Source organism: Dyella sp. EPa41, from assembly GCF_016586165.1.
Taxonomy (GTDB): Bacteria; Pseudomonadota; Gammaproteobacteria; order Xanthomonadales; family Rhodanobacteraceae; genus Dyella.
In genome coordinates, this window is record NZ_BCPR01000036.1 from 1 (window position 1) to 47,581 (window position 47,581).

Genomic DNA, 47,581 nt, shown 5'->3' on the forward strand with positions numbered 1-47,581 from the left:
CCGGGCAACTATCAAGTGGTGCTTCACGTGGACGGCAAGTCGTATCGCGCGCCGCTGCTCGTCGCGCTGGACCCGCGCGAGCAGGTCAGCCAGGACGAACTGGCCGCCGGGCTCACCTACTCGCGCAACATAGCGGCTTTGCTTCAACGCGTATGGCAAGGCTACGGTGAAGTGGAAGCCGTGCGCGACCAACTGGAAGCACTGGATCACAAGCTCGGCAAGAGCGCCGCATACAAGGCGCTGCTCGACAGCGCGGATTCGCTGCACTCGAAAACCACGCCACTGGTCGAGGGCGCGGGCGAGACGTCCCTCAACCTGCACGCCATCAGCGACGCACTCGCCGCGATCGCCACCGATGTCGAAGGCGCCGATCATGCGCCGACTGACGGTCAGCAACAGGCGCTTGCCCATTACCAGGCCAGCGTCGACCAGGCGTTCGCTCAATGGAACGCCATGCGCACGACCGATCTGGCGAAGCTCAACAAACAACTGCACGAGGCAGGCATCACGGCGGTCAGCGTACCCGGTGATCACGCGACCGGTCCCGGGCGGACGCTTCAGAATGGTCAGGCTGATTGATGCTAGAAGCCATGCGACCTCAAGTGGAGGCCGATGATCTGTGCTTCGGAAAAGCGCCTCTTCATGTCCAACCTCCGTCAGTTGGAGGATTGGACCTCAATTCGCCGTGCTACTCAAAACCGGGCGCTAGACGATAGCCACGATAACTTGCCTAATCGCTGATCGAAATGTCAGCCGGCGCCGAGAGCCGCGAGCACAAAAGTTGCGAGAGGCGCTCGCCACCGCGGTTTACTTACCCGGTGCGCAACATAGCTAGGCGTAAAATCGCGCAACAGCACGCTGACGTGTTGCGGCACGCTCAGGCCGTTACGCAACATTGAACTATTCCGGGTTGCGCAACGGCTTTCTTCGCCAATTACATAGGAATGCGCTGAGTTGTGAGGCTTTGCCGAGGGCAACGCACGCCGTAACTACCAAGAACGCGAAATCATGGTTGGCTCTGGTGGCTCGCTCTGACTTATCTGCTTTCTTTGACGCATAGAAGCGCCTCTGCAACTGTTCACGGACAACGAACTGCTCCTGCAAAGGCGCCTCTTGATTGCACTTTGGCATTGGGCTTGGTGACGCGGGTCTAACGTTGCGCGACGTCAATTACTTGGGCCTAACACCGTAAGTCACCAAAGCGCGTGTCCTACACTGCACTTGATTGCCCACTACGGGCTTGCTCCATCGGGCATGCAGCAACATCTCTGTACGGGATCCCCATGCGCTCCCTCCTCGGCGGTCTCCGCCCTTCGCGCGAGCATCAACGCAACCGCGTCCGCACCGGCGGCGAAGCGCAGCTGCCCCGTCGCGTCGTTAGCCGCGCGCCACACTTCGAGAGCCACATCCGCTTCGTGGGTAACAGCATGGTTATCCGCGAGCGATGAGAACACGCGATGGGCGAATGTTTCGTAAGCACCTGGAATCAGTCCCTGCATGCGGCCCTGCCCATTGGCGGTAAAGCGGGTCGATGGGCCGTAACCGGGTTCCACCAGTTTGACGCGCACGCCAAAGGCGCCAAGTTCATGCTCGAGGGATGACGTGAAACCTTCGATCGCCGCCTTACTAGCCGTATAGGCGGCCACGAGCGGAAACGGGGCTAGCACAGCGCTAGAAGTGATATTGATGATGATGCCGGCGCCACGCGCACGAAACTGCGGGATAACCGCTTGGCACATGGCCATGGTGCCAAATGTATTTGTCTCGAAGACCTCGCGCACCGTCGCCATGGGCGTCGCCTCGAAAGCACCGAACAAGCCAATGCCTGCATTGTTAACCAGCACATCGATGGGGCCCGCAGCATCCAGCGCCTGCGCGATGCTCTCTACGCGGGTTACATCGAGCGCAATCACCCGCAGGTTGGCCGACGGAGGAAACAGGTCGTGTCGCGGCGTGCGCATGGTGGCGATGACCTTCCAGCCCAGCGCGAGAAAATAGCGCGCCGTCTCCAGGCCATAGCCTGACGAACAACCCGTGATCAATACGGTTTTCATTTGTCTCTCCAGTGGTCCGGTGGGTGTGGAGAGAACGATAGGTGTGGCACGCAGGACTTTCGATAATTGTTCGTCCATGATTCTTTCGCTAAAGTCCAATCATGAGCGATCCACTGTCCGAGGTTGTAAGGCTGCTGCGCCCACGTGCCGTGTTCGCCAACCCCATCAGCGGCAAAGGGAGCTGGGCGGTTCGCTATGGTGACTTTGGCGAGCCGAGCTTTTGCATCGTATTGGCCGGCGGCGCCCGCCTCGCCGTGGATGGCCATGAGCCCATCAATCTGCAGGCCGGCGACTTCGTGTTGTTGCCCACCACGCCCGCCTTCACCCTTTCCAGCCACTCTCCCGCACCGCCGGTGCATCTTGACCCGCGCCAGATAGCTGGTGGCGTCTCCGAGTTGCGTTACGGCGAGCCTCACGGCCCGCCCGATATGCGATCGCTGGGCGGCTCCTTTCTGTTTGACGACGCGAACCCGGCACTGCTCGTGTCCCTGCTTCCCAGAGTCGTGCACGTGCAAGGTTCGACACGCCTGTCGCAACTGGTGCGAATGGTCGGCGAGGAAGTCGCGGATCAAAAACCCGGCGCCGACTTCGTGCTAGCCCGGCTTGTCGAACTTCTGCTCGTGGACGCCATGCGCGAGGTCTCCAGCACCAGTGCACCACCGGGTTTGCTGCGTGGCCTGGGTGACGAACGGCTCGCCCCCGCACTTCGGCAGATGCACGCGCGCATCGACCTCCCGTGGAGCGTCGAACAACTGTCCAGGGTCGCCGCGCTGTCGCGTTCCGCCTTCTTTGAGCGTTTCAACCGATTGGTCGGCGTTGCACCCATGGAATACCTGCTTGCCTGGCGCATCGAAGTCGCCAAGGGGCTGCTTCGCGACGGGGAGTTATCCGTCGCCGAGATCGCCAGCCGCGTGGGCTACGCATCGGCAAGCGCCTTCAGCGTGGCCTTCAGCAGGCACGCGGGCATGCCTCCAGGAAAATACGCGCGATCGCTTTAGCAGATCATTGGCGCGAAAAGGTTGTCGAGTCGATAGCGCGCCGACGCCACGAAAAGGGCTTCAAGTTGCTTTTCGCGTGGTCACGTGACGAGACCCGCAACCCAGGTCAGAGGCACTGTCTAGATGATGAAGGCCACGGCGGAGCATGACCCCGTCGAGGGGTCGATCTGGCCAAAACGGGGCCACGTGTACGGTGTGGTGCGGTTCTGCATTTTCCGTTGTCACGACTGTCCGCACCGCCTGTTCGTAGTCCCACTGCAAGTCCATCCGATAGCGCGCCGGGGTGCCGAGGCGGGCGGACAGGCGCAAGGCGATGTCCGTGGTGATGGGGTACCGTCCCTGGATGATCGCGCTGATGTGGCGGGATGGAATGCCGGTGGCTCGCGCGAGCGCCGCCTGCTCGATGCCGCGTGGCAGCAGGTAGGCGTGCAGTGTCGCTACGGTCATGCTCCCGCCAAGTGGGCTAAGGGGTGATGTTGCTTGCAACATCGCTGGCAGCTGTATGCGCGCGAAGGATCTTGAGCACGTCGCTGATGGCTTCCGGCCTGTTGGGAACCTCGTGGTTGGAACGAACGATCAATGTCGTCGTCGACCCCGTGAGGAGTGCGCTGCTCAATGGCACGAAGCCGTCCCCGGGTGGTTTCACACCGGGCAGAACGCCGGCGATCGTGTCATAGCGCACGCCTGCTGCGGGCATCAGCTTCGCATCGGCAAGCGTCACAGGCTCGTCAGGCCGCAGGCTGGTGATGCTGCTTATGTGGCCTGTCTGGAACATGGATAGAAGCGTCGGCTGGATGGCGCCGGGATTCTGGAGGGCTATGCGCATCAGCCCGGAAATTTCCTCAATGTGCCGCCACGCCAACAGCCCGACAAAGCGTCCCAGCAGGCCGTCTGCCGACGGACTTCCACGCTGGGGCGCGGCCATGAAAATGATTTCATCGACACCCGGATATGGCTTGAACTGGAATACGCCCTTGAGCGTGGTCAGATCGGTCGCGTTGGCGTGCAGGCTTTCAAAGGGGGCTGTAAATGCCGCATTCCAAACCTCTGGTGTGCTCTGAGCGCATAGCAGTCGCGCGATCACCCCGCCCATGCTGTGCCCGATCAGAACAACTCCCTGTCGAGCCGGCGCCAGGCCATCTGGATCGATGTCGCTCCAGGCCTTATCGATATAGCGCTGGACGCGGTAGCGCTCCACCAGCAGGGGTGCATTGCTTTGGTACACGACGTGCCAAATCTGATAACGCCGGTGAAGCTCCGGATCACCCATGATCGCGTTGCTCAGCCGTGCCCAGATGACAGGGCTGCCGGCCACGCCATGGATCATGATGATGGGTGTTTTGTCTGGATCGTAGTCGTCCAGCATGAAGAGGCCTGATCGCTTGCCTACTTCAGCGCCGCCGATCAGCCCCCACCATGCCAGGCGCTTCAGGCTTGTTCGCTCCAGCAACTGTGCGTAGGGTGCGGATACATCGTCGGCAAGCTCATAGCTGGCGGCGCCCACAGCGTGTGAGGGCTGGAGCACGGGATTCTGCAAGACGAGAACTGGCGCGCCATCATGCGGTTCAGCCCGGGTCGACGCCTCTACCCACATGGTTGCCGGACGAAAAATGCCCTCGGGCGGATAGTGTCGGCAGATGGGCCTGTCGCTGCATGGCAACGCAAACGCCACGAGCGGCACGCCGAAGCCTGCATGGCGATAGTGAACGCCGCCCAGAGTATCCATCGGCACCTGATCGGCGGGTTCGATGTAGATGCTTTTGCCAAGGCTGTCGGGCAAGCCGCGAAATTCAACACGAACCGCTGCGCCTCCCAGTGAGGCCATGCCCGCTGTCACATTGATGGGGCCGCCCTGTGCCGCCACGTCGAAGAACGAGCGACTGCATAGTGTCGAAAGCGCCCCCGCTGCTGCTTCGGTCGCTGGCTCGGTACTGGCCATCGCGTCGTGCGCGAGTGTCGCGCAATGCAACCACGCATCCACCTGGATTCTTGTGGATTGCCCCCGGATGGCTACGGCTTGCCAAGCTCGCGCTTTCTCGAGCATGGCCTCGGCGGGGACGTCCGGGGGCTGCGCTCCACCCGTCGTTGCGCAGCCGCTCATGCATGCGATCCCAGCCAACGAATAGACCCACGCGAAAACCTGCACGACAGGCCGTGCAAGAAGTGAGCGGCCACGCCTAGAACGATCCGTCATGATCGGACGTTCTCCGAATCCTGGAAAATTCTATGGGATATTAATGGCTGTCGAGCGCCATTCACGTAGGTCAGGTGAGGCGATTATTGCGCTACGGGAGCCGGCTTTGTCAGCAGTCGGCAAGAACTGCGTGGGCTGAATCACTACCTCAGAGGACGCGCCCTTGCCATGGCGCCGACGGTAATCGGCCGGGTCACGCTCCCTGGCGAAGGTGCTGACGCTTCTTCCAGTGCGCGAAACTTCTGGCCCCGTAGAGCGAGGGGCATTAGCTCTGGATTTGACCTGTACCTCCAACAGGGCAGCACAGCCCGAAATCAACACCAAAGTATCACTGGTCTTGGCTGTCGCGCGGCCGCACCGCGCCTGGTGCGTGACAAGTACGTGAAGAGGAAAACGGGGATTAGGCCGCGAAAGTTCAAATTGCGCGCGGTTTCCGCCGGCAACTTGAACGCCATTTCTGCCGTGGGTCTAGCGGTCCCTCCCTGCCCTCGATAACACGGGCCAATCATCTGCGCCGGTACTGCCGGCGGTTGGCGCCCGCCCAATGTCTCCGAATGGCGCGGTGCAGAGGAAGGACCTATCGAAGCTCAAGTCCGCCAATAGGCCAACGCTCTGCAGAGTGCTTTGCGCCGCGTTATGCATGCGAAGGAAGAAAGAAGGATCGCGTTCGTCTGCGGATTTCATCACGCACAAAGATGCGGCCATGTACATCCCCCAGATGGAGTATCGGTGCGCATGCATTACCGCCCATCACGGGCCGGCTGTCGTCTTGGTGGCACGGTAGAATCCAGGTCGGACTTCAGGAGTTGGGGGACTCATGTCGCGATCGAGCAATCGCTCACATCCGATGGATCGGCTTGGCGCCGTGCAGGTTGATACCGCCTGCGCCTGGCACGGGATCTTTCGAGATCGAATCGCAATCCGCTGACTGCTCAAATCCTCGCCGCATCAAAGTGGCCGGCGCATGGCTACCGCCCTCACCATCTCCGGCACTTCGAAGCATTCACTACTCACTCATCACGGGATTGGCCTGGCAAGCATTCGCCGTCTGGCATGCGCCCAGCCAAACAGGGGACAACATGAATCGCACTTACCGGCTCGTCTGGAACCACGCCCTGCGCGTGCTTCAAGTGGCATCCGAACTTGCGCCCGGACTGACCACCGGCCATTCGGTAGACGGCACGACGCCGCGTGCCATCCGGCGCCGCCTGATCGCATTGGCTTGCCTGGCCGCCTGCGCAGGCTCGATCGACTCGGCCATGGCGGCGTGCTCCCCGATCAATCCGACCAACGGCGCCATCGTAACCTGCTCTGGTGCTGCCAACCCCCTTGCACCTTCCTACGCCTCGAGTGCAGACAACCTCACCGTCAATGTCTTCCCAGGCGGTTCCACCGGTGTACTGCTGGGTCTGGGCGGCACGGCCATGTCCCTTACCGGCAATGGCACGACCTTGACCAACTCGGGCGCCATCGATCCGTCCCTGCTTGGGCTACTCAGCCTGTTGTCCTCTGGCACCGTCATCGGCAATCCCAATCTCGGTACGGCCATTCCAGGCAGCACGGTCCAGGTCACCAACCAGGGCATCATGTATGGCACTACCGGTTTGCTGGGGCTGAACCTTCCCGACCTCACGGGCATGGCCCTGTCGGTACGCAACGGTGGCGGTGGCACGACGACCATCAACAACTCCGGCACTATCGGCTCGAGCGCGCTGCTCGGGGTTTCCTTGCTTGGGTCTGATGCACCCGTCGTTGCCGCCTACGGCGGCGCGCAGATCAACTTCACCAATACGGGAACGATCACCGGGCGCACGGCGTTTGAGTCCTCGGCCACGGGCAACACGTTCATCAACGCCGGCACCATCAGCGGCAGCGTGTCGATGGGCACCAACAGCACCAACGCCTTCACCGCGGTAACCGGCTCGGACGTCAACGCTGGCGGCAGCCTGGGCCTGAACCCGCTGGGTGTGCTCGGCATCAATCTCAGCTTTGCACCCACCGGGCAGATCGATGGTGGCGCGGGTGGCAACAACACCCTGGTATTGCAGAACGTGGCGGCAGGTCCCGGCTCGGGCGCTTCAGGCACGGGTTTCGCGTCGTCAGGCACTTACGTCAATTTTCAGAATCTGGTCGTTAACAGCGGCACCTGGACTCTGGGCGGTTCGCTGGTCGACGGCAGTACCACTCTCAACGGCGGCGTGGCGCAGTTCAGCAGCGACGTCAACTTCGGCAACGCTTCCACCATTACCTCCAATGGAGGCGGAATCGCCGCCAGCAGCAGCGGCGTGACGCTGAGCAAATCGATCCTGCTCAACGCGGGCGGCCTCACCGTCACCGGCAACAATGACTTCACCCTGTTCGGCCAGCTGTCCGGCAGTGGCTCGCTGACCAAAAGCGGGGCCGGTACCGTGTCGCTGAGCTCCCTCGAAACGTATACGGGCGACACCCTTATCAATGGCGGCACCCTCGCGCTCAGCGGTGTTGGTGCGCTGCCCAGCAATGGATCGGTCAACCTGCAGGGTTCCGGCACATTCGATATCTCCGGCGCCAGCGGCAACCGGACCATCGGCGCAGTGACAGGCAACTTCGGCACGGCAATCACGTTGGGTGCGCGCACTCTCACGTTCGGTGACGGCACCAACTTCGGCGGAACGATCAGCGGTACCGGCGGCATCATCACTCAGGGCGGCGTGGTCACCCTGAGTGGCGCGAACGTCTATACCGGCGGCACCGCGATCTATGGGGGCACGCTGGCGATCGGCGGGGGCGGCAACCTCGCAGGCAGTGGCGCGGTAACGCTGAGCTTCGCAGGCGGGACCTTCGATATCAGCAGCGCCACCGCAAACCAGACCATCGGCGCACTGTCCGGCGTTGCCGGTAGCCAGGTATTACTGGGCACGAACACGCTTGCCCTGGGCGATGCCAGCAACACCACCTTTGGCGGCACCATCGACGGCACCGGCGGCATCGTCAAGCAGGGCGCCGGCACCTTCACCTTGAGCGGCACCAACACCTACACCGGTGGCACCACCGTCAATGCCGGCACGCTCGCCCTCGGCAGCGGTAGTTCGTTTGCTCCCACCGGCGCGGTTGATTTGGCCGCACCCGGCAGCTCGCTCGATCTGTCGGCCGCCGGTGCTCAGACCATCGGCTCCCTGTTCGGCGCTACTGGCAGTTCGGTAATGCTCGGCGCCAATGCGCTGACCCTCGCGCCCTCCGGCAGCAGCAGCTTCGGTGGCTCCATTGCTGGGATCGCCGGCGTCGTGATCAACGGTACGGGTACCGAGACCTTCACCGGTACTAACGCCTACACCGGCGGCACCAGCATCCAGTCCGGCACGCTGGCGCTGGGCATCGGTGGCGCGCTTGCCGGAGGCAGCGCGCTGACGCTGGCCAGTGCGGGCACCTTCGATATCTCCGGCGGCGGCAACCAGACCATCGGCACGCTCGCCGGCGCCGGCGGCACGGTCAGGCTCGGCGCCAACACGCTCAGCGTGAGCGGCACCGGCGGTGGCAGTTTCGATGGCGTGATCCAGGGGGCCGGCGGCGTGACCAACACCGCCAACGCGCTCGTGCTCAACGGCGCGAACATTTATACCGGCCTGACCACGGTGCAAGGCGGCAGCCTCACCGTCGGCGATGCGACGCACACCGGCGGTCGCGTGGCCGGCGATGTCATGGTGGCGAGCGGTGCCTCACTGGGCGGCTTCGGCACGGTTGGCGGCAGCGTCACGGTGCAGAACGGCGGCCACCTCGCACCGGGCAACCCCACCGGCACACTCACCGTGGGTACCAATCTCACCTTGAGCCAGGGCAGCGTGCTCGATTTCTCCTTCGGCGCGCCGGGCCCCAACTTCACCACCTTCGGTACCGGCCACAACGTGGCGGTGAGCGGCAATCTCGCCATCAACGGCGCCACGCTCAATCCGGTCGATGCCGGCGGCTTCGGCCCCGGCCTGTACAACCTGTTCACCTACGGCGGCACGCTGACCGAAACCAACGGCGGCATCGCGCCGCCTTCGGGCTTCACCATCCAGAACCTTATCGCCAGCAAGCAGATCAACCTGATCAACACCAATGGCCTGATCCTCACCTTCTGGAACGCGAACGGGCTGGCCAGCGGCACGCAGATGGGCGGTGGCAGCGGTACCTGGAGCGTTGCCCAGCCCAACTGGACCAATGCCACCGGATCGATCACCTCAGCGCGCAGCCCGGCCGATGCGTTCTCCATCTTCGGCGGCGCGGCGGGCACGGTGACGGTTGACGATGCGGGCGGCACGCAACCCGTCTCCGCCAAAGGCATGCAGTTCGCGAGTGACGGCTACCACCTCACCGGCGACACGCTCACCTTGGCAGCGGCGTCGGCCGGTGCCTTCAGCGAGATCCGCGTGGGCGATGGCAGCGGCGCCAGCGCTGGCTGGACGACCACTATCGACAACACCCTGACCGGTGTGGGCCTCAACAAGACCGGTGCGGGCACTCTGGTGCTCAATGGCGTGAATGCCTATACCCAGGGAACGATGCTGACGGCTGGCACTTTGTCTGTGGGCTCCGATGCCTCCCTCGGCGCCAACGGCACCGCGATCGATTTCGAGGGCGGCATGCTTCGTGTCACAGGCACGACCTACACCTCGACCAACCGCGCGATCATCTTCGGTGCCGCAGGCGGTGGCTTTGATATCGCCGATGCGACCAACACTTTCACGGTGAACGACTCGCTGAGCGGCACCGGCAGCCTGGTCAAGCTGGGCGCCGGCACGCTGGTCCTGGCCGGTGCCAACAGCTACACGGGCGGCACGACCATCAACGCCGGCACCCTGCGCGGTGACACGGCGAGTCTCCAGGGCAATATCACCAACAATGCGTTGCTGCAGTTCGAGCAAACGGTCAACGGCACCTACAGTGGCTCGCTGTCGGGTACCGGTGCGCTCGTGAAGGCAGGTACCGGCACGCTCGTGTTGACCGGGGCCAATAGCTACACCGGCGGCACCACCATCAGTGCCGGCACGCTCCAGGGCGATACCACCAGCCTGGTGGGCGACATCACCAATAACGCAGCGCTGGTCTTCAATCAGTCCACGGATGGCAGCTTCAGTGGCGGCATCTCGGGCAACGGCTCAGTGACCAAGCTGGGTACCGGTACGGTCACGCTCGCCGGGGCGAACTCCTATACCGGCGGCACCACCATTGCCGCCGGTGCGATTCAGGGCACCACGACCAGCTTGCAGGGCGCCATTACGAACAACGCATCGCTGATCTTCAACCAGGCCACCGACGGCGTTTTCACCGGCGCCATCTCCGGCAGCGGCTCGCTGACCAAGAGCGGTGCGGGCAATGTCACCCTCAGCGGCGCGAACACCTACGCGGGCGGTACCACCATCAGCGGCGGCACCCTTCAGGGCGACACCACCAGCCTGCAGGGCGCGATCACTGACAACGCAGCGTTGGTCTTCGACCAGGCAGGAGCTGGCACATTCAGTGGCGTGATCTCCGGTTCGGGCTCGGTGACCAAACAGGGTGTCGGGACAGTCATCCTTACCGGCGCCAATGCCTATACCGGCGGCACGACCGTCGCTGCCGGCGCGCTCGTGGGATCCACAGTCAGCCTGCAGGGCAACATCGTCGACAACGCCTCCCTGGTGTTCGATCAGGCAGTCGACGGCACCTATGCCGGCAACCTGTCGGGTGCGGGGTCCCTCACCAAGTCCGGTGCGGGCGTGCTCACCTTGTCGGGGGCCAGCACCTACAGCGGCGGCACCACGATCACCGCGGGTGCGCTGCGGGGCAACACGTCGAACCTGCAGGGCACGATTGCCGACGGCGCGGCACTCGTCTTTGACCAGGCCACCAACGGCATCTTCAACGGCACCCTGTCGGGCGGTGGTTCGCTCATGAAGACAGGCGCTGGCAACCTGACCATCAATACGGCGAACACCCTCGCCGGCGCCACCACGGTTTCCCAGGGTGCACTGATCGTCGGCGATGACAGCCATCCGGCCGCCAGCCTCGCCGGCGCCGTGTCGGTGGCCAGCGGCGCGATGCTTGCCGGCATTGGTTCGATCGGCAGCCTCGACACCTACGGCGCCGTGAAGCCCGGCAATTCACCGGGCACCCTTTCCGTCACCGGCAACGCGGTGTTCCGTCCCGGATCGAGCCTGGAAGTCTGGGCCACGCCGGACGGCCAGGTCGGCCGCCTCGCGGTCGCCGGCAATGTGTCGATCCTTGGCGGAAGCGTCCTGACACTCGCACAGGCAGGCACCTATGCCCCGCTCACCCAGTACACCATCCTGACGGCAGGCAACGGCATCACGGGCAGCTTTGGCGGCGTGACTTCCAATCTGCTCTTCCTGACGCCGGCACTGGGCTACAGCAGCAACGCCGTGACGCTCTCCCTGCAGCGTAACGACGTGAGCTTCGCGAGCGTGGCGCAGACCCGGTCGCAGTTGGCCACCGCCGCGGCGCTCGATCGCTTGTCGATGGCCTCGCCGGTCTATGTGGGCATGCTGGGGCTCGATGCCGCGACGGCGCGTCATGCGCTCGACCAGCTCTCCGGCGAAGTGCACGCGAGCGTGACCACCGCGCTCGCCGATGACAGCCACTACGTTCGCGACGCGATCAACAACCACCTGCTCGGCGCATCCGCCGGCGGCCAGCAGACGGAGGGCGTAACCAGCGCCGGCACCAGCGTGTGGACGTCGGGCTGGGGCCATTGGGGCAATCACGATGGCGATGGCAACGCGCACTCGATGAGCGCCAACGGCAGCGGCATCCTGGTCGGAGCCGACCTCCCGGTTGACGCCTTCCGTCTCGGTGGTGTCATCGGCCATGGTCAGGGCAGCCTGAGCGTGGATGAAGTCACCTCGACCGGCCACACCGATTCCAATTACGCCGGCCTGTACGCGGGATGGGATCTGGGTGCGTGGCGCGTGCGTGGTGGCCTGGCCTATGCGTGGCAGTCTGTCGACGTGACGAGGCACATCGCTTTTGGCCCCTACACCGGCACAGCGCAGTCGAGCTACGACGCTAATACCGGACAGGCCTACATCGACGCGGGTTACACCTTCCACGTCGACGCCAGCACCGTGGAGCCGTACATCAACCTGAGCCAGGTCCATGTCCGGACAGACGCCTTCGCCGAACAGGGCGCGGCCGCGGCGCTGGCCGTCAATGGCAGCTCGGCCAACCTGAGCACCGGTGTCCTTGGCGTGCGTGGCACGCTCGACCTGGGCCCAGGCGGGCTGCATGCCTATGCCGGCGCGGGCTGGCAACATGCCTGGGGCGACCGGTTGCCGGAACGCCAGCAGCGGTTTGTGGCCGGCGCCGACACGTTCACGATCTACGGCTTGCCCGTTGCGGACAACGCCGGCGTGGTGGATCTTGGCCTGCGCTTCCCGATCAGCCAGATGGTGACGGCAGACTTCGGCTACCACGGCCAGTTCGCCAGCGGCGCCAAGGACCAGGCCGCTCGCCTCACCTTGAACGTCGCCTTCTGACCATTCCCGCTCGGAGTGGGTCTGCATCCTCGCCCTGGCTTGCCGGGGCGAGGATCGGCGCCAACAACGGCCAGTCCGAGAGCCCGGGGGTTCGCGACACCGGCGGCAAGCCAGCTCCGGTTTTTTACGTGGTGCCGCGCGACTTGGCCAAACGCGGCTGGTGCCAGAAGCCAGGCCAGGACAATGCGGCTGCGGGAGGTGACGGCCTGCCTGTGTGTCGCACGATGCGAGATTTTGCTTCCCCTGGACGCCGCCATTTTCCGCACTACGGAGAATCGCCGAGCCAGCGCATGAATTCACCCACATGCGGAGCCCATAGATTGGGCTGCGTCATGGTGAAGTGGCCTGGCGAGGTCGCGGTGCCCGGCTGAACCAAGTAGCGGGCATGGGCGATCTTTGGCGCGGCTTTCTGAAGGATTTGAAGCCTGTCGGGGTTGAACTCGTCGTCGTCAAAATTGAGCGCGAAGAGCTTCGCCTTGATCTTGGATAGACCCAGCTCCGGGTCGTAGCTAAATGACGACTTGAGTGAATAGAGAATGTCATTTGCGTCGACGTGCTCCGCCGTGGCGCGGTTGGCGCCCAGGAATTTTTCCGCGGCCATGTCGTTGGGTACCTCATGCTGAAGTGCGGAAACACCATCGATCATCATCCGCAGGATGTTGTATCCCACCATCCAGCCGCGCGGAGTCTGCGTATAGTTACCTTCCTTCCACTCCGGATCGGAGCGAATCGAGTCGATCACCATGCGCCGCCATAGGAGGTTGCGGCCAGATACCGGTGTCGGCAAGGAGACCACGGGCATGACGCCGTCAACCATATCGGGATAGGCCTCAGCCCATTGCCAGGCATTCATGCCGCCCATGGACATTCCCAGGATGGCATGGAGATGGTCTATGCCAAGCGTCTCCGTCACCAGCTTGTGCTGGAGGTCGACGATGTCGCCGTAATCGTAGTTGGGAAAGCCGGCCTTTAATCCGTCGCTTGGCTTGCTGGATCGGCCGTGGCCCACGCTATCCGGGAAGATCAAGTAGTAACGATTGGCGTCGAGGGGGCAGCCAGGATCGAAGAGCGCCTTCATGAAGGACGGGCTCAGCAATGCCCGGCTGTCTGCGCCGGTCCAGTGCAGGACCAGCACCGCGTTGTCGATGCCACCGCTTTTATTTCGGTGCGGTGTGCCCAGGGTCGAATAGTGAATCCTGACCCGCGCCATGGTTTCGCCATTGCGGAACGTGTAGTTGTCGAACCACGCATCCGCTTCCTTGGCGTCGGGATTTTTCCTCTGGTCCCAGGGAGAGGCCGCCGGGCTTGCCGGCGCGCCGGCATGCGTGGCTGACTGTGCAAGTGCAGGACTCGCGAGCCATGTTCCGGACAAGAGACCCAGCAATGCGGTCGCTGCTGCGCCGGTGCGTCGGAGATTCATGAAAGTTCCTTGCTTGAAGTGTCGTGGGAGCAGGCCGGGCGTTCCATGGAGTCGAATGCTCTGGCGACTAGACCGAGGCAGAACGCCGCGCCCCTTCGTGCCGACGGACGGCGCTGCGACGCAGCAGGTCAAAGGCCATGATGTGGCTTGCACCGGAAATGCCGACGCCGTACAGCGGGATGAGCGCCATCGGCAATGTCTCGATCGCAGACATCCGTGGGTCGTTGCGCAAGAAGAAGGTGAGACCGGTGCCGACCGCCACCACGAAGTCAGTAAATCCCAAGACATGAAAAGTCAGGTACCGGCCGCGACTCTCGGGGAGCAGCAGGACAGCGAGCGCCAGGAACCCGGCGATGAGATCGCCCCACCCCGCATTTCGAACAAAAGCCTCTGGCAGAAGGTCGTGTGCTCCATACCAGAAGAAAACCAGCGCAGCCGCAATGCGCCAGACATGAAATGCCGTAAGCGACCGCAAGCCCATGGCCTGGATGTACCCGCGAAAGCCGCTGGACAGGGCATACCCAATCACGGGCACCACGATGCCGAGGGCGATGATGGCGGCCAAGAACCGTGGGTTGACTGCGGCGTAGGCACCGGTCTCTGCTGCAACGACAACGGCCAACCCCCAAGCGGCCAGCACGGCCAGCAATATGCGTGTCCCCCGGCGTTTCGAAAGTTCTGCTTCACTGTTCATGTCTTATCTCCATGCAGGAGTGCTTGCGTTGCTATTGGCCTTGCCCACCGGGTGTGCCGGGAGGCTGTGGATTCGACGTCGTGATTCCGGCAACCCGACATGGCGCGTAGACGTCGTTTGTTCCATGCCCGGCAGATTGGCTATTCCACTGACGAGCCAGTGGCTTGTCGTGCTCCGCTTCCTGCGGTCGGGCCCTTCGATGGAACGCGTTGCGAGCCGGCGCCACCGGGTTGGATCAGTGCTAAAGGGCGCCTTTTCTTCCGTCCTCGCTCAACTTGAGGAGTGGCGCTGACGTGTACATGTTCTGCGGCTGGACCCTTTCCCAAAGGCTACCCATGCCGAGCGCCCTTCCACGTTGGTCTTCGCGCCTGAGCCACTCTTCAACGGTCCGGATTCGATGGGGGTGGATTTCATCCAGCAGGGCGTAATCCCTCTGGATCATTCCGTGCTTCCAGATGTTCCAGAAGCCCGTGAAGTTGTCCCGGAAACTCATCGTGCTTTTGTCCGCGGGATCTGCGTTGTATCCGGCGGGAAAGTTGGCGGCCGCCTTGAGCGGGCCGGCCCAATACGTGTCCAAATCCGTATCGATGTAGCGTGCCGGATGGCCCGTGACCTTTTCGAACGCTTCGGCAAGCTTCCGATAGTCAACGTGCTCGATGGCGACTTCGAGGTTCATGCCATTCGCTCGCCGCGGGTTATCGAAAAGCCAGCGCGCGTAATACCCGCAGTCTTCGAGTGCGACGTGAGGCACGGCACCATCACCCAACGGTACGCGCCAGGTCAGGATTCCATCTTCCACGGAAGGCGTCATCGGCGTCATGGCCGAGATGGCCATCTCCATGTACGGCCCCGTGGTGAACACCGCCGCTCCCATCCTGTCTCTGTTCGCCAGGTTTTGCGACAGTATCCATTCGCCTATCCGACCCTTGCCGTCGTAGTGACCGGCCCGGAAGCGCGAGTCGTATCCGGCCTTCTTCAATGCATAGTCAAGATTTCCGTAGACAAAGAATCGGATGCCCTCTTCTATCGCAATCTCGTAGCAGCGAATGGCCCAGTAGATTTCGGTCTTCTCGCCCGTGTTGAATCCATCGATATTGATGAAGGCCCCGTCGCAACCGCGAAAGCCCTCTCGCAACACCGCCTCGTCGGCGAAGCTTCCTTCGAGGATCGACACATTGCCGAGTGCAAGGAGGGCTTTTGCCCGTCGGGACGTTGCGTCGCGGCTGAGCGCGCGCACGGAATATTTCCTGTCGGCAACGAGGGCGCCCACCACTGGCAAACCCTGGGCGCCTGTCGCACCGATGACAAAGATCTTGGAGATTTCTTGTGGGGACACGATCGTTTCCATGGTTTGGATGAGAGCGCCTTGCACGGTCAGCTCGACAGCGTCGCCAAGCCATTCCACGCCCTATGGGCGCCTGACCTGGATGGATCTGTTCACTTGCCAGCTCGTCCAGCCCGGCCTGAAATGACTAACTCTTATAACAAGAGTTACTGTATCGCAGGCCTTGCCTGAGGGCAAGCATTTGTTTCCCTGGAGGCAAACGGCCGGCGCGAGCGATGGGCTTCAGCGTGCAGGGGCTCGAAGGTTCATTCCGCCCAGCGGGCATTTGTCGCCGAAAAGGCGAGCTCCTATCATGAGAGTTGCATCGGGATTTCCCGCCACTTGATGGAAGGATCATGCGTTCCAAGGGTTTTGAGGGAATGGTCTGTTCGATCGCCGGCGTCATGGCCGCCATAGGCGATCGATGGGGATTACTGATACTGCGCGACCTTGTCCTTGGCCTTAGTCGATACGATGACTTTCGCCAATCCTCAGGCGTGACCAATGCGACGCTTAGTGACCGACTGAAACATCTCGAAGCGAACGGCCTCGTCGAGCGGAAGCCCTATCAGACCAATCCAGAGCGATTCGAGTACTTCCTGACCGACAAAGGACGGCAAATTGCAGCCGTCATACCTGTCCTCGCCCAGATCGGGGATCACTTGGGCGTTTCCGGGGCGTCCGCGCCCCCGATCAAATTCGTCAACCGGGAGACTGGCGCGGAGGCCGTGTGGGGCTTTATCGACAAGCGCACGGGCAAGCCGCTGAATGCGCGGGACCTCGCGATCAAGGAAGGCCCAGGCGCGGACGCGCTGTCTCGGTGGCGCCTGTCCCATGCCGCGCATCGTCGTCAGAAGCACGATATCGCCGAGCCGGATGACAAGCCGACGCGGCCAGCCAAACCCAAGGCTCGACACCGCGATACCCGGTAACGATGGACAAACGTCAGTGGTCATGGCCGCTGGATGTCTTGGGGAACCACACGCTGCAGCGGGCCATCCACATGGATGTGAGTGCGATAGCTGCGGGTTTTGCGTCAACGGCCCAGCTTTAGGTGCGGGACCGTGCGCTGGCTTTGCCTTGAATACGCCAAGGAAACGGCGTCCTATTTACACGCGGCCGCTGCTTCAACCTGCGCCCCGACTTCAAGCCCGCGGCCTTGTATCTTTCAGCCGGCCAGGATGGCATCCATCCAGGATGCCGAAGTCACCTGGTCGTCAGAGGACCCATCCCTCGCGATACTCGCGCCGCAGAAACGCGTTGGCGTCCGGCATGTTGGTAATGCGCATGTTCGCCGCGTCGTACTCGATCCTGCCGCCTGCGCGAAGGGACACGATGCCCAGCAGCATGACCTCCGTCAGCTGCGCGGCGTACGAGAACGGCGAGGACGCTTCCGCCTTTCCCTTGCAGGCGTCCACCCAGTTCATCTCATGCGAGGTCTTGATACGCGCGAACTTCTGGGGTGGCGTGCCCACCGAATCATGCAGCGACTGCGGCAGCAGGCGTGGGTTCGCGCCGTAGGTTTCGTGGATGAGCTCGCCCTTGTCCCCGACGTAGAGGACGCCACCGTCCTTGCTCATCTGCCCGGCTCCCAACGCTTTCAGCCTCGGCGGCAGCAATGCGCCGTCATACCAGGTGAGCTTCACCGGCGGCCTGCCGCCGCGCGCGGGAAAGTCGTAATACGTCATCGTCGCCATGGGGTATGACGCCCCGTTGAATGGCGTCGAGACGGTCTCCACGGACGTCGGAAAGCCCAGGTCCAGCGACCAGAACGGGGAGTCGATCAGGTGCGCCCCCATGTCGCCTATGGCACCCACGCCCCAATCCACCCAGCCACGCCAGTTGAAGGGGTGATACAGAGGGTGGTACTCGATGACGGGACCGGGGCCAAGGAAGAGATCCCATGCCAGCCCTTCCGGCTTGGGATAATTGCCGGCCATGGCGTTGGCGAGCCGGTCCATCACCGCGTCCTCGTTCCAGTTCGCGTCGTCCGGCCGTGCTCTCGTTTGCGGACGTGGAATTCCCTGCGGCCAGTAGGCAAGCGGACGATTCGTCCAGACGTGGACCTCGCGAACATCGCCGATCGCCCCGGCCGCGATGTACTCGTTGATCAACCGGGCATCATCGGTGGAGTGCCCCTGGTTTCCCATCTGCGTGACGAGCCTGGGGTTGTCTTTCGCTTTACTGGCCAGTTCGCGCGCTTCATGAATCGACCAGGTGAGCGGCTTCTGCAGATACACGTGCTTGCCATGGCTCATCGCCGCGCTGGCGATCACCGCGTGCAGGTGATCCGGCGTCGCAATGACCACCGCATCGATGTCCTTCTGCTGTTCGAGCATCCTGCGGTAGTCGGTATGGCGCCTGATCGCGCTGAACTTGCTGGAAAGCAGCCTTGTCTGCTCGATTTCGTCCTGCAGCCTGCGGCGCTCCCTGGCGGTCTGGGCCTTGTCGAGGCGCGCCTGCACTTTGCCCAGGCCGTCGACCATCCCGCTAAAGGACTTATCCGTATAGCGCCAGTCCACGTCGCACAGGGCCACGATGTTCTCGCCGGCCAGGGCGCGCATGTTGTGCAAGCCCATGCCACCGACACCGATGCCGGCAATATTCAATCGATCGCTGGGCGGCGTATGGCCGGGCCCGCCCAGGACATGGCGAGGCACGATCATCAGGCCCGCCGCGGCGATGGCCGTGCCCGTGAGGAATTCACGGCGTGAGATCTTGCCGCTCGCCTGCGTATCGCCGGAAGCGCCGCAGGCGGCGTGGTCTTGCTTCTCTTTCGCGATCTTCGATTCATCCGTCATGGGCGATGCAATCCCGGTTTGGATATCGATATCCGATGCGTGCCATTCTGGCCGCAACGAGATCCATGGATCAAGGTGACCTGTCCGGTACATCGCACCGGTTGAAGTACGCACGCGTCGGAAGTCGATCTTCCCTACCCTTGACGCCGGACGGTCGTCGCGGCGCGTTGAAGCACCATCACGGAACGCAAGCCGCGGTGCGAAAGCCCATCCAATGCGCCCAACAACCCCGCCCGATAGCCCTTCCCTGCGACCGGCATGGTCCTGACCGTCTGCAGGACTCTGGGCACGGCTTCTCGTATCCGGTCTCTCTAGATCTGGATGATGCCGCGCTTCACTGCCAATACCACGGCATGCGTGCGGTCCCTTGCATCCAGCTTGGACAGGATGCTTTTCATGTGCGCCTTGACCGTGTCTTCGCTGATGCCGAGCTCGGAGCCGATCTTCTTGTTGACGTAACCCCGGGCGACCGCGCGCAAGACTTGCACTTCGCGTTCAGACAGCATGTTTCCGCTGACATACAACGCAAGGTCGGCGGCAACGTCCGGGGACACGACGCGGCGGCCGGCGTGTACCGCCCTGATCGCGTCGCGCAACTCCTTTCGGAGCGAGGCCTTCAGCAGGAACCCGCTGGCGCCGTGCTTGAGCGCGTTGGCCACCTGCACGTCACCGCGATACGTCGTCAGCACGAGGATGCGCGCTTCGGGAAACTCGGCGCGGATGGCGCGCATCACGTCGACGCCGCTCATGTCCGGCAGCTGGAGGTCCATCAAGGTGACATCCGGCCGATGCTCGCGAAACGCTTCGATGGCGGATCGACCATCGGCCTTGTTGGCCACGATGTGCATGTCCGGCTCGCCCGAGAGCGCGAAAGCAACGCCATCGCGCAAAAGCGGATGGTCGTCCACGACAAGTACTGAAATCATTTTGCGTTTCTCGCTGGCATCGTCACTTTGCGTCGTCATGATCGAAGATCCGCGCGCCCGTCACGCGCCCGCCGAAAACCATGTGCAGGAATGCCGCCCGCCGACGCCACTGCCCGGGCACCCGGCGAAACGCGATGGCTGCCGGCACGGCCAGCTCCACCGCGGTGCCTGCGCCCGGCCGGCTGGAAAGCGTGAGGCGCGCGCGGAGTTGCGTTGCGCGTTCGTGCATGCCCTGCAAGCCCCAATGACCCACCGGCCCCGGCACCGCCGCCGCGTCCACGTCGAAGCCAATGCCGTCATCCACGATGCTCAGCGTGAGATGTTTGCAGTCGTAACTGACGCCCACATCGACGTGGTCGGCGCGGGCATGGCGGAAGGCGTTCGCCAGGGATTCCTGCGCGATACGCAATACTTCGTCGGCGACAGCGGGCTCCACCGAGCGCGGCGCGCCTTCGATCGTGAGCCTAAAATGGATCCTGCTGTCGCGCGCCAGTTCCTCGCCCATGCGCCGAAGCGCGCTCTCCAGGCTCGCCTTTTCGTGCTGCGTCGCCCGTAGCGCACCGACCCGGTCGCGACCCTCGACGATCACTTCATCAGCGTGATCCAGCGCCTTCTCCATGAGTTCACGCGCGGGTTGCAACGGCGGGATACGCTCCATCGCCGACTGGAAGCGCAGCATCAATCCCTGGACGGCTTGCAGGAAGGTATCGTGAAGCTCGCGTGCGATGCGCTCACGCTCGGCATGCCGCTCTTCGTAAAGGGAGCGCATCTGGATCTTGATATGCGCGAGGCGCCACGCAAACAACAACCACAGCGCTATCGCAACCAGCGCGACGACCAGCAACATGAACATGCCGGTCTGGTAGAAAGCCGGCTTCACGGTAAACGCCAGAGGCGCCGTCGCCTCGTGCCATTCGCCATCGCCCACGCGCGCCGCGACGTGGAAGCGATAGGACCCCGGCGGCAAGTCCGTGTAGAACGCCTGGCGGCGGGAGCCCGCGTCCACCCAGTCCTGGTCGCGCCCGTCAAGGCGATATCGAAAACTCACGTGCTGGGGCACGGCGAGCCCGATGGCCGTGTAGTCGAGCTGGACATCGCGCGTCAAGGGCGGAAGCGTCATGCCATCGGACAGAGAGTACGACCTGCGGTCTGCCGTCAGGCTTTCGACATGGACAGGCAGCGCGTCGCGGACCGCCGCATCCGCATGAGGATCAAATGCTTGAAGGGATACGCCGTTGGCGATCCATAGCGTACCGTCCGGAGCGCGCGCGATCCTCTTCTGGAACGGCGCCGTGCCCGAACGTACGCCATCGAGCGCATCGAGCGTGTCGACATCGAGCGTGCGGCCGGGGTGACTGAGCGCATCCTCGACGTCGGCGAGCCGGACCTTCGCCAGGCCGCAGCCCATCGACAGCCACAACGTGCCGTCTTCGCCGTCGACAAGCCCCTTCACGGCGTCACACGGGAGTCCGTCCCTGGATGAAAGGATGCGCAACGCGCCGTTCCTGGACACCACCAGGCCTTTGGCCGTTCCACCAAGCACCAGCCCGTTGCTTGCGACCGCGATGTCCATCACGGGCGTATCCAGATGCGTCGACACCTGTTGTCCGCCGGGACCAGGCCGCGCGAGATCACCATTCTGAAGCCCCAGCCAGATGCCGCCTGCGGAATCGGATGCCACGGACCGCACCGACGGGAACCTGGGCGTGGCGAATTCGTCGGCGACACGATCGCCATGGAAGCGATAGAGCTTCGAAGGATGGCCGCGCAACACGGCCCACACGTCGCCGGCGGCATCCTGGGCCATGGCGAATGCCATTCCCTTCACGGGAACGCCATTGGCATCGGTGGCGGCGGTGAATGTTCCCGACGCATATATCCAAAGGCCTTCATCGATGCCGACCCAGAGGCGTCCATCCCGGTCTTCGAAAAGCGCGGTGACCTGGGTGCCAGGCAACTCCTTGCCGGAACGCAGCGAATGGAATTGCCCCTGGTCCAGCCTATCCAGGCTGTTGGCCGTGCCCGCCCAGATCCTTCCATGGCGGTCCGCGAGGACCGAGTCGACTTCATCCACCGACAGGCCTTCCCGCGTCGTGTACGACCAGACCTTGAAATCGCGGAACCGGTCCAACCCCGCCGAGGTGGACACCCACATGTTGCCTTCCCTGTCTTCAAAGAAGGCATAGACGCCGTTGCTGGTCAGTCCGTCATCGCTGTCGAAATGATCCATCCGACCATCGGCATATCGGTAAATGCCATGGTCGATCGTGCCTATCCACAGTGCGCCGGCGCGGTCGCGGAACATGGCTTGGACGGCCAACGCGCTGCCCGCCATTTCAGGCGCCTGAAAGGCCCGCCATTGGTCACCCACCAGCTGCTGCAAGCCGAGGCCAGGCCCGGTCATGGGCAAACCGGCCCATATCTCACCCGTGGGCTCGCGCGCGAGGATCAGGGAGCCCGGCGTGCCCGCCTTGATTTTCGCCTCGATGGGAAACGATCTTGACGAGCCGTGCTCATGCCATTGGATGAGGGATGTGTCCGTCCCCATCCAGAAGGTGCCCTTGCCGTCAGTGATCATGCGGTCGCAACAGACGCCCGAGGTCACCAGGCCATCGTCCTTGCCGTGGCACACGAAGCCGTCGCCGGCCACCTCGCACAACGGCGTCGCATCCTTGCCGTGGGTCAGCAGCCAGATCTTGCCGTTGTCGTCCTCGGCCAGCCCGGACACGCCACCATCGACCACGCCGTAGTCCTTGAGCTCGCCATCCTTCCATCGACTCAGGCCTGCCGTTGTACCAATCCACAAGCTGCCGTCCCTTGCACCGAGGAGCGCAAGGATGAAGGGGTTGCCCAGCCGGCTTTTCGTCAAGCTGTCGAGTGGTACGAAACGCGCGCCGTCGTATCGCACGACGCCCGCCTGGGTACCGATCCACAAGTAGCCATCCACCGTTTGCGCCATCGGATAAGCCGGCGCGGGAAGTTCACCGTCCTGCAAGCGCCACGCGGTATGCCCGTACTGCGAAAGCAGGCGTCCGGCCTCAACCGCGTGCGCGGCTCCGCCACTCCAGAGGGTGACGCAAAGAAGGAGCATGGCCATGCAACGCACCCAGGCAGGCACGCGGCGACGTATCGGCAAAACCTGGTCCGCACGAGGCGCCAAAGCCCTTCTCTCTCAATTGGCCAACGTGCCGCGATCTTCGCCCAAGAACGATGGATTGCAAATCCTTTCGCCGATGACCTCTCGTGATGACGTCCTGGCAATGCCTCGAAAGGGTAAGTCCATCCCTGCCCCATGTGAGGCTGCCGCCCGCATGGGCGGCGCCTAGGCTATGGCCATGCAGCGTCTATTTTCCATGTTTCCCGTTGGTTTGCCGGGTATCGGCCTGCTCTGCCTGCGCCTTACGGCCGCGTTTTCGCTCTGCCTGTCGACGCAGCCGGCGCGCATGCGGCATCCGGCGCTTGCGTGGCTGCTGGAGATCGTTTGCTTCTTGCTGTTCATCGGTTTTGCAACGCCCTTGCTCGCCGCCTTTTGCGTGATGGCCGGCGTGTACGTGCTGATCAGCGCAGGCGGCACGGCATGGCCGTGCGCGGAAGTCTCCGTTGCGGTCGCCTTCGCCCTGGCGCTTCTGGGCCCTGGCGGCTATTCCCTCGACGCGCGGATGTTCGGTCGCAGAAGCGTGGTTTTCAACCATCCCGATGACGACACCCGGAGACGACGCCACGGCGACATGCCGTGAATCGACATCGCATCGCCGGCTCCAAGCCGCGGCCCGTCGGGCGACACGCGTAGAGAGTCGCCGACCCTATCCACCCCAGCGAGGCAGGATCCATCATGAAGCACCAACGAAGGCTGTTGATTTCGGGAACCCTGTTGATGATCGCGACACTGGGCAGCGTCGCCTTCGCCGTATCCGCACAAGACAAGTACAGCCTGAAGGTGCCCGGCGGCCTCGCCTTCGCGGAGTTCAAGGGTTACGAGAACTGGCAGGTGGTTTCCGTCAGCGAAGATGGCGGCCTACTCGCGGTGGTGATGGCCAACCCCATCATGATCGAGGCCTACCGGTCCGGCGCTCCTGGCAACGGCAAACCGTTCCCCGACGGCTCGAAGATGGCCAAGGTGCACTGGAACACCAAGAAGCTCGAAACCTTCGCAGCGGCCACGGTGCCGGCCACGCAGCATGATGTCGACTTCATGGTCAAGGACAGCAAGCGATTTGCGGACAGCGGCGGCTGGGGTTATGCCGTGTTCGATCGCGATACGACGACGGAAGCGTTCTCGCCCGGCACGCAGGCCAGCAACCCGCCGCAAGCCAACGATGCGAAGTGCGGGTTCGCCTGCCACACGATCGTCAAGGGGCGCGACTACGTCTTTACCGACTACGCCAAGAGGTAATCGGCCTCCCCCGCACGCTTGTCCATCGCCCGGACCACCCAGGCAAAGACGATCCTGGCCGACCACGCAGGACGATGCCTTGCCTGTGGCGCCTCGAGTGGAAGCCTCATGCATTGCCTCCCCCACGGATACTCATCCATGCACAGCAAAACGACGTACTCCATTCGCGGCTGGCTACGCGCGGCGTTCGCGACCGCCCTGGCCGTCCAAACCGGCATCGCGGGCCAGGCGCTCGCGCAATCCGCGAAACCCGATGCATGGCGTGAGCTCAAGCATGTCCATGCCGGCGTCCTCGATGTGGCCTACGTGGAGATGGGGCCGGCGGATGGTCCCGCCGTGATCTTGCTGCATGGCTGGCCCTACGACATCCGCAGCTACGAACAGGTCGCGCCTGCGCTGGCCGCGAAGGGTTATCGCGTACTCGTCCCGTATGCGCGCGGCTACGGCGACACGCACTTCCTTTCCCAGGACACCATGCGCAACGCGGAGCCCGCGGCCCTGGCGCAGGACGTCGTCGATTTCATGGATGCCTTGCACATCAAGCGCGCCGTCTTCGGCGGTTTCGACTGGGGCGCGCGCTCGGCCGACATCGTCGCGGCCCTCTGGCCCGAACGCGTAAAAGCCCTGGTCAGCGTCAGTGGCTATCTGATCGGTTCCCAGGAAGCCGGCAAGAACCCCCTGCCACCGAAGGCCGAGAACCAATGGTGGTACCAGTTCTATTTCGCCACCGAGCGCGGCCAGGAGGGTTATCAAAAGAACCACCGCGAGTTCGCCAGGCTGATCTGGCAGCTGGCGTCGCCCAAGTGGAACTTCGACGACGCCACGTTTGAACGCAGCGCGGCGGCTTTCGACAACCCGGATCACGTCGCCATCACCATCCACAACTATCGCTGGCGCCTGGACCTGGCCAAGGGCGAAGCCCGCTATGCACCGCTGGAGGCGCGCCTGGCGCAGCTGCCGAAGATCCCGGTCCCCACCATCACCATGGAAGGTGACGCCAACGGCGCGCCACATCCCGCGCCGGAAGCATATGCCAGGCAATTCACCGGCAAGTACGAATTCCGGCTGATCCATGGCGGCATCGGCCACAACCTGCCGCAGGAGGCGCCGGCGGCGTTTACCCAGGCGGTGATCGACGCCGATCACCTCTGATCCCTGGCATGGCATCACTTTCATCCCTGCCGGCCTCTCAAGCCGGGCCCACCCTTCGAGGAGATTGCAAATGAGGAAAACAATCATCGCGCTCGTGCTCGGCGTCGTCACGACGCTGGCCGTGAATGCGTTCGCGCAAACGTCCATGCCGACGGCAAAGCCCACCGTCGTGCTGGTGCACGGCGCTTTCGCCGATGCATCCAGCTGGAATGGCGTGGTAAAGATCCTGCAGAAGGATGGCTACTTCGTCATCGCGGCGGCCAATCCGCTGCGCGGCGCCAAGAGCGACGGTGCGTACATTGGCAGCCTCGTCGCCGACCTCAAGGGCCCCGTGGTCCTGGTGGGGCATTCGTACGGCGGCAACGTCATCACCGAAGCCGCCAACGGCCACGCCAACGTCAAGGCGCTGGTCTACGTCAGTGCGTTCGCGCCGGAAACAGGCGAAACGCTGGGCGAACTGACCGGCAAGTTCCCGGGCAGCACGCTGGGCCAGGCGCTGGCGCCGCCAGCCGAACTCGCCGATGGCGGCAAGGACCTGTACATCCTGCAGGACAAGTTCCATGCGCAGTTCGCCGCCGACGTACCCGCGGCCAACGCCGCCCTGATGGCCGCGACCCAACGTCCGCTGCTGCAGGCAGCGCTCGATGAGAAGGCGGGCGCCGCGGCATGGAAGAACATCCCGTCATGGTGGGTCTATGGCGATGCGGACAAGAACATCCCGCCGCAGGCCATGGCCTTCATGGCCAAGCGTGCCGCCGCCAGGGATGTGATCGTGGTCAAGGGCGGATCGCACGTGGTCATGGTGTCCCACCCCGACACCGTGGCGCACCTCATCGAAAAGGCGGCCGTCGCCAACTGAGCCGGCGCTTTGACCGGGTGCCCACGTCAACGACCTCGTTGGCGGCGCACCGCCCCGGCCGGCCTGGCTGCCTCGACGCCATCGTCGAGGCAGCCACGGTCGGCGGCGGAAATTGTCGCCATGCTCACGCCCGAAGATGCAGCATGAATCCGCAGCGGTGCGCAGCAAGACCCGACTGAGGAGCGCCTGACCTTTGGCGCGTGCCGACCCCTCCCAGGAGTGGCGACTTTCGTGAGCGAGCAACCTGATCACGGCGGGATTTCGCGACGGCGTTTTCTGCAGGCCGCGGCCTTGGCGGGATCCGCGGGCCTCACGGGCGGCGTGGCGGCCCTTGGCGCGCAGGCCCATACGACACGCCTCCCCTTCGCCAACGGCGAGCGTGAGTTGACCCGGGCCTTTCCGCAGAAGGGTGAAATGATCCTGCTGCGAACGCGGCCACCCATGCTCGAAACCCCGTTCGATGTATTCGATCATGGCGTGTTTACGCCCAACGACCGCTTCTTCGTGCGTTGGCACCTCGCCTATATCCCCACCCGGATCGATGCCCGTGCGTTCCGATTGAACGTGCGCGGGCACGTCGGCAAGCCACTGTCGCTGGGCCTGGACCAATTGATGAGCGACTTCGAGCGCGTCGAAATCGCCGCGGTCAACCAGTGCTCGGGCAACTCGCGCGGTTTTTTCCAGCCGCGCGTTCCGGGCGGCCAATGGGCAAACGGGGCCATGGGGTGCGCACGCTGGACGGGCGTGCGGCTCAAGGACGTGCTGGATCGGGCCGGTGTCAATGCCGGCGCGGTACAGGTTCGCTTCAACGGAATGGACAGCGGCACGTTGCAGGCCACGCCGGATTTCCTGAAGTCGCTCGATCTCGAACATGCCAGGGACGGAGAGGTCATGCTCGCCTACGGCATGAATGGCGAGCAGTTGCCGGTATTGAACGGCTTCCCTCTGCGCCTGGTCGTTCCCGGCTGGTACTCGACCTACTGGGTGAAGATGCTCGACGACATCGAGGTACTGGACAAGGTCGACGACAATTACTGGATGGCGAAGGCGTACATGATCCCCGATACGCCGCACGCCAGCGTCACGCCCGAGCAGACGGGCTTCAAGAGCGTCCCGATCAATCGCCTGGTGCCTCGTTCGTTCATCACCAACCTGCATGATGGAGACAAGGTCCTGTCTGGCCACGACGTCGCGCTGCGCGGCATCGCCTTCGGTGGCGACACCGGGGTGAAGAAAGTGCTGTGGTCCAGCGATGGCGGAGAGCACTGGCTTGAGGCCGGGCTCGAAGAAGATCAGGGAAAGTATGCGTTTCGGCGCTGGAACGCGCGCCTCACCCCCGCAAAGCGTGGCGACATGGAGTTGCTCGTCAAGGCCATCAACACCCATGGCACGGAGCAACCCCTGGCCCCCAACTGGAACGGCGGCGGCTTCATGCGCAACGTTGCCGAACGGACCAGGCTCGTCGTCACCTGAGGACGCATGCCATGCACGCCCTGTCCATCGCTCGAACCTGCCTGTGCGCCACCCTGATGGCCGCCACCTGCGCATCGGCACAGCAAGCAAAGCCGCCCCCGATCGCCATCCATTCGGTCAACGTGGATTTCCCCGCGAGCACCACCGCGTTCCCGCCGGGGCCCGGCTCCGATATCGCGGGAAAGTGCCTGATCTGCCACTCCGCCGGCATGGTGCTTCGCCAGCCGGCGCTCTCCCGGGATCAGTGGAAGAGCGAGATCAACAAGATGCGCACCGTCTACGGCGCCCCCATCCTGGATGCGGAAGTGGAGCCGTTGAGCGCTTATTTCACTGAAGTCACCCGGCAGCGCCAATAACTGCCAAGGCTGGGCAAGACGAGATCGGCATGGCTCCAGCAAACGCGCGCGTCGTGCGCGCTGGCCTGGTTCCAGCGAAGGAAGCCGGCGGCCACGAAAAGGCCACGCGCGAGCATGGCGCCAGGGCCGCGACGGCAGGCGCGAGCGGGCTTCGTGTCCATTTGGCATGCGGCAGTCCATCGTCCGAATCAGTGGCGGCACCCTTTCGACGTAGCCCGAAAGATCGTGATCGCATGATGGCTGGTTGCCACGGCCGGCCGCCAGCCTGCCCTCGTTGAAGAGCAAAGCGATTGCGCGGGCAAAATCCTCTCGATTTCACTCCGAAGTATTTTCCTGTTTGATTGAAAAAGCTGCCGCCCAACCGCCTCCGATACGATATATTCAACAGACGTCTTTACGTCCAAATTGATTGATACACGGGTTGATCATGAAGCTACTCGCACGATCCCTTCTTGGCGCCGCGATGATGTCCAGCCTCCTTCCGGCAGCCTCGATGGCACAGGTATCCGGTGACATCAAGCCATCGCCGCAGCAGGTGCACTGGCAGGATCTCGAGTTTGGCGTCATCGTCCATTTCGGCACGAACACGTTCCTTGATCGTGAATGGGGCGACGGCACGGCCGACCCCAAGGTGTTCAATCCCGACCAGGTGGATACGGCGCAATGGGCGCGCGCGAGCCGTGCAGCCGGCGCGGGATACATGGTGATGGTGGCCAAGCACCACGACGGGTTTGCGCTGTTTCCGACGGCGCAGAGCGACTACTCGGTGAAGAGCAGCCCGTGGATGGGCGGCAAGGGCGACCTGGTCCGGCTTGCCGCCGACGCGGCCCGCGCCGAGGGGCTCGAATTCGGCGTCTATCTCTCGCCGTGGGATCGGCATGAACCCCGCTACCACGACCCGAAGGCGTACGACGCGTACTACCAGGCCCAGGTCGAGGAACTGGCGCAACACTACGGGCCACTCGTCGAGTGGTGGCTGGATGGCGCCGGGAGTGCCGGGCACGTCTACGACTTCGCGCGCTACATCGATACGCTTCGCACCTACCAGCCAAACGCCATGGTGTTCGCCGACATGGGCTTGTTCGAGTACGGCGACCTTCGCTGGGTGGGCCAGGAAGATGGCTACATCCGAGGAGAGAACTGGAATGTCATCGACCGTCACGGCCATGCGCGCTGGCGCCCGGTCGAAGTGGATACGCCACTGCATGACCTGCACTGGTTCTGGCACCCCCACGACGAGGGCACGCTCAAGAGCGTGGCGAAGCTGGTGGATACATGGGAAAACAGCGTGGGCCACGGTGGACAACTCATGCTGGGCATCGCGCCCGATCGCCATGGCCGGCTGCCGGATGCCGATGTCGCCCGGCTCGAGGCATTCGGCAAGGCGCTGCGCGAACGCTATGGGGACGCCAGCAACCTGGCCCGCCATCACGCCGCGGCGGATGAGAACGTCGAGGCGGCGCTCGACGGCAACAGGGACACGTTCTGGTCCGCGCCTGCCGGCTCGCGACACGCGACGCTCGAAGTGGATTTCGGCCACCCGGTCGCCTTCGATCGCACGCTGGCCATGGAGTGGCTGGACGATGGCCAGCACGTGCGCAAGTACGCCATCGAGGTCTTCGATGGCAAGGCGTGGCGCACGGTCGCCAGCGCCGAAGCGATCGGGCACATGAAGATCGATACGTTCCCCAAGGTCACCGCGCAACGGGTGCGCCTGAACATCCTGTCCAGCGTCGGCACGGCATCCATACGCGAATTCCAGGTGTTCAACGCAGGCCCACTGCCGTCGCGCTGAGCGACGGCCGGCGCGCGGCAAAGCGCGCGCGCCCGCCGCCGGATGACCGAACGGCGGCGCCGTTGCCCGCCACGGGCTTGCAGATCGGCGCATGCCGTTTCGCATCGGCCAGTGCATTCAGCGCGGCACGTCGGCATGCCCGGCGATGGTGAAGGTCACCGGCACCTGCCCTGATGCCGGCTGGTGACCGCCGGCGAACAACTCGTAACGCCCTTCCCTTACGGCGCGCACGCCTTCGGCGTCGACAAGACTCAATGCGCGCGCATCGAGGTGGAATCGCACGACCCGCTTCTCGCCCGCCGCCAGCGACACGCGCTGGAAGCCCACCAGTGCGCGTCGCGGCGCACCCGCCACCCCGGGATACGCCAGGTACAGCTGCGCCACCTCGTCACCGCTTCGCGTGCCGGTGTTGTGCACGGTCACCGATACATCGACGGGATCGCCCGCCTTGACGCGTGTCGAGGACAAGACGAGCGCGTCATAGGCGAACGTGGTGTAACTCAAGCCGTCGCCGAAGGCATAAAGCGGCTCGCCGTCGAAGTAGCGATACGTGCGCCCTTTCATGTCGTAGTCGATGAACGGCGGCAGGTCGCGCGCGTCGCGATAGAACGTCACCGGCAGGCGACCGGCAGGGTTGGTGGCACCCGCGAGCGTCCGCGCGATCGCGCCACCGCCCTGCTCACCCGGATACCAGGCGACCAGTATCGCGTCCGCATGGTCCTTGGCCCAGGTCATGGCCACGGCGCTGCCGCTCATCAGCACCACCACCAGCGGCTTGCCGCTGGCGGACACCGTTTCGAGCAGCTTGCGTTGCACCGGCGGCAGGCCGATATCGGTGCGGTCGCCACCGAGAAAACCCGGCACGTCGACCTTGAGCTCCTCGCCTTCGATATCCGGCGAAAGCCCCACGAACGCGACCACGGCGTCCGCGTCGTTCGCCACTCGCCGCGCTTCGGCCAGTTGCGCATCCGCCGGGGCGATCCATTGCAGGTGGATGCCCTGGTCCTCGCCGCTGTGTTGCCATTCCAGCCGCAGATCATGCGGCTGCGCGTCGTCGAAGCGGACTTTCGCGGGTGCCGGCTCCTGATCGCCCTCGGTGGTGGAGATCAAACGACCGTCGAGGAACAGGTGTACCGGGTCATGCCCGCGGCAGTCGAAGCAACGATCGACGCGTACGGACAGGATGTAATCACCAGGGCCGGGTGGCAGCAGTTGCCCGCTCCATCGCACGGCATAGCCCGAAGCGTCCAGGTCGTTTGCCGGCGGCGCATGATCCGTGTCCATGTCGACCTTGGCGTCGGTACGCGTCACGACGGGCTGGCCGGACAGGCCGCCGCCCCGGAAGTACTCGCCCTTCAAGCCGGCCGCGCCGCCCTGGCCGCTGCGCAACGCCGTCAACGGAATGGGCACGGGCACCCCTTCGGCCAGCGTGGCGCCTTGCGCGTAACTCACGCGTTGCGCGCCCAATTGCTGCCGCAGGCCATCGAGCGGCGTCACCGGGTGACGTGCCGTACCGTGATAGTTGGCCTCCAGCACCGACAAGGCATCCGCATTGGGCCCGACCACGGCGATACGCGTGCCAGGCTTGAGCGGCAGGACACCGGCACGATTCTTGAGCAGCACGATGGACTCGCTGGCCGCGCGAAGTGCGAGTGCGCTTTGCGCAGCGGCATCCATGCGCGGCCTGGCTATCGATGCATCGAACATGCCCAGCCGATAGCGGGCAGCGAACAGGCGCGTCGCCGCCATATCCAGGTCATGCTCGCTGACCTGCCCTTCGGCAAGTGCCTTGCGAAGACCGTCATAAGCCACGCCACAATTGAGATCCGTCCCCGCGCGCAGCGCGCTTGCCGACGAGCCGGCATGGTCGTTGCGGTAGTGATGGAACATCGTCATGTCGTCCACTGCGTCGCAGTCGGTGACAACGAACCCCTTGAAGCCCCAGTCGCCGCGAAGCCGTTCGCCAAGCAGCCAGGGCAAGGCGCACGCCGGCACGCCATGGATGGCGTTGTAGGCGCACATGACCGACCCGGCGCGCCCTTCCACGATGGCTGCGCGGAAGGCCGGCAGATAGGTGTCTTCGAGGTCATGCAGTGAAACATCCACATCAAAACCGTGACGCCCCGGCTCCGGCCCCGAGTGCACGGCAAAGTGCTTGGGCGTGGCGATGACCGTGGGATGTTCCGGGTTGTCACCCTGCAAACCCTGGATGAAAGCGACACCGAGGGTTGCCGTCAGGTGCGGATCCTCGCCATAGGTTTCCTGTCCTCGACCCCAGCGCGGATCGCGGAAGATATTGATGTTGGGCGACCAGATGGTCAGGCCGTTGTAGCGGCCATGGTCGTGGCGCAAGCCCGTGGCCAGGTACTTGTCGCGCGCCTGCGCCGCCACCGCCGCGCCCACCGCATGCAGCAGCGCGGGATCCCAACTGGCGGCCAGGCCGATCGCCTGGGGAAACACGGTGGCTTCGCCATGGCGCGCGAAGCCATGCAGCCCTTCGCTCCACCAGTCATAGGCCGCGATGTTCAGGCGCGGGATGGCGGGTGATGCGCTCTGCAGCTGGGCGATCTTCTCCGCCGCCGTCATCTGCGCCACGAGCCGGCTCGCCTGTTCCGTCGCCTGATCGGGCATGGCCGGTGCGGCAGCGGACGCCGCCAGCAGCCACGCACCGACGTGGCCATGGATCGCGCGCCGCCGTTTCGCGCCCCGCGGCTTCATGCCGTTGCACGGATCAAGGCGGCGCATCGGACGGCGCGGATGAGTCGAACGACACGCGGCCGATGGCCGACAAGGACCCATGGATCGGCGCGGTGGAGAAAACGCAGACATCATGCGTCCCCGCGCGCGCCGGCCACGCGGCCGTAAGCCGGAACGGCGTGCCCGATTCGGTTTGCGTCGGCAAAGGCAGGGTGGCCGCCAATGGACCATCGCAACGATCGAGATGAACTTCGAGCTCGCCGGCGGGCGACCGCGCCGTGCGCGAAACCACCTTCGCGGCGTCACCCGCCAAGCCGTAGTTGCGGGCAAGCCAGGCACCGTCGATGGTGATGGAGGCCACCCCGTCAAGCGACACCTGCGGCAGCTTCCAGCAGCTGCTTATCACGTCGACGTCGTAAACCGGCGCCGGCGCCGTCGCATCGGGCAGCAGCGGCACGCGCACGCCCAGGCCGCCCGTGGGGCAACCCTGGAAGCCGCTGCCATCGATGATGGCGAGTGTCCGCGCATCGAAGCGTTGCGTGCGCACGTGCGCGATCTGCCGTCCATCGGCGGCAAACGACGTGGCGCTGACGGTGGCGGGCAGCGTCACGTCGATGGGCTGCCGGTAGATCGGCGAGCCTCGATCCGGCACGCTGCCGTCCGTGGTGTAACGGATGGTGACGGATGGCTCCTGCGTGCCCAGCGTCACGACGGCCTGGCCTGCCTTGCCCGTGGATCGGCGCGCCCGCATGCCGACGGCGAACGCACTGTCGGCATAGGCGAGCCCCAGCGTGTCGTAGCGGTCGAACTGGGCCGGCAGTCGCACGAGGAAATCATCGAAGTGACGCTTGCCTGCCGGCGTCCACACGGCCTCGGCAAGCGCGTCCATGCGGGGGAAGGCTGCATGCTCGACCTGCCATGGCGCCGTGAGGTACTCGGCCCAGATATTGGCCTGCGCACCAAGCACATGCCTGGCCTGCTCGGCGGAAAGGCTCGCCGGTACCGTTTCGAAGCGATAGACCGTGGCGAGCGTCTGCACCGAGAGCCGGCCGGACGGCTCGTCGTCACGCGCGCTCTGCAGGTTGTCGAAGTAGAGCGTGGGCGCCGGCGACAGCACCACGTCATGTCCGAGGCGTGCCGCATCGATCGCACCTTGCGTCCCTCGCCAGGACATCACCGACGCGGAAGGCGGCACGCCGCCCTCCAGGATCTCGTCCCAGCCGATCAGGCGGCGGCCATGCTGCGCGAGGTATTGCCCCATGCGCTCGATGAACCAGCTCTGCAGCGCGTTTTCGTCCTTGATGCCGAGCGCATGCATGCGCGCCTGCACGGCCGCGGAGGCTTTCCACTGGTCCTTGATCGCTTCGTCGCCACCGACATGGATGAAGGTGGACGGGAAAAGCTCCATCACTTCATCCAGCACGTTGTGCAGAAAAGTGATCGTGTGCTCGTCGACATTGAACAGGTAGGGATTGACGCCCCAGTCGATCGACACGGCCGGGCGTTCACTCGCCACGCCGATCTCTGGATACGCCGCCACGGCGGCCTGGGCATGGCCGGGCATGTCGATTTCGGGCACGACCGTAATGTGGCGGGCCGCGGCGTAAGCCACGATGTCCTTCACTTCGGCCTGCGTGTAATAGCCGCCGTAGGGCCTGGCATCCGCGCCCGGAGGCTGTCGCCACGCGCCGACCTGGGTCAACCTGGGATAGCGACGGATCTCCAGGCGCCAGCCCTGGTCGTCGGTGAGATGCCAGTGGAAGACGTTGAGCTTGTGCTGGGCCATCGCGTCCAGCATGCGCTTCACCTCGCCGGGCGGCTCGAAGTGCCGCGCGACGTCGAGCATCAGTCCGCGCCAGGCGAACCGTGGCCAGTCCGCGATATGCACATAGGGCACGGCGACGGCGCCCTTGGCCGCGTCGGGCGTGAGCAATTGCCAGGCGCTGACCGCGCCGTAGAACACCCCGGCGGCATCGCGCGCACGGATGGTCATGCCATGCGCATCGACGTCGAGCACATAGCCCTCCGCCTGCGAAACGCTGGCGTTGGCATCGCTGCGGACCACGATGTCGCCCCGGCTCGTCGCCGTCGCGTCTTCGACCACCGGCAACGACAGCCCGCGCGTGCGCACCAGCAGGTCGGCGAGATAGTGCGCCGCATCCGCCGCCGCCCGATCCCCCGGCTTCACATGGATGACGGCGGCAGCGCTGATCGCGTAGCTGCCCTGCTCCACCGTCATGCTGGCCGGCATGGGGATGATCGGAGGCGTCGCGGCCCGCGCACCGCAGCCAAGGGCCAGCAGGCAGGCCAGCACCACGCCGCGTCGAAAGTCAGCGGACGGCATTGGGCAGCTCCTCCCATACCTTCGGATCTTCCGCACCCAGCACCCATGCGCAGAAGCCTTCCAGGCCGTATTGCCTGACCACGTCGTAGCGATCACGGAAGGCATGCGCGTCGGGCAGGAAGACCCATTCGCGCATCTGGTCGCGATAGAAATAGAACCAGGACTCGTGCTCCACCGGATCCCATTGCATGGTCGCCTGGAACTGCCTGGCGAGCGGGAACGATTCGTCGGCGTCGATGTACTGCGCCGAGATGTTCGACTTCTCCTTGCCGTCTTCGCCCACCGGATCGCCGGCGAACCAGTGATAGCCGTACAGCGCGATGCCCAGTGAGAGTTTCTCCTTGGGCACCACCTTCAGCGCGTATTGGAGGTTGTCCATCACCCACGGCATGCCCGCCACCGGGCCCGGCGTGGTCCAGCGGGTGTGCTGGTCGTAGGTCATCAGGCAGACCAGGTCGAGTGCCTGGCCCAGCGCCTTGAGGTCGTAGGCGCCGCGCCAGTATTCCCACATCCATTTGCCGAACGGTCCGCGCCCCGCATAGCCGGGCGCATTGGGCACCACCGCCATCGACAGCTTCAGGCCCTGCTTGTGCAACGCCTCGGCGGTCTGCCGCGTGAGCAAGGTCAGGGCGTCGCGATCGGTCCAGGCGATGTTTTCGAAATCGAACTGGAAGCCGGTAAAGCCGTAGAGCTTCGCCTGCTCGATCATGCCGCTGATCATGGCCTTCTTGGCCGTTTCGTTGCCCAGCAGGTCGTGGAACTTCTTGCGGTCGCCACCGGCGGAGATGATCGGCATCACCGGCAGGTGGTGCGCCTTGGCGAGATGGAGCACGTACATGTCGGGCGCACCCGACACCAGGCCGTTCTCATCGACGCCAAACCACGTGGGCACCAGCAGGTCGATCTTGTCGATGTGCGCCTCGAACGAATTGATCGATTTCTGCGTTTCCATCATGTAGAACAGCGCCGTTGGCGCCTTGGCCAGCGCGCTCGTCGACGCCAGCGCGAGGCACAGGTACAGGGCTGGGAACATCCATCGTTTCATGGTGCGGCCTTGATCGGGTTCGGCGTGGAGAAGCTGATGCGATAGACGTACGCATCGCTGCCGATGGGGCGGGAAGGAAGACGCAGGTGCAAGCCGCCCGCGTCCTGGGTGAAGGAAAGGGAGCGGCCATCGGCCAACGATTCGACGCGAGTCACCTTGTCCCCGGGCGTGATCGAATGGATGGTCGCCTCGGCCTTGGCGGGCCAGCCGAGCTCGATCGCGTAGAGCTTGCCGCCCCGGGTGGTGAAGCGGAAATCCTCGGCGGTATAGGGCCTGGTCTTGGTGTCCTGGAACGTGCCCGCCGCCACTTCGGTCGGGCCTTCGCCGAACGTCCGCCATGGCTTGCTGCCGTAGATCGCCTCGCCGTTCGCCTTCAGCCAGCGACCGATGCTGCGCAACGTGTCCTGCGCGCCCTGGGGAATGGTGCCGTCCGCGCGGGGGCCGACATTGAGCATGAGGTTGCCGTTCTTGCTCACCACATCCGCGAGCAGATGGATGATGGACGTCGGCGACTTGTACGTATCGTGCTCGATGTAGCCCCACGAGTCATTGCTGATCGAGGTATCGGTCTGCCAATGCGTGGCGTGGATGCCGCGCAGCTGGCCGCGCTCGATATCCAGCGTGCCGGCGCCCTCCGGAAAGTCGCCCAGCTTGTAGTTCACCACCACGCCGTCGCGCGTGGCGCCTTCGTTGTAGTAGTACGAGAGAAACGTGGGCAGCGTGTTGCGGAAGGTCGGATGACCGATCCACCAGTCGAAGTAGATCAGGTCGGGGTGGTATTGGTCGGTGAGTTCGACGGTGCGGGCGAGCCAGTCGTCCAGCCAGGCCTGGGAGACATAGGTCCAGTCCTCCGCCAGGTTCTGGTCGTCGCCCGTACCCAGGTGGGCCACGGCCGGCCCATACAGCTCGGCATTGCGCGCATCGTTGACGTCCGAGTCGAACTGGCGGCCGCCATCGAAGAACCAGTCGTGCTCGGCGCGATGGGAGGACACGCCAAAGCGCATGCCCTGCCCCCGCACGGCGCGCTCGAGCTCGCCGATCACGTCGCGCTTCGGGCCCTTCTTCACCGCCGTCCAGTCCGACAGCGCCGAGTCGTACATGGCAAAGCCGTCGTGATGCTCGGCCACGGGCACCACGTAGCGCGCGCCTGCATCATGGAAGAGTTGCGCCCAGGCCTTCGGGTCGAAGTGCTCGGCCTTGAACATCGGCACGAAATCCTTGTAGCCGAACTTGGCTTGCGGCCCATAGGTCGCCACGTGATGGGCGAACCCCTGTGTGCCTTGCTGGTACATGTTGCGCGAGTACCACTCGCTGCCGAAGGCCGGCACCGAATAGACACCCCAATGGATGAAGATGCCGAACTTGGCATCGTCGTACCACGCCGGCGAGCGGTACTTCTCCAGCGATGTCCAGTCACCGCGGAACGGCCCCTGGCCCGAGGCTTTCGCCACGCGGTCGAGGATGGCGTTACGCTGCGGCGCGAACTTCGCGCTGGCCTGCCGCCAGGCCTCGCTCTGCGCGGCGGGCGACAAGGTGTTCGCGGTTGGCGCCGTGGCCGACTGCGCCAGCACGGAGGTGCACGCGAGCCAGCCGGCGAACAGGGCGCAGCGAGCAGCAGGTTGGATCATGGTTGCTTGTCCCCGGCGGGAAGAAAGTGGGCGCTGCCGATGTTCAACGGGTGGTAGTCGCTCGTGGCGCCCCCGGCCCTCGCGCCGCCGGGCGACATCACATCCACCGTCAGGTGCACGGCGGCATCGTTGCCGGCGGCAGGCCAGGCGCCATCGAACCGAACGGGCCGGGCCAGATCCGCCAGCCGCTTTTCGCCATGGGCAAGTTCATGGCCACGATCATCCAGCGCGCGCCAATGCGCGACATAACCCTGCATGGGATACGACGGCAGCTGCGCGATGCCATGGCCCGCCACCGTTGCCTGGAAACCTCGCAGGCCGTCCTTGCCGGCCTGCCATTGCGTCGTCACCGACAAGGGGCGGTTGCGCGACTCGTACACGAAGTACGACGGCTTGCGCTGGCGGTTCTCGTCCACCAGGCCATGGTCGACGTAACCCTCGGTCTGGCCGGGCCACAGATTGCGGTGCGATTTGTAGTCCTGGTACGTCCAGAAGATCACGCCGCCGATGAAACTCCGTCGCTGGAAGGCATCCATCTGCTGCACGAGGTTTTCCCCGCGCGCCTTGTCCGCGGAGGCCGCGTCGGGCGAGAACACGCCGGGATAGCCGAACTCGGAGATGATCACCAGCTTGTCGGGATAGGTGCGATCCATGAAGTCCAGCCAGCCTTCCACGTCGCCGCCGCCACCGCTCCAGGAGCCGAAATAGGCGTTGGCCATGATGAAGTCGACGTCGTGCATCACCGGCGTCTCCTTCCATGGCTTGATGCTGATATCGGCATCGGCGAAGGTCACGTAGCGCCCGGGGTCGATCTCATGGATCAGCGATGCCATGGCATCCACATAGGCGCGACCGCCGGGCCTGGAGGCATCGCTTTCGTTGCATACGCTCCAGGCGAAGATGCTCGCGTGATTGCCGTCCTGTTCGATCATCTCGCGCATCATGGCCTTGGCGAGCGCAAGCACGGCCGGATCCTTCAGTTGCGCCTCGCTGAACTGCCAGACGGGAATTTCCGGCACCAGCAGGATGCCGTGGCGGTCGGCGAAATCCAGCACGGCATCGCTTTGCGGATAGTGCACGGGACGCGTCAACGTCGTATGCAGCGCGACCATGTCCTGCCAGTCGTGGCGTATCGTCCCGACCGATTCGGCGAGCCCTTCCCAGGGCGAATCTTCGTGGCGCGTCAGGCCGCTCAGGCGCACCGGCTGGCCGTTGACGTAGAGGCGGCGGTCGCGAATGGCGATGTCGCGCACGCCGAACGTGTCGCTGCGTGAATCAAGCACGGTGCCATCGGTGGCGCGCAACTCCGTGACCCACTGGTAGAGCCGGCCATCCCCGATGTTCCAGCGCTGCGGGTGCGCGAGCCTCACCTGCAGCGTCGCCGACGCCGGCTGCCCCGCGCTTGCATCGACGCCTGCCCGTGCCTGGGCCACCGTCTTGCCATCGGGATCGATGATGCTTGCCGTCACCAGGTAGCGGCCATCCTGGCGGTCGACGTTCTCGACCAACACCTGCGTGCTGATGTCGGCCGCATCGGCGCCAAGCCTGCTCGCGATGCGCTGGCGACGGATCAGCGCGTGCTCGTTGGCCGTCAACCACACGTCGCGGACGATGCCGCCGTCGTGCCACCAGTCGTACCACACGTTGCCGCTGGCGGCCTGGCGCATCGCATAGCCGGGAATGGTCGTCATGCCGGGCCGATTGTCCAGTCGCACCGCGACCCGGTTTTCACCCGCACGGAGTTGCCGGCCGATATCGAAGGCATACGCCGTATGCCCGCCCTCGTGCCCGCCGACCTCCACGCCGTTGACCCACACGCGGCTGCGATAGAACGTGGCGCCGAAGTGCAGCTCCACGTGGGACGACAGCAAGGATGCCGGGACGACCATGGTCTTGAAGTACCAGGCGACGCCTTCGTAGTCGTCGTCCTGCCCGATGTTCCAGGTGTGCGGCACATCGATCCGGCGGGTATCGGCCGGCGTGGCGCGGGGCCAGCCTTCGACGACACCCGCATCGGCGGCATCGGTACGGAATCGCCAGTCGTGATCGAGGTCGATGCGCACCTGCGCGTGGCCGGGCGTCGACCACCACAGCATCAGCGACAGCACCACGATGGCACGACCCAACCTCAATCTCATCCCCAACCCTTAGCGGTGTCGACAAACAACCTCACATGCCGGCTTGCTGCCGGGGACTTGGATCACCCCACGCCCCGGCCATGGCATTACCGGTTCAACCTCCAGCTTGCGGCGCCAAGCACGCCCCATTGGCCGTGCTCGACCACGAACACGGGCGTGCGATTCAGGAACGAGCGCATCACGCCCTTGTCCAGGAACCGCTCGGTGAACGGTCCGGCGCGGAGCACGCGCGTGAGCCGCGCAAGGAACCCGCCCGCGAGGCAAACGCCGCCACTCGCGCTGAAGGCAACGGCCACATCGCCGCAGAAAGCGCCAAGCCAGCGGCAGAAGCAGTCGACCGTTTCCACGGCGATGGCATCGGCGTCCGTCACCGCCATGGCGGTGATCTCCCTGGGGTCGATCAAAGGCGTCGGCGCGCCTCGTACGGCAGCCACGGCGCGGTAGAGACGCAGCAATCCCGGGCCGCTCAATACGTGCTCATACGAAACATAGCCATCCACCGGGCCCAGCTCCGCGCGGATCGCCTGCTCGATGCCGGGGCGGGCGGCCAGTTCCATCTGCCCTGCCTCGGCAGGAAGCACGCGGGCCGGTCGCCCCGGCAGCCAAAGCGCCGCGCCCAGGCCGGTTCCCGGGCCGATAACGGCCACCGGCCCCTTTGGATCGGCCATGCCGTTCACGATGGTGACTACGTCCTGCTCGCCGAAGTGACCCATGGCATGCGCGAACGCCTCGAAGTCGTTGAGCACCTCGATGGAAGCGAACCCCGTTTCCGCTCTCAGTTGATCCAGGACGACCGGCCACGCCAGGTTCTCGTTGACGACCGCGCCGCGCTCGACGAATCCGGCGCAGGCCAGTACCAGCGTCTTCGGATGCACCGCGTATTCACGACAAAAATGGCGGAGGATGTCGGCGAGCGATGTGTAGTCGGCGCAGCGGTAGACCTGGTAGGAGGCAATGGCCGGCCGCCCCGTGACGGGATCGGGCACCACGAGGCCGAGGCGCGCGTGCGTACCTCCTACGTCCGCCGCCAGGAACGGCGCGCCCCCGAAGCCTTGCCATTCCCGGCGACTGGCAACCAGGGGCTCGCCAGGGACCGGTGAGCGATCGGTGTGCACGGGCTCGCGGCCCTCATCCGACAACGGCGTCATCACCTCACCCCAGTGCTGGGCATGCCCCGCCCCAAGCCATTTCCAGATAAACCAAGAATTTGCCCGCGTCCCAAGGCCCAAGCCATGGGGCGCAACCGTGCGCGGAATCGCGCCATGAGCCGACCGTGTCGCGCCCCGCACTTTCGATCATATATAAACCTAGTTTTTATATGTGCACAAGTAGTAGGATCCAGACGACACAACCCGACCCAAGGGGGCGGGGCGCGATCGCATACTTCTTCGTCTCCCCGGAGGCGGATTCGGGAGCATTGATGCCGGTTCAGCACCACGACCAGGAACCGCCCGGCAGGCCTGAGGCCGGCAAGGCCCGGCTCGCCTCCCTCGCCTTTGGCGGGGCGCCGGCCGGCAACCTCTATACAGGCGTGGCCGACGGCGTCGCCCGCGGCGCGATCGAACATGCCTGGCGCGAAGGCATCCGCCACTTCGACACCGCCCCCTATTACGGCTACGGCCTGAGCGAGACCCGCATCGGCGACGCACTCGCGGGCGTTGGACGCGCGAGCTATGCGCTCTCCACCAAGGTCGGGCGCCTCATCGATGTCGACCAGGACCGGCACGACCGCGGCGACGGCTTTGCCGTCGACGGGCGCCGCGCGTATTTCGACTACTCGCGCGACGGCATCCTTCGCAGCCTCGAGAGCAGCATCCGCCGGCTTCGCACCGAACGCATCGATCTCCTGCTGCTGCATGACATCGGCGAACTCACGCACGGCCCACGCCATGCCCAGGTGCTCGCGCAGGCATTGAATGAAGCGCTGCCGGCGATGGCCGAGTTGCGTGCCCAGGGCGTGGTCGGCGCCATCGGCCTGGGCGTCAACGAAGAGGCCGTGTGCCTGGAAGTGATGCAGCGCTTTCCGCTGGACGCCGTCATGCTGGCCGGACGCTACACGTTGTTCGAGCAGGCGCACAGCAAGACCGTCATGGCCAAAGCACAGGCCGACGGCGTGAAGGTGCTGATCGCCGGCCCCTACAACTCTGGCCTGCTCGGCGCGGATGCAGGGCCGGGCGACACCTACGATTACGCGCCCGCCTCAGCCGCCATACGGGCGCGCGCGCAACGGTTCTATGACGTCTGCGCGCGCACCGGCGCGACCGTGGGCGCGGCCGCGCTGCAATTCCCCATGGCGCATCCGGCGGTGTCGAATGTCGTGTGCGGCCTGCGCTCCGTCGCCGAAGTCGACAGCGCCATCGAACGCATCCGCGCCACGGTTGCCCCTGCCACCTGGACCGCACTGGTCGAAGCCGGCCTGATCGATGCGGGAGTACCCACGCCGTGATCATCGATGCGCACCGCCACTATTGGGACCCGTCGCGGCTGGAATACGGCTGGCTGGAGCACGCGCCGTCCACGCTGCAACGCAGCTTTCTGCCACCCGATATCGGCACGACGCAGGATGCCTGCATCCTCGTACAGGCGGCGCCGGATGAGCGCGAAACATGGTTCCTGTTCGATCTGGCCCGCCAGACCGAAGGCGTGCTCGGTGTCGTGGGCTGGGTGGACATGGAAGCGGACGACGCCACGCGGCGCATCGAGGCCCTGGCCGAACAAGGACAAGGACTGCTGCGCGGCATCCGGCCGATGGTGCAGGACATCCCGGATACGGAATGGCTGACCCGCCCGGCACTCGATCGCGCCTTCGATTGCCTGCGCGATCACGGCCTGGTCTTTGACGCACTGGTGGACAACCGGCACCTGCGCGCCCTGTCCCAGCGGCTCACCCGTCATCCGGGCCTGATCACCGTCGTCGATCACGGCGCCAAGCCGAACATCGCCGGGCGGGAATTCGCCGCCTGGGCGGGTGCGGTCGCACGCGTCGCCCAGGTGCCCGACGTGGCCTGCAAGCTGTCCGGCCTGTTGACGCTGACGGGGGCCAGGGCCGACGCGGCCGCCATCGAACCGTTCGTTGCGCACCTCTTCGAAAGCTTCGGCGGCGAGCGCGTCATGTGGGGAAGCGACTGGCCCGTGCTCACCACGCATGCCACCTACGAGCAGTGGAAAACCTGCGCGCAAGCATTGGTACGCGGGCTGGCGCCACGCCACGAGGCCGCGGTGTTCGGCGCCAACGCCATGGCGATCTATTCACTCAACGGCCGCACGACGGCCCCAGGGAGAGCGGCATGAATTCCCGTTCCGTGAACTCGACAGCAGGCAACGCCGGGAGCAGCGCATGAGCGGGCGCCTGGCGGGCAAGTACGCCCTCGTTACGGCCGCCGGCGCCGGCATTGGCCGCGCCACGGCACTCGCCTTTGCCGAAGCCGGGGCGACGGTGCTGGCGACGGACATCCATGAGGAGAGCCTCGCATCCCTCGCCTCCCGCCATTCGGCCATCCGCACGCAAATCCTCGACGTCACCGACACGACGGCAATCCGGTCGCTGGCCGCCTCCGCCGGCCGCATCGACGTGCTGTTCAACTGCGCGGGCTACGTGCATGCCGGCACCATTCTCGACACGGACGATGCCAGTTGGCGGCGCTCGTTCGCCATCAACGTGGACAGCATGTTCCACCTGTGCCGTGCCCTGCTTCCCGGCATGATCGAGCGCGGCGCGGGCAGCATCATCAACATGTCGTCGGTCGCATCGAGCATCAAGGGCGTGCCGAACCGCTTCGCCTACGGCGCTACCAAGGCGGCGGTGATCGGGCTGACGCGCGCCATTGCCGCCGACTTCGTGGCAAAAGGCATACGCTGCAACGCCATTTGCCCCGGCACGGTGAAGACGCCCTCGCTCGCCGAGCGCGTGCGCGCCCTGGGCGGTGACGAGGAAGCCGCATGGGCCGGCTTCACCTCGCGCCAGCCGATGGGACGACTCGGCAAGCCCGAGGAAATCGCCGCGCTCGCGCTCTACCTCGCCTCCGACGAATCCTCCTTTACCACCGGCACCATCCACGTCGTGGACGGCGGCTGGTCGAATTGATGGACATGCCTGCATGAAACTTTGCCGTTATGGAGCGCCCGGCGCGGAAAAGCCCGGCCTGATCGACAGGCACGGAGCCATCCGCGATCTCTCCGCCGTCATCGATGACATCGGCGCCGACGCGCTCGGCCGCGAAGGCCTGCGCCGGCTGATGGCGATCGACCCCACCACCCTGCCCGTCGTCGAAGGCTCGCCCCGCTTCGGTACGCCGGTGGCGCATGTGGGCAAGATGCTCTGCGTGGGCATGAACTACGCCGACCACGCCGCGGAAACGAAAGCACCCGTGCCCGAGCAGCCCGTCCTCTTCATGAAGGCCACCACGGCCATCGGCGGCGCCAACGACCCCATCGTGATTCCGCGTGGCTCGGTGAAGACCGACTGGGAAGTGGAACTGGGCGTGATCATCGGCGAGGTGACGCGCGATGTTTCGATCGACGATGCGCTCGATCACGTGGCCGGCTACGCCGTGATCAACGACGTGTCCGAGCGCGAATTCCAGCTGGAACACGGCGGCCAATGGGTGAAGGGCAAGAGCTGCGACACGTTCGGGCCGATTGGCCCATGGCTGGTCACCCGGGACGAAGTGCCCGATCCGCAGAACCTCTCGCTCTGGCTCGAGGTGAACGGCCATCGCTACCAGAACGGCAACACGCGCACGATGGTGTTCGGCGTGACCCACCTGGTGAGCTACATCAGCCGCTACATGACCTTGATGCCGGGCGACGTGATCAGCACGGGAACGCCCGCCGGCGTCGGCCTTGGACTGCACCCGCCGACCTACCTGAAACCGGGAGACGTGATCGAACTGGGCATCGAAGGCCTGGGCCGGCAACGGCAGGACGTACTCGCCCATCCCGCATCGCGCGCATGAGCGTCTTGCGCCATCCCCTCCATTTCGCCCCCGGCACGGGAGGCCGGCCACGATGGTGACGATTACCGCTCTGGAAACCTTCGACGTGCGTTTCCCCACGTCGTTGGCGCACGATGGCTCGGACGCCATGAACCCGGACCCGGATTATTCCGCTGCCTACGTCGTGCTGAAAACCGACGCGCCCGATGGCCTGGCCGGTTATGGCCTGGTGTTCACCATCGGCCGTGGCAACGAGATCGAAACCGCCGCGCTGGCGGCACTTCGCCCCATGGTGGTCGGCCGCAACGCCAGCGACATGGCGAGCGACCTGGGCGCCTTTGCGCGGCAGCTGACGGGCGACTCGCAACTGCGCTGGCTGGGCCCCGAGAAGGGCGTGATGCACATGGCGATCGGCGCGGTCATCAACGCCGCGTGGGATCTCGCCGCCCGCATGGCGAAAAAGCCCGTGTGGCGCTTCATCGCCGACATGACGCCCGAGCAATTGGTCGACCAGGTCGATTTTCGCTACATCACCGACGCGCTCACGCCCGGGCAGGCGCTGGCCATGCTGCGCGAAGCCGAGCCGCACAAGCAGGCACGCATCGCGCAGCTCGAAGCCGAGGGCTACCCGGCCTACACCACCTCTCCCGGCTGGCTCGGCTATTCCGACGAGAAGATGCAACGGCTCGCCCGCAAGGCCGTGGCCGATGGCTTTCGCACCATCAAGCTCAAGGTCGGCCTGCGCATGGAAGACGACCTGCGGCGCTGCCGGCTGGCGCGTGAAGCGGTCGGGCCGGACGTCGCCATCGCCGTCGACGCCAACCAGCGCTGGGACGTCCAGACGGCCATCGAATGGCTGAAGCCGCTGGAGGACATCGGCCTGGCCTGGGTCGAGGAGCCCACCCATCCCGACGACGTGCTCGGTCACGCGGCCATTCGCCGCGGCGTGTCGCCCATCCCCATCTCCACCGGCGAGCACGGCCAGAACCGCGTACTCTTCAAGCAACTGCTGCAGGCGCAGGCCGTCGACCTCATCCAGATCGACGCGGCACGCGTCGGCGGCGTCAACGAAAACCTCGCCATCCTGCTGCTGGCCGCCCGCTTCGGCGTACGCGTATTTCCCCATGCGGGCGGCGTGGGCCTGTGCGAACTGGTGCAACATCTCGCCATGGCCGATTTCGTGGCCATTACCGGCAAGAAAGAGGACCGCGCGATCGAGTTCGTCGACCACCTGCACGAGCACTTCGAGGATCCGGTGACGATTTCCCAGGGGCGCTACCTCGCGCCCAGGGCGCCGGGCTTCTCCGCCCGCATGCACGAGGACTCGGTGCGTGACCACCTCTTTCCCGATGGCATCGTATGGAAGCACGCTCCCAAGACCGCGGTGGGGTGAACCATGAAAACGCCAGTGACGAACATCGCCGACCTGCGCGCCATCGCTCGCCGGCGGGTGCCCCGCGCGTTCTTCGAATACGCCGACCGTGGCTCGTACGATGAGGCCACGCTGCGCGAAAACCGCCGCGCCCTCGACCGCCTGCAACTCAGGCAGCGCGTCATGCAGGACGTGGACAACCGTTCGCTGGCCACGACCATCCTCGGCGCCCCCGTCAGCATGCCGCTGGCCATCGCGCCCACCGGCCTGACCGGACTGCAGCACGGCAGCGGCGAGATCCATGGGGCGCGCGCCGCTGCCGAAGCACGCATCCCGTTTTGCCTCAGCACCATGTCCATCTGCTCGATCGAGCAGGTGCGCGCGGCTTGCGACACGCCGTTCTGGTTCCAGGTCTACGTGATGCGCGACCGCGGCTTCACCCGCGAACTGATCCGGCGCGCCCGTGCCGCGCGATGTTCCGCCCTGATGCTGACCGCAGACCTTACCGTGCAGGGTCAGCGCCATCGCGAGATCAAGAACGGCCTGTCCGTGCCGCCCAGGGTGACGCTGCGAAACCTGCTCGACATCGCCAGCAAGCCGCGCTGGGCGTGGAACGTACTCAAGGCGCCCAGCCGCTCGTTCGGCAACCTGGAGGGACGCATCGGCGGCGCGGACAGCCTGACCACGCTCGCGCAATGGATCGCCAGCCAGTTCGACCCCACGCTCAACTGGGACGACCTTGCGTGGATCCGTGAAGAGTGGCCGGGCAAGCTGATCGTGAAAGGCATCCTGGATCCGGAGGATGCGCGCCTCGCCGTACAGCACGGCGTCGATGCCATCGTGGTGTCCAATCACGGCGGACGACAACTCGATGGCGCCCCCGGCACCATCGACGTCCTGCCCGCGATCGTCGATGCCGTCCAGGGCCGCACGGAAGTGCTGTTCGACAGCGGCATCACCAGCGGCCAGGACCTGCTCAAGGCACTCGCGCTCGGCGCGCGCGCGGGGCTTATCGGCAAGGCGTTTCTCTATGGCCTGGGCGCCAACGGCCAGCAGGGCGTGACGCAGGCGATCGAACTGATCCGCCGCGAACTGAGCGTCAGCATGGCGCTGACCGGCCAGCGCGATGCCTCGCGCATTTCGCGCGACGTGATCTGGCGCGGCGCCTGACCCGTCGCTCCCTCGCCCCGCGGGAAGCGGGGCGGGTGAAACCTGCCTGACCGAGGCCACCGCAGGGCGTACCTCGTGCGCGGCCGAAGAGCTTCTTGGCGCCGCTCCACCGGCTTGTCGCGCACAGGGTGCGCTCCCACAACGGTGGTGGGCTGCTGCAACACGCGCGCGCATCGGGCGGGCGCCTCGTGACCGGCGGCGGCATGCCGACGGCGGTGCTTCGTAGGTTTATCGCGCACTGGGTGCGCTCCTACAGGACAGGGTGAGCGCACTGTGCGGGGCCGGCGGCGCTTTCTCCCTCTCCCCTTGTGGGAGAGGGTC

Annotated in this window: 32 protein-coding genes; 17 read left to right on the forward strand and 15 right to left on the reverse strand. The window is 64.9% G+C overall.

The window, feature by feature from the left end:
- On the forward strand, nt 1–579 hold a 579-nt coding region (locus tag JMF82_RS12700), incomplete at its 5' end, for a hypothetical protein (protein WP_201314935.1).
- A gap of 653 nt (nt 580–1,232) precedes the next feature.
- Here the strand turns inward: JMF82_RS12700 and JMF82_RS12705 are convergent.
- Nucleotides 1,233–2,132 (reverse strand): SDR family oxidoreductase, encoded by a 900-nt coding sequence (locus JMF82_RS12705; protein ID WP_307837976.1) that lies wholly within the window; start codon nt 2,130–2,132, stop codon nt 1,233–1,235.
- A gap of 23 nt (nt 2,133–2,155) precedes the next feature.
- Here JMF82_RS12705 and JMF82_RS12710 point away from each other — a divergent pair, with 23 nt between their 5' ends.
- Nucleotides 2,156–3,052: an AraC family transcriptional regulator gene (locus JMF82_RS12710; protein ID WP_201314936.1), complete on the forward strand. Its 897-nt coding sequence runs from the start codon at nt 2,156–2,158 to the stop codon at nt 3,050–3,052.
- 60 nt (nt 3,053–3,112) lie between these two features.
- Here JMF82_RS12710 and JMF82_RS12715 read toward each other — a convergent pair whose 3' ends face one another.
- Both JMF82_RS12715 and JMF82_RS12720 read right to left on the reverse strand, forming a co-directional pair.
- Nucleotides 3,113–3,499 carry a HigA family addiction module antitoxin gene (locus tag JMF82_RS12715; protein WP_201314937.1) on the reverse strand — a complete coding sequence of 129 codons (387 nt, stop codon included), beginning with the start codon at nt 3,497–3,499 and terminating at the stop codon, nt 3,113–3,115.
- Nucleotides 3,500–3,515: 16 nt separating this feature from the next.
- Nucleotides 3,516–5,153, reverse strand: coding sequence for a hypothetical protein (locus JMF82_RS12720; protein ID WP_201314938.1), 1,638 nt, complete (start codon nt 5,151–5,153; stop codon nt 3,516–3,518).
- Between the two features lie 1,172 nt (nt 5,154–6,325).
- Here JMF82_RS12720 and JMF82_RS12725 point away from each other — a divergent pair.
- Nucleotides 6,326–12,739 carry an autotransporter-associated beta strand repeat-containing protein gene (locus JMF82_RS12725; RefSeq protein ID WP_201314939.1) on the forward strand — a complete coding sequence of 2,138 codons (6,414 nt, stop codon included), beginning with the start codon at nt 6,326–6,328 and terminating at the stop codon, nt 12,737–12,739.
- 265 nt (nt 12,740–13,004) lie between these two features.
- Here the strand turns inward: JMF82_RS12725 and JMF82_RS12730 are convergent, their stop codons facing one another.
- The 3 genes from JMF82_RS12730 to JMF82_RS12740 form a co-directional block, all read right to left on the reverse strand.
- The gene (locus JMF82_RS12730) at nt 13,005–14,159 is read right to left on the reverse strand and encodes an alpha/beta fold hydrolase (RefSeq protein WP_201314940.1); all 1,155 of its coding nucleotides are present in this window, start codon (nt 14,157–14,159) and stop codon (nt 13,005–13,007) included.
- Nucleotides 14,160–14,226: 67 nt separating this feature from the next.
- Nucleotides 14,227–14,853 carry a hypothetical protein gene (locus tag JMF82_RS12735; RefSeq protein WP_201314941.1) on the reverse strand — a complete coding sequence of 209 codons (627 nt, stop codon included), beginning with the start codon at nt 14,851–14,853 and terminating at the stop codon, nt 14,227–14,229.
- Between the two features lie 241 nt (nt 14,854–15,094).
- Nucleotides 15,095–16,258 carry an NmrA family NAD(P)-binding protein gene (locus JMF82_RS12740; protein WP_201314942.1) on the reverse strand — a complete coding sequence of 388 codons (1,164 nt, stop codon included), beginning with the start codon at nt 16,256–16,258 and terminating at the stop codon, nt 15,095–15,097.
- Between the two features lie 275 nt (nt 16,259–16,533).
- Between JMF82_RS12740 and JMF82_RS12745 the strand changes: the two genes are divergently transcribed.
- Nucleotides 16,534–17,109 (forward strand): helix-turn-helix domain-containing protein, encoded by a 576-nt coding sequence (locus JMF82_RS12745; RefSeq protein ID WP_201314943.1) that lies wholly within the window; start codon nt 16,534–16,536, stop codon nt 17,107–17,109.
- A 285-nt stretch (nt 17,110–17,394) separates the two neighbouring features.
- Here JMF82_RS12745 and JMF82_RS12750 read toward each other — a convergent pair whose 3' ends face one another.
- The 3 genes from JMF82_RS12750 to JMF82_RS12760 all read right to left on the reverse strand — a co-directional run bounded on the left by JMF82_RS12750 (nt 17,395) and on the right by JMF82_RS12760 (nt 23,001).
- Complete coding sequence (locus JMF82_RS12750) at nt 17,395–18,978, reverse strand: Gfo/Idh/MocA family oxidoreductase (protein ID WP_201314944.1); 1,584 nt, start codon at nt 18,976–18,978, stop codon at nt 17,395–17,397.
- 311 nt (nt 18,979–19,289) lie between these two features.
- On the reverse strand, nt 19,290–19,904 hold the full coding sequence (locus JMF82_RS12755; RefSeq protein WP_201314945.1) for a response regulator transcription factor: 615 nt from the start codon (nt 19,902–19,904) through the stop codon (nt 19,290–19,292).
- A 22-nt stretch (nt 19,905–19,926) separates the two neighbouring features.
- Nucleotides 19,927–23,001 (reverse strand): sensor histidine kinase, encoded by a 3,075-nt coding sequence (locus JMF82_RS12760; RefSeq protein WP_201314946.1) that lies wholly within the window; start codon nt 22,999–23,001, stop codon nt 19,927–19,929.
- Between the two features lie 232 nt (nt 23,002–23,233).
- On the opposite strand from JMF82_RS12760, the gene JMF82_RS12765 reads away from it, so the two are divergent.
- The 7 genes from JMF82_RS12765 (at nt 23,234) to JMF82_RS12795 (ending at nt 29,932) form a co-directional block, all read left to right on the forward strand.
- Nucleotides 23,234–23,641 carry a hypothetical protein gene (locus JMF82_RS12765; protein WP_201314947.1) on the forward strand — a complete coding sequence of 136 codons (408 nt, stop codon included), beginning with the start codon at nt 23,234–23,236 and terminating at the stop codon, nt 23,639–23,641.
- Between the two features lie 95 nt (nt 23,642–23,736).
- The gene (locus JMF82_RS12770; RefSeq protein ID WP_201314948.1) at nt 23,737–24,297 is read left to right on the forward strand and encodes a cytochrome P460 family protein; all 561 of its coding nucleotides are present in this window, start codon (nt 23,737–23,739) and stop codon (nt 24,295–24,297) included.
- 138 nt (nt 24,298–24,435) lie between these two features.
- Nucleotides 24,436–25,449, forward strand: coding sequence for an alpha/beta hydrolase (locus JMF82_RS12775; protein WP_236585451.1), 1,014 nt, complete (start codon nt 24,436–24,438; stop codon nt 25,447–25,449).
- 70 nt (nt 25,450–25,519) lie between these two features.
- A complete protein-coding gene (locus JMF82_RS12780) occupies nt 25,520–26,308 on the forward strand; it encodes an alpha/beta hydrolase (RefSeq protein WP_236585452.1) in 789 nt (262 codons plus the stop codon).
- Between the two features lie 231 nt (nt 26,309–26,539).
- Entirely contained in the window at nt 26,540–27,781 is a 1,242-nt protein-coding gene (locus tag JMF82_RS12785) for a molybdopterin-dependent oxidoreductase (protein WP_201314950.1), read from the forward strand.
- An 11-nt stretch (nt 27,782–27,792) separates the two neighbouring features.
- Nucleotides 27,793–28,137 (forward strand): hypothetical protein, encoded by a 345-nt coding sequence (locus JMF82_RS12790; RefSeq protein WP_201314951.1) that lies wholly within the window; start codon nt 27,793–27,795, stop codon nt 28,135–28,137.
- Nucleotides 28,138–28,630: 493 nt separating this feature from the next.
- Nucleotides 28,631–29,932 (forward strand): alpha-L-fucosidase, encoded by a 1,302-nt coding sequence (locus tag JMF82_RS12795; RefSeq protein WP_236585453.1) that lies wholly within the window; start codon nt 28,631–28,633, stop codon nt 29,930–29,932.
- A gap of 117 nt (nt 29,933–30,049) precedes the next feature.
- On the opposite strand, the gene JMF82_RS12800 is transcribed toward JMF82_RS12795, so the two are convergent.
- The 6 genes from JMF82_RS12800 to JMF82_RS12825 form a co-directional block, all read right to left on the reverse strand.
- A complete protein-coding gene (locus JMF82_RS12800) occupies nt 30,050–32,563 on the reverse strand; it encodes a glycoside hydrolase family 3 C-terminal domain-containing protein (RefSeq protein ID WP_236585454.1) in 2,514 nt (837 codons plus the stop codon).
- A gap of 100 nt (nt 32,564–32,663) precedes the next feature.
- Nucleotides 32,664–34,973, reverse strand: coding sequence for a family 20 glycosylhydrolase (locus JMF82_RS12805; RefSeq protein ID WP_201314954.1), 2,310 nt, complete (start codon nt 34,971–34,973; stop codon nt 32,664–32,666).
- Complete coding sequence (locus tag JMF82_RS12810) at nt 34,960–36,006, reverse strand: glycosyl hydrolase family 18 protein (protein ID WP_201314955.1); 1,047 nt, start codon at nt 36,004–36,006, stop codon at nt 34,960–34,962. The genes JMF82_RS12805 and JMF82_RS12810 overlap by 14 nt, the downstream gene beginning before the upstream one ends.
- Before the next feature lie 8 nt (nt 36,007–36,014).
- Nucleotides 36,015–37,646 (reverse strand): alpha-L-fucosidase, encoded by a 1,632-nt coding sequence (locus tag JMF82_RS12815; RefSeq protein WP_201314956.1) that lies wholly within the window; start codon nt 37,644–37,646, stop codon nt 36,015–36,017.
- Entirely contained in the window at nt 37,643–39,784 is a 2,142-nt protein-coding gene (locus tag JMF82_RS12820; RefSeq protein ID WP_201314957.1) for a glycoside hydrolase family 2 TIM barrel-domain containing protein, read from the reverse strand. The genes JMF82_RS12815 and JMF82_RS12820 overlap by 4 nt, the downstream gene beginning before the upstream one ends.
- An 86-nt stretch (nt 39,785–39,870) precedes the next feature.
- A complete protein-coding gene (locus tag JMF82_RS12825; protein ID WP_201314958.1) occupies nt 39,871–41,073 on the reverse strand; it encodes a glucokinase in 1,203 nt (400 codons plus the stop codon).
- Nucleotides 41,074–41,204: 131 nt separating this feature from the next.
- Between JMF82_RS12825 and JMF82_RS12830 the strand changes: the two genes are divergently transcribed.
- The 6 genes from JMF82_RS12830 to JMF82_RS12855 are packed head-to-tail and all read left to right on the forward strand — an operon-like array spanning nt 41,205 to nt 47,260.
- Nucleotides 41,205–42,230: an aldo/keto reductase gene (locus JMF82_RS12830; RefSeq protein ID WP_201314959.1), complete on the forward strand. Its 1,026-nt coding sequence runs from the start codon at nt 41,205–41,207 to the stop codon at nt 42,228–42,230.
- Complete coding sequence (locus JMF82_RS12835; RefSeq protein ID WP_201314960.1) at nt 42,227–43,075, forward strand: amidohydrolase family protein; 849 nt, start codon at nt 42,227–42,229, stop codon at nt 43,073–43,075. The genes JMF82_RS12830 and JMF82_RS12835 overlap by 4 nt, the downstream gene beginning before the upstream one ends.
- Before the next feature lie 46 nt (nt 43,076–43,121).
- Nucleotides 43,122–43,868 carry an SDR family oxidoreductase gene (locus JMF82_RS12840; RefSeq protein WP_201314961.1) on the forward strand — a complete coding sequence of 249 codons (747 nt, stop codon included), beginning with the start codon at nt 43,122–43,124 and terminating at the stop codon, nt 43,866–43,868.
- 13 nt (nt 43,869–43,881) lie between these two features.
- Entirely contained in the window at nt 43,882–44,739 is an 858-nt protein-coding gene (locus tag JMF82_RS12845; RefSeq protein ID WP_201314962.1) for a fumarylacetoacetate hydrolase family protein, read from the forward strand.
- 52 nt (nt 44,740–44,791) lie between these two features.
- Entirely contained in the window at nt 44,792–46,111 is a 1,320-nt protein-coding gene (locus JMF82_RS12850) for an enolase C-terminal domain-like protein (protein ID WP_201314963.1), read from the forward strand.
- Between the two features lie 3 nt (nt 46,112–46,114).
- On the forward strand, nt 46,115–47,260 hold the full coding sequence (locus JMF82_RS12855; RefSeq protein ID WP_201314964.1) for an alpha-hydroxy acid oxidase: 1,146 nt from the start codon (nt 46,115–46,117) through the stop codon (nt 47,258–47,260).
- Nucleotides 47,261–47,581 lie beyond the last annotated feature (321 nt).

Excerpts from the sequence above, each read along its gene's own strand:
- JMF82_RS12705 (WP_307837976.1), bottom strand. The coding sequence starts at position 2,132 with ATGGACGAACAATTATCGAAAGTCCTGCGTGCCACACCTATCGTTCTC.
- JMF82_RS12710 (WP_201314936.1), top strand. The coding sequence starts at position 2,156 with ATGAGCGATCCACTGTCCGAGGTTGTAAGGCTGCTGCGCCCACGTGCC.
- JMF82_RS12715 (WP_201314937.1), bottom strand. The coding sequence starts at position 3,499 with ATGACCGTAGCGACACTGCACGCCTACCTGCTGCCACGCGGCATCGAG.
- JMF82_RS12720 (WP_201314938.1), bottom strand. The coding sequence starts at position 5,153 with ATGAGCGGCTGCGCAACGACGGGTGGAGCGCAGCCCCCGGACGTCCCC.
- JMF82_RS12725 (WP_201314939.1), top strand. The coding sequence starts at position 6,326 with ATGAATCGCACTTACCGGCTCGTCTGGAACCACGCCCTGCGCGTGCTT.
- JMF82_RS12730 (WP_201314940.1), bottom strand. The coding sequence starts at position 14,159 with ATGAATCTCCGACGCACCGGCGCAGCAGCGACCGCATTGCTGGGTCTC.
- JMF82_RS12735 (WP_201314941.1), bottom strand. The coding sequence starts at position 14,853 with ATGAACAGTGAAGCAGAACTTTCGAAACGCCGGGGGACACGCATATTG.
- JMF82_RS12745 (WP_201314943.1), top strand. The coding sequence starts at position 16,534 with ATGCGTTCCAAGGGTTTTGAGGGAATGGTCTGTTCGATCGCCGGCGTC.
- JMF82_RS12750 (WP_201314944.1), bottom strand. The coding sequence starts at position 18,978 with ATGACGGATGAATCGAAGATCGCGAAAGAGAAGCAAGACCACGCCGCC.
- JMF82_RS12755 (WP_201314945.1), bottom strand. The coding sequence starts at position 19,904 with ATGATTTCAGTACTTGTCGTGGACGACCATCCGCTTTTGCGCGATGGC.
- JMF82_RS12760 (WP_201314946.1), bottom strand. The coding sequence starts at position 23,001 with ATGGCCATGCTCCTTCTTTGCGTCACCCTCTGGAGTGGCGGAGCCGCG.
- JMF82_RS12765 (WP_201314947.1), top strand. The coding sequence starts at position 23,234 with ATGGCCATGCAGCGTCTATTTTCCATGTTTCCCGTTGGTTTGCCGGGT.
- JMF82_RS12770 (WP_201314948.1), top strand. The coding sequence starts at position 23,737 with ATGAAGCACCAACGAAGGCTGTTGATTTCGGGAACCCTGTTGATGATC.
- JMF82_RS12775 (WP_236585451.1), top strand. The coding sequence starts at position 24,436 with ATGCACAGCAAAACGACGTACTCCATTCGCGGCTGGCTACGCGCGGCG.
- JMF82_RS12780 (WP_236585452.1), top strand. The coding sequence starts at position 25,520 with ATGAGGAAAACAATCATCGCGCTCGTGCTCGGCGTCGTCACGACGCTG.
- JMF82_RS12790 (WP_201314951.1), top strand. The coding sequence starts at position 27,793 with ATGCACGCCCTGTCCATCGCTCGAACCTGCCTGTGCGCCACCCTGATG.
- JMF82_RS12795 (WP_236585453.1), top strand. The coding sequence starts at position 28,631 with ATGGCACAGGTATCCGGTGACATCAAGCCATCGCCGCAGCAGGTGCAC.
- JMF82_RS12800 (WP_236585454.1), bottom strand. The coding sequence starts at position 32,563 with ATGCCCGATCAGGCGACGGAACAGGCGAGCCGGCTCGTGGCGCAGATG.
- JMF82_RS12805 (WP_201314954.1), bottom strand. The coding sequence starts at position 34,973 with ATGCCGTCCGCTGACTTTCGACGCGGCGTGGTGCTGGCCTGCCTGCTG.
- JMF82_RS12810 (WP_201314955.1), bottom strand. The coding sequence starts at position 36,006 with ATGTTCCCAGCCCTGTACCTGTGCCTCGCGCTGGCGTCGACGAGCGCG.
- JMF82_RS12815 (WP_201314956.1), bottom strand. The coding sequence starts at position 37,646 with ATGATCCAACCTGCTGCTCGCTGCGCCCTGTTCGCCGGCTGGCTCGCG.
- JMF82_RS12820 (WP_201314957.1), bottom strand. The coding sequence starts at position 39,784 with ATGAGATTGAGGTTGGGTCGTGCCATCGTGGTGCTGTCGCTGATGCTG.
- JMF82_RS12830 (WP_201314959.1), top strand. The coding sequence starts at position 41,205 with ATGCCGGTTCAGCACCACGACCAGGAACCGCCCGGCAGGCCTGAGGCC.
- JMF82_RS12840 (WP_201314961.1), top strand. The coding sequence starts at position 43,122 with ATGAGCGGGCGCCTGGCGGGCAAGTACGCCCTCGTTACGGCCGCCGGC.
- JMF82_RS12845 (WP_201314962.1), top strand. The coding sequence starts at position 43,882 with ATGAAACTTTGCCGTTATGGAGCGCCCGGCGCGGAAAAGCCCGGCCTG.
- JMF82_RS12850 (WP_201314963.1), top strand. The coding sequence starts at position 44,792 with ATGGTGACGATTACCGCTCTGGAAACCTTCGACGTGCGTTTCCCCACG.
- JMF82_RS12855 (WP_201314964.1), top strand. The coding sequence starts at position 46,115 with ATGAAAACGCCAGTGACGAACATCGCCGACCTGCGCGCCATCGCTCGC.